Raw genomic sequence first — 55,904 nt, 5'->3', positions numbered from 1 at the left:
GTTCGGCCTGCTGTCCCTGGCCTGGAACACCCGGCTCAAGGGGCAGATCCGCCAACGCCTGCAAGCCGAGCAACGCCTCAACGATCAGCTGGCGTTCAAGCGCGCCTTGCTCGACGGTATCCCTAACCCGATCTTCGTCCGTGACCTGGCCGGGCGCCTGATCACCTGCAACAAAAGCTACGAAACCCAGACCGGCATACGCCTGGAACAGATCAAGGGGCTGTGCCTGACCGAGCTGGATGTCTTGCCCGAGGCCACGGCCCGGCAGTTGCACCGCGAGTTCCTGGAGCTGCTGGAATCCCAGGAGTCGGTGTTCGTCGACCGTCAGATCGAGTCCAGAAGGGGCCCGGTGCATGTCTATCAATGGACGGTGCCGTTCTACAGCGCCCAGGGTGAATTGCAGGGGTTGCTGGGGGGCTGGATCGATATCACCGAGCGCAAGCGCCTGGAGGAAGAGCTGCTGCAAGCGCGTCGCGCGGCGGATCAGGCGAACTACGCCAAGAGCGCCTTTCTCTCGACCATGAGCCACGAGATACGCACGCCGATGAATGCGATCATCGGTTTGCTGGAACTGGAAAAGGAACAGGCGCGCCTGCGCGGCATGCCGTTTTCCGATGCGCTGCGCGTGGCCTACCAATCGGCGCAGGAGCTGGTCGGCCTGATGGGCGACAACCTAGACCTGGCCAAGATCGAGGCCGGGCACATGCAACTGGCGCCACAGACCGTGGCCCTGCGAGGCTTCTTCGAAAACATACAGCAATTGTTCGAGGTCACCGCGCGCAACAAGGGGCTGCACCTGACGCTGGCCTTCGACAAGGCGGCGGACGGCTTCTACTGGCTCGACCCGCTGCGCCTGCGCCAGGTGCTGCACAACCTGCTGAGCAATGCCCTGAAGTTCACCCAGGCCGGCGAGGTGCGGGTGTCCGTGGAGCGCCAGGCCGATGAACATGGCGCCGACCGTTTGTGCATCAGCGTGGCCGACACCGGGTCGGGCATCAGCCCCGAGAAGCAGGCGAGCCTGTTCGATCCGTTCATTCAGGCCCATCTGCCGACGACGCCGGAGCAGGGCGGCACCGGCCTGGGCCTGAGCATCTGCAAGCAACTGGTGGAGCTGATGGGCGGGCGCATTCTGCTGCAAAGCCAACCCGGCGTGGGGACCACCGTGACCCTTGAGCTTTACCCGGAACAGGTGGTCGAGGATTTCAGCCAGTCGCCCCAGGTGACCCGCGAGCGCCCTCAGAGCCGTCGCATGTCGGTGCTGGTGGTGGACGACGTGCGCGCCAATCGCATGGTGCTCAGCCAGCAACTGATGTTCCTCGGGCACAAGGTGGTGGCGCTCGACAGCGCCGAGGCGGCGCTGGCGCGCTGGCAAGGCGAGGCGTTCGACCTGGTGATGACCGACTGCCACATGCCGGGCATGAGCGGTTATCAGCTGAGCGAAGCGATACGGCAGATCGAGGCCCGGGAAGGGCGTGACGCCTGCCCGCTGATCGGTTGCACGGCCAATGCCTTCGAGGATGAGCAGCAACGCTGCGAGCAGGCCGGCATGGATGAACTGCTGGTCAAGCCGGTGACCCTGGACCGGCTGGCGCAGATGCTTGCGCGCTTCTTGCCGCCGCCCTCCTTCGACATCCAGACCTTGCGCAGCATGACCCAGGCCGACGAGCCGATCCTGCAACGCATGCTACGCGAGCTGTGGAGCAACCTGGGGCAGGAGCAGGCGGCCCTGGAATCGGCGGTGCTGGAGCAGGACTGGGCGCGTATCGGCGCCTCCACGCACCGCCTCAAAGGGGTGTGCTGCCTGATCGATGCGCTGCCGCTGGCCCAGGTCTGCATCGACCTGGAGGCCGTTGCCCGGGCTCGCTCGACGGCGGTGCTGGCGGAGCACTGGCTGCGCCTGAAGGAGGCCATAGGCTGCTTGCGCAGCGATATCGAGCCATACCTGGGTAGCGATTAAGACTTGTCTTATGGGGCGGCCTGCCCGCTGCGATTAACGTACCGGTCCGCTGCGGATTCTCGCCGCTCTCGCCGTATCGGAGGTCGTTCCATGCACAGGTTGAAAGTGCTCGTTCTTGAAGACAATTCGTTCCAGTTGATGGCCCTGCACCAGATGCTCAACGCCAATGGCGTGTTCAACGTGTTGAATGCCGAAAGCGTTGCCGCCGCCCGGCAATCCCTGGACAGCAAGGGGCCGGTGGATATCGCCATCTGCGATCTGTACCTGGAGCAGGCCGATGGCCTGGAGCTGATTCGTTACCTGGCAGAGCAGCAACGGGCGAAGGCGCTGATCATTCTCAGCGACGCGCAAGCGGATGTCCGCGAAGGCGCCGCGGCCATGGCCCGGCAGCAGGGCCTGAATGTGCTGGGCTGTCTGCCCAAGCCGGCCTCGGTCACCCTGCTCAATGAACTGCTGGGCCTGTACCAGCAATGCTTCGAGCCTGGGCCGCAAGACTTATCGCTGGCCCAGGTGCGCGAAACCCTGGCCCTGGATGTGTTCCAGCCGGAGATGCCGACCGCCGAGGAAGGGCAGGCGGCGGTACTGCGCCATGGGGTCGCGCACTTCCAGCCGGTGGTCAGCCAGGACGGCGAGGTCCTGGGCGTCGAGGCGCTGGCGCGCTGGCAGCACCCGGAACACGGCTTGATGCTGCCCGCCGAGTTCCTGCCGGTGATCGAATTCGCCGGCCTGGAGGAGGCCTTCACCTGGCTCATGCTGGAACAGGCCCTGCAACTGTCGGCCGGGGTGCGCCTGGTCATGGGCCGCTCGCTGGCGATCTCGGTGAATATCCCGGTGGGCATGCTGGAACTGCCGAACTTCGCGCGCCAGCTGGAAACCCTGCTGCGGCGTTTTGAAGTGCCGGCACGCCTGCTGACCCTGGAAATCGTCGAGACCACCGATCTGGAAACCGATATCGCCCATGTGGAGGCCCTGCTGCGCCTGCGCATGATCGGCTGCAAGCTGTCGATTGGCGACTTCGGCACCGGCGGCACCAGCCTGCAGCGCCTGTTGGAATTGCCGTTCACCGAGCTGAAGATCCCGCCGGCCTTCGTCTGCGGGCTGGCTGACGATGAGCGCAAGGCGGCCGTGGTGGCCGGCGCCATGAGCATGGCCCGGCGCATGTCGCTGGGCGTGGTGCTGGCGGGTATCGAGAGCGCCGCCGACTACCAGGCGGCCAAGAAGCTGGGGCAGGCGCGCCTGCAAGGCTGTTTCATCGCCGAGCCCATGAGCGCCGTCGCCGTGCGCCAGTGGATCGCCCGGCGCTTGCACGACGACCTCGACGAATAGGCCGGCTGAGCCGGGCTCAGGCGAGCCCGTGTTCCTGCACGTAGATGTACAGCGCCGCGGCGCTGGACAGGCCGAGCTTGCGCATGGCGCTGACCTTCTGGGTGCTGACGGTCTTTTTGCTGCGGCTGAGCTTCGCGGCGATTTCCCCGACCGTCAGCCCGGCCGCCAGCAGGCGGATGACTTCGAGCTCGCGGGGCGACAGCTGTTCCCCGGACAACAAGCGATCCGGCCCGACCTCGCCCGCCAGGCTGAGGAGTTGCTGGATGGCCTGGGCGACAAACACCTTGTCGCGGCGCACATGGCTGATCGCCGCCGGCAGCTCGTCGGCCAGGCTGGCCTTGCTCAGCAGGCCCGAGACGCCCAGGTCGAGAATCGAACGGAACAGCCCGGCATTGTTGAGCATGGTTACCACCACGATCGGCAGCTGGGGATGATGCCGGCGCAGTTGCTCGATCAGGCGCAGGCCATCGTTCTGCTGTTCGCCCGGCATCATGAAGTCGGTGACCAGTACGTCGCAGGGACAGCTTTGCAGCAGTTCGCCGAGGGCGGTCGGGGAGCTGGCTTCGCCGACGATCTCCAGGTTGTCGTCGCGCTCCAGGACGGCCCGCAGGCCGATGAGGAAAATCGGGTGATCGTCGGCCAGGACGATCCGCAGTTTTTTATTGGACGTTTGATTCAAGACTCGCTCCGCTGAGAAGGCAGCATTTCGGACAGGCCCTGCAACCGGGCAACCGTCATCGCTGCGCCGCCGGGCTTTGCCAACCGCTCGAGGAGAGGGCCCCCATGGCCACACCCCCACCTGCCAGAAAGACCTGCGCCAGGCCTGAAAATCCGCCTCGGGAGCAGGTCGCGATGCCGGTCCGGATCGACCCTCGGCGCTATTCCTGCCAACAGGCGGTATTGCGCTACAAGAAAGTCGAGGCGCTGATCGATCAGCCGGCACCGTCGCGTTCGTTTCTGGTTTGAGTGCCGATTCTAGTCTGATCCGGGCTGTTTTTTATCTGTCATGTTTTGCGGGCATGCTGGATCGACTCAGGTCGGCAACCGCCAGCGGTTGCGAACTTTCTTCTCTGGGCGATGGTCACTTGAATGCCAGAAAGCTACCGGCATTCGTGTATTCGAGCCTTAATTCCAGCTATTGAGTGGTGATCGAGATGGAAAGTATCAGCCTATTGTTGGGTGAAGCTTTGAGCCCGTATCAGGTAACTCTGACCCCGCGCGCGCAGGGGGAATGCCTGGTGACCCTGAAGAATGCCTTGGGGGCCATCGTGGTCGAGCGCGAGTTCAGCCAGGCCCAGTTGACCGACAAGCGCCAGTTGACCGATGTCGTCGACGGTCTGCATCGCGACGTATTGATCGCCGAAGGTCGCCTGGAACCCTGTGTCATCGCGGCCTTGCGCAATGTGGCCAGGGAGAAGGCGTTCGACAGCGCGCGCTGATTGGAAATTTTCGGGAACCTTCGCTTCAGTCCATCAGTCAGACCCTTGGCAACAGGATCGAGCATTGTGCTCCGGTGCTTGTCGCTTGTTGCACGGGGCTGGTTTCAGACCACGTTTAACCCCGAGTTGTCTCCCCACTGCTCGGGGTTTCTTTTTGCCCGGATTTTTTAGCGCTGCGGCGCGTCGTGGAAAAACGCCAGGGCATCGCTGCGGTATTGCTCGCGCAGCGACGGTTCCAGCCACTGGGCATAAAGCTCCAGCAAGGTGTCCAGGCGCAGTTCGAGCAGCGCGCGGTTGATGCGCTCCACCGCCTGCCGACCCTGCGCTGTGTTCGAACAGCCGACATTCACCGATTGATACCTGGGCATGTCCTGGATCGGGTAGAAGGCCAGCTCGCTCGGGTCGATCCCTTGCTGTTGCGCCTGGAAGCGAATCTCCGGCTGGTAGCCGATCAGGGCTTTGAGGCGTCCGTGCCTTTGCATCTGCAGCAGGTTGCCGATGGCGCTGTTGCCGTAGTGGGCCATCAGGGCTCCGGGCGGCGCCTGTGCGAGCAGGCTGTCGATCGGCTCGCCATAACTGCGCTCGGCCACCACGCCAACGTTGTGCGGGGCGCTGGCCAGGAGCGCGCGCAAGTCGATCTGGCCATCGTGGATAAACGGCTGCAGGCTGTCACTGTCCTGGCGACGCACCGCCAGGCCGTTGCTGAATACGCGAAAACTGGTGATGGAAAACGCGATCCACTGCGCCCGCTGCAGGTTGAACATCAGTGCCGGATCGCAAACGAAGGGTTGCTCCCGGAGCATCTGCATGCCACGGGCGCGGTTGACGTGCACGACCTGATGGTCGTACTCCGGCAGGCTGGCCATCAGCACAGGCAAGGCCTGATCGATTACCCCACGGCCTTTTTGCGGACCTTCGAAAATCGTCGTTGGCGGCAGGTCGCGCAACACCCAGATCAGCGTGTCCCGGGCCTGGCTGGCCGGTGACCAGGCGCCGAGCGCCAGCAGCATCGACAACAGGCGTATGCCACGAATCATTCGCCTGCTACGGCATGGGGTCATCAGGCTGCTGATCCTTGTCGGTAAAAGGCATCGTTTTTCAAAACTAGATCGCGCCGTTGTCACGCAGGCTTTTGATCTGCTGCTCGTCGTAGCCCAGGGCGCCCAGCACCTGGGCATTGTGCTCGCCGAGCGCGGGGCCGACCCATTCGGACGAGCCCGGAGTGTCCGAGAGTTTCGGCACGATGCCGGGCATCTTGAATGCCTTGCCGTCCGGCAGCCTGGCCTGGAGGAACATTTCCCGGGCGAGAAACTGCGGATCGCTGAACATGTCCTCGGCGCTGAAGATGCGGCTGGCGGGGACTTCTGCCTGGTTCAGCAATTCGAGCACGCGCTCCAGCGCCAGCGAGTTGACCCAGCGATCGATGACCCCGTACAGCTCGTCGCGCCGGCTGTCGCGGCCGTCGTTGCTGGCCAGGGCCGGGTCGTTGGCCAGGTCGTCGCGGCCGATCACCTGCATGAAGCGCTTGAAGATCGCATCGCCGTTGGCGCCGATCTGCACATGCTTGCCATCGGCGCTGGTGTGAATCGAGGAGGGCGTGATGCCGGGCATGATGTTGCCGGTGCGTTCGCGGATGAAGCCGAAGACATCGAACTCCGGGACCATGCTTTCCATCATGGCGAAGATCGCTTCGTACAGCGCCACGTCCACCACCTGGCCCTGGCCGCCGTTGACCTCACGGTGCCGCAGGGCCATCAGCGCGCCGATCACGCCCCACAGGGCGGCAATCGAGTCGCCGATGGAAATGCCGGTGCGCACCGGCGGACGGTCCTCGAAACCGGTGATGTAGCGCAGCCCGCCCATGGACTCGCCGACCGCGCCGAAACCGGGCTGGTCCTTCATCGGCCCGGTCTGGCCGAAGCCGGACAGGCGCACCATCACCAGCTTGGGATTGAGCGCATGCAGGGTGTCCCAGCCCAGGCCGAGTTTTTCCAGGACCCCGGGGCGGAAGTTCTCGATCAGGATGTCGGCCTCGGCCAACAGCTTCTTCAGCACCTCCAGGCCGTCCGGGTGCTTGAGGTTCAGGGTCAGGGACTTTTTGTTGCGCGCCTGGACGAACCACCACAGGGACGTGCCTTCATACAGCTTGCGCCACTTGCGCAGCGGGTCGCCGCCGTCCGGCGATTCGACCTTGACCACCTCGGCGCCGAATTCGGCGCAGATGCGCGAGGCGAACGGACCGGCGATCAGGGTGCCGAGTTCGACGACTTTCAGGCCGGCAAGGGGTTTGGCGGTAAGCGGCATGGAAGATCCTTGTAGGACAAAGATTGGACGGTAGAGCGTTTTAACATAGCCCGGCGCTCCCTCGCCAAAGGATGATGGTGCGCGATTCGTGGATTGGCTCGTGCATCGGTTAGACTTGCCGCCTTTCCTCGTATCAAGAAGCCCCGTCCATGGCCCAGCCGTCTACCACCTACAAGTTTGAATTGAACCTGACTGACCTCGATCGCGGGGTGTACGAAAGCGTCAAGCAAACCATCGCCCGCCATCCGTCGGAAACCGAAGAGCGCATGACCGTGCGTCTGCTGGCCTACGCCCTTTGGTACAACGAACACCTGTCGTTCGGTCGTGGCCTGTCGGAAGTGGATGAGCCGGCGCTGTGGGAAAAAAGCCTGGACGACCGCGTGCTGCACTGGATCGAAGTCGGCCAGCCGGACGCCGAGCGCCTGACCTGGTGTTCGCGCCGTACCGAGCGCACCAGCCTGCTGGCCTACGGCAGCCTGCGCGTGTGGCAGACCCGCGTAGTGGACGCGGTGAAGAACCTGAAGAACCTCAATATCGCCGGCGTGCCCCAGGACGTCCTGGAAGTCCTGGCCAAGGACATGCCGCGCGTTATCAAGTGGGACGTGATGATCAGCGAAGGCACGATCTTCGTCACCGACGATCGCGGCCAGCACGAAGTCCAGCTGGAATGGCTGTTGGGCGAACGCTGAGTTCGCCACGCCGCGCGCTGTTTCGCCGTATCCCCTGTATCGAAGAGAAGCTTCTGTCACCCCATGCGTATCGAACCTCGTGAGTTGCCCGCCACCCTGCCGTTTCTCGGTGATCTGCCGCCGTTGCTGACCCGCCTGTACGCCGCCCGTGGCGTGCAGTCCGAGGCCGAGCTGGACAAGAGCCTGGCGCGGCTGATCCCGTTCCAGCAGCTCAAGGGCATCGAGGCGGCGGTGGACCTGCTGGTGACGGCGTTGGAGCAGCGCGAACGCATCCTGATCGTCGGCGACTTCGACGCCGACGGCGCCACCGCCAGTACCGTGGGCATGCTCGGCCTGCGCCTGCTGGGCGCGGCCCATGTCGATTACCTGGTGCCGAACCGTTTCGAATACGGCTACGGCCTGACTCCGGAAATCGTCGCGGTGGCCCTGGAGCGCAAGCCCCAGCTGCTGATCACCGTGGACAACGGCATTTCCAGTGTCGAGGGCGTGGCGGCGGCCAAGGCGGCCGGGTTGAAAGTGCTGGTCACCGACCACCACTTGCCGGGCCACGAGTTGCCGGCGGCCGATGCCATCGTCAACCCGAACCAGCCCGGCTGCGAGTTCCCCAGCAAGGCGCTGGCCGGGGTCGGGGTGATCTTCTATGTGCTGATGGCGCTGCGGGCCCGCCTGCGTAGCCTTGGCTGGTACGAAGCCAAGCCACAGCCGAACATCGGCGAGCTGCTGGATCTGGTGGCGCTCGGCAGTGTCGCCGACGTGGTGCCGCTGGACGCCAACAACCGCATCCTGGTGCACCAGGGGCTGGAGCGGATTCGCGCCGGGCGCGCGCGGCCGGGGATCAAGGCGATCCTCGAAGTGGCCAAGCGCGAGGCGTCGCGCATCACCTCCACCGACCTGGGCTTCATCCTTGGCCCACGGTTGAATGCCGCCGGTCGCCTGGACGATATGAGCCTGGGCATCGAATGCCTGCTCAGCCATGACATGGCCCTGGCGCGGGAAATGGCCAGCCAGCTGGATGAGTTGAACCAGGACCGCAAATCCATCGAGCAGGGCATGCAGCGCGAAGCCCTGGCCCAGCTCAAGGACTTGCCGGTGGAATCGATGCCGTTCGGCCTGTGCCTGTTCGAGCCCGACTGGCACCAGGGAGTGATCGGGATTCTCGCTTCGCGGCTGAAGGAGCGTTACCACCGGCCGACCATCGCTTTTGCCGACGCCGGCGAAGGCATGCTCAAGGGGTCGGCGCGTTCGGTGCCGGGCTTTCATATCCGCGATGCCCTGGACGCGGTGGCGGCCAAACATCCGGACCTGATCAGCAAGTTCGGCGGTCACGCCATGGCCGCCGGCCTGTCGCTGCCGGAGCAGAATTTCCCGGCCTTCGCCGAGGCCTTCGATACCGAGGTGCGCCGCCAGCTGCGCGAGGAAGACCTGACCGGGCGCCTGCTGTCGGATGGCACCCTGGCGGTGGAAGAGTTCCACCTCGAACTGGCCCGCGCCCTGCGCCATGCCGGGCCCTGGGGCCAGCACTTTCCCGAGCCGTTGTTCCATGGCGTGTTCCAACTGGTGGAGCAGCGGGTCGTCGGCGAGCGCCACCTCAAGGTGGTGCTGCGCAGCGAATGCGGTTCGGTGAAACTCGATGGCATTGCCTTTGGCATCGACCGCGATATCTGGCCGAACCCGACCATCCGCTGGGTGGAGCTGGCCTACAAGCTGGACCTCAACGAGTTCCGCGGCCAGGAAACGGTGCAGCTGATGATCGCCCATATCGAACCGCGTTAAGACTGCTGACGCTATCGCGAGCAAGCTCGCTCCTACAGGGATTGTGTTGCTTCTGCAGGAGCGAGCGTGCTCGCGAAAAAACGCCAGGCCACCGTTACCTTCCTCGGCAAAATGTGTCGGAACCCTGCTGGTCGCGCCGTTGTCGACTAGGCTCTAAACACTGCTTGATTGGCCTTGTGACGTTTTGTCCTTTTTCTCCCGCGGGGGCGGGCGCTGTTCCTTTCCAGTCACTCGTCGACTTTTCAAACAGAACCCTGGAGCCTGACCACTGATCGAGAGGTGCCCCATGAGTCTGCTGCTTGAGCCCTATACCCTTCGTCAATTGACCTTACTCAACCGCATCGCGGTATCGCCCATGTGCCAGTACTCCAGCGTAGATGGACTGGCCAATGACTGGCACCTGGTGCACCTCGGCAGTCGTGCCGTGGGCGGCGCCGGACTGATTTTCACCGAGGCCACGGCGGTCACCGCCGACGGGCGCATCACCGCCCAGGACCTCGGCCTGTGGAGCGACGAACAGATCGCACCCTTGCAACGCATCACCCGGTTCATCACCGCCCAGGGCGCGGTCGCCGGTATCCAGCTGGCCCACGCCGGACGCAAGGCCAGCACCCATCGGCCATGGCTGGGCAAGCATGGCAGCGTCAAGCCCGAGGAGGGCGGCTGGGTCCCGGTTGGCCCTTCGCCGATTGCCTTCGACCCGCAACACACGCCGCCGACCCAGCTCGACGAAGGGCAGATCGCCGCGATCGTCCAGGCCTTCGTCGATTCGGCCAAACGCGCCCTGGTCGCCGGTTTCAAGGTGGTCGAAGTGCATGCCGCCCATGGCTACCTGCTGCATCAATTCCTCTCGCCCCTGAGCAATCAGCGCCGCGACCAGTACGGTGGCTCCTTCGATAACCGCATTCGCCTGGTCCTGCAGGTGTGTGAGGCGGTGCGGGCGGTCTGGCCGGAAGAGTTGCCGCTGTTCGTCCGGGTGTCGGCCACCGACTGGGTGGAGGACGGCTGGAATCCGGACGAAACCGTCGAGCTGGCCTGCCGCCTGAAAGCATTGGGGGTGGACCTGATCGATGTCTCGTCGGGCGGCACCGCGGTCAATGCCGAAATCCCCACCGGCCCGGGCTACCAGACCCGCTTCGCCGAACGGGTGCGCAAGGAGTCGGGGATCGCCACCGGCACCGTGGGCATGATCACCGAGCCGGCCCAGGCCGAGCATATTCTGCGCACCTGTCAGGCCGACATCATCTTCCTCGCCCGCGAGCTGCTGCGCGACCCGTACTGGCCGCTGCATGCCGATGACGACCTGAGCGGGCACAAGGCGATCTGGCCGGCGCAGTACCAGCGCGCGACCCATCGCGACCAACCGATTCACGAGTCGGATCTGCGCGAGTGAGCTGCGCGGAGGCATAAAAAAACCGGCCTGTGAGGGCCGGTTTTTTTGTGCCGTGGCGTGCAACCGCGAGCTGTAGCCGCTGCCGCAGGCTGCGATCGACCGGGAACCGGTCGCAAATCAGGCGACGCGGATCGACTGAAGAGCCTGGGTCCGCTGCGCGGCCCATCGCAGCCTACGGCAGCGGCTACAGATGGTGCTGCATCAGCTGTACTTGCGCTTGTCCGGCGCCGGCGGGAAGTACTGGTACAGCCAGGTTTCGCTCAGGGTGCGATCGTTGCTGCGGATGAACAGCCGCAGTTCCACCGGGTCGACGCTGTCGTTGGTCGGGTACCAGTCGAAGAGCACGCGATAACCCTGGATCTCGTCCAGCTTCAGCACGTGGAAATCCTTGACCTGACCATTCGACGCGGTGACCACCGGCTCGATGCCGGTGCCCTCCGGCAGCCGCTCCAGCCCGCCGCCGTTGAAGTCCACGGCGAAGCGCCGGGCCCAGACCGGCGGATAATGCTCGCCCGGCGCCCAGCCCTCGACGAAGCCGCCCATGCCCGAACGGGTGGCGTTGACCCGCGCCAGCGGCGTGCCCACCGGTGGCAGGGCGCTCCAGTACAGCTTGTAGCCGTAGTTCAGCGAGTCCCCGGCGGCCAGCGGTGTCTTCGGGGTCCAGAAGGCCACGATATTGTCCAGGGTCTCGCCGGTGGTGGGGATCTCCAGCAGGTCGACCGAGCCTTCGCCCCAGGCGGTGGTCGGCTCGACCCACAGGCTCGGGCGCCGGCTGTACCAGTCCACGGTGTCCTGGTAGTTGGCGAACTCGTGGTCGGTCTGCACCAGGCCGAAACCCTTCGGGTCCTTGTCGGCGAAGGCATTGAACTGCAGGGTCGCCGGGTTGTTCAGCGGACGGCAGATCCACTCGCCGTTGCCGCGCCACATGGCCAGGCGGTCCGAGTCGTGGATCTGCGGATGGATGGTGTCGCACATGCGTCGCTCATGGGTGCCGCAGCTGAACATGCTGGTCATCGGCGCGATGCCCAGCTGTTCGATGGCGGTGCGGGCGTTGACGTGCGCATCGACGTCCATCACCACGCGCTCGGCCTGGCAGTCGATGTCGAAGCGGTAGGCGCCGGTGGCGCTGGGCGAATCGAGCAGGGCATAGACCACGAAACGGGTGCTGTCCTTGTCCGGGGTCTCGAACCAGAACTGGGTGAAGTCGGGGAATTCTTCGCGCTTCTTGGCGTAGGTGTCGATTGCCAGGCCACGGGCCGAGAGGCCGTACTGGCCGGTCTTGTCCACCGCGCGGAAATAGCTGGCGCCGAGGAAGGACACCACATCGTGCCTGTCCAGCTCCGGGGCCTTGAACAGCTTGAAGCCGGCAAAACCCAGGTCGCCCTTGAGCTGCGCGGTGTCGACGCTGGTGTTCTGGTAGTTGAACAGCGACGGGCGGAAATGCACTTCCCGCGCCTGCCGGGTCTTGGCGTCGACGCTGTGCATGCGCACCGGCTGCTTGAAGCCCATGCCGACGTGGAAGAACTGCACGTCCAGCTGGCCGTTCAGCTCCTTCCACAGCGAGTGGTTGCCGTCGTACCGGATCGCGTTGAAGTTCTGCGGGGTCATGGTCGCCAGGGTCGGCGGCAGCACCTGCTTGGTGTCCACGTAGGGCTTGCCGGCCAACTGCTTGGCCCGGGCCTTGAGAATCTCGAAATCGAAGGCCTGCGCCTCGCCGTCGGCGGCGCCCGCCCAGGCCCGGGAGGCCAGCAGACCCGTGGCCGACAGGCCGGTGTAGGCGGCCAGCGCCATGGATGCTTTCAGAAGATGCCTGCGATGCATAAGTGAACCTTGTCAGGAGATCCCGAGCCCTTCCTGGCTGCGCTGGATCGGAAATGGAGGTTCGGTCATGCCTTCGGCCAAACACAACGGACTTTTAACAGCGGGCGGATAGAATAATCGGTTCGCTCGAGGCAAAAAATGCCCGGCTACCGATACGTAAAACCACGGACGGCTTCAGGAAACCCACATGCTCAATGAACGCCTTTTGACCTCGCAAGACATCCCGCTGTTCAAACTGATTGACCGTGCAGAGCTGATCGAGGCGTTCTACCGCCTGCAAGACGGGCAACTGCTGGGTTATCCCCTGCGCGAGGTGGTGACCGGCTGGCCGCCCGGCGAAGCCGAGCATGACGCGCGGGTCTTGCAGGTGTGTGAACAGCGCGGTGGCTGGCTGTATGGGGTGTTCGACGAACACCGGCTGGTGGCCGCGGCGGTGGTCGATTGCCTGGTGATCCACAACGCCGGCCTGCGGTTGCGGCAGCTGAAGTTCCTGCATGTCAGCCAGGCGTATCGCGGGCGCGGCCTGGGCCAACGGTTGTTCGGCCTGGCCGCCGAGCAGGCACGGCGCATGGGCGGCGAGGGGCTGTATGTCTCGGCCACGCCATCACGTAACACCGTGGATTTCTACCGCCGCCTGGGCTGCGAGCTGTTGGCGGCCCCCGATCCAGAGCTGTATCGCCTGGAGCCCGAGGATATTCATCTGTACCTCAGGCTGGCCTGATCTTCAGCGGGTTTTGCGCCAGGCCGGCCAGGCGAGGAGGGTTCCGGCCCGCATTTGGCAAGTCTCATCCGCAGAAATAATCACTCGGCAGGACGCAAGGCATGTGGTGGACCTTCCGTTTCAAGCACCTGGTGGATCGCGGGGTGGGCCTTGAGGCTGGCAAAGTAGCGATCCAGCTGGCGCCATTGTCCGAGGTCGATGGCCAGCCGCCGAGCCCAGGTCAGCAGGGTGAACAGATAGGCGTCCAGTGCTGAAAAACCGTCGCCCAGCACATGTTCCCGGCCAGCGAGGTGTTGATCGATGAACGCCAGCCGCGGGCTCACCCGCTCCCGGGTCTGTTGTTGGCCGGCCTCGGTGCGGGCCAGGAAGTTGGCGCTGACGCCGCCGTGACGTTCCGGGGTGATGAAGTTTTTCTGTACCTCCATGGCCAGGAAGCTCAGCCATTGCAGGGCTTCGTAGCGAGCGAAGCTGCCGACGGCTGGCAGCAGCGCCTGTTCAGGCACGGTATCGGCAATGTACTGCAGGATGACGCTGCACTCGGTCAGTCGCTGGCCGTTCTCCAGTTGCAGCACCGGTACGTAGGATTTGGGATTGATCAGGTTGAAGTCACCACCTGCCCAGCGCTTGTTCGTGAGGTCGACCTTTTCCAGGGTAAAGCCGAGCCCGCTGACCTGAAGCAGAATATGCGGAGCGAGCGAACTGGCTCCAGGGGCATAAAACAGAATCATCGAAGTGTTTCTCCTTCAGCAATCGCTGGCCGATGTAGCCGCGGTAGACGTCACGATACGATGGCGCTATCAAGGAAAAAAACGCGTGCTTGCGCACACCAAGGCTGCGAATATGCACATATGACCGATTGGCAGGATCTACATCACTTCATCGTCGTTGCTCGGCTGGGTTCCCTGACTGCCGCCGCGAATGCCTTGCGCGTCGATCACGCAACGGTAGGGCGACGGGTGTCCAGTCTTGAAGCGAGCCTGGGACTCAAACTGCTTGAGCGCTTGCCACGTTCGTCGCGTTTGACCGAAGCCGGGGTAGCGTTGGCGGCCATTGCTCAGCCTATGGAGAGGCTGGTCGACGAGGTTGATCGTTATGCCCGAGGTGCCGTGGGGCTGTCCGGTACGGTCAGTGTCAGCACCCTGGCATTGCTGGCCAGCATGTTGCTGGTACCCAGCCTGCCGGCGCTGCGTGCCGCCCATCCGGATCTGAAAATCGTGCTGGATACGACCTCCAGTGTCGCTTCGCTGGAGCGCGGAGAGGCAGACATCGCCATCGGCTACGTACGCCCCGATGAAGCGGGGCGCGTCGTGCGTCGGGTCGGTCAGGTCCAGTTCGGGTTTTATGCCAGTCCTGCCTATGCCTCGGCGCCGCCGGCCGACTGGGGATTCATTGGCTTTGCCGAGTCGCTGGAACATATCCCGCAGCACCGTTGGTTGGTGGATTTCGCTGCCCGGCGCCCGATCGTTCTGCGTAGCAATGACGTCAACACCCAGCAGGCGGCTGCGCGGGCCGCCGTTGGGGTCGCGTTGTTGCCCTGTTTTGTCGCCAGCCCCGACTCCGGGTTGGTCCGGGTAGCGCCACTGCGTGCTGGCGATGCTCGCGAGCTATGGCTTTCGGTGCATGCCGATGTCCGTCGCTCAGCGGCCGTGCGGCGGGTGATGGACCATCTGATCGAGGTATTGGCGCGTGGTCTGGAGTAGGCGGGGGCGGGTTTCGAAACGGGCTTACGGGCTGTTATCGAGCGCAATGCCGTAGCGATTGGCCAGGAGAAAGGCCAGTACCGCCAGCGAGTGGGCGAAGAGGGCCGTGAGCAGGCGGAGCCACTCATCCCGAGTGAATCCGTTGTGATTCATGGGCCGCTCCCCGCCGATGGTATGAACTGCGGCACGGCATACAGCACCAGCACGCAACCCAGCCACAGGCCCAGCCAGCGATAGTGGGCCGGCATGCCGCAGGCGTGCCAGCCTTTGGCGGCGGCATACACCAGGGTGATCTGGATCAGCACCAGGGACAGGACCCCGGTGGGAACCGCCACCGCCGAGACAAAGGGCGCGGCGCCGGCGCGGGTCAATACCAGGCCCAGTTGCAGGGCGGCGAACGGCAGCACCAACCAGACGGCCACTTGCAGCATCAGGCTGACGATTCGCGAGGGCATGGGCGCATCCTGGCTGCCGGAAAAGTTTCCGCGCCGCGGGCGGGGAAGCCAGGCGCTTTGTGGCGGCGGATGGTGCCGCAACTTGATCGGCTTGGCCAGACCTCGTTCAATAGCTGCCTTTCAAGGAGATCGGGCAAATGAATTGCGGTTTTTCGGCGTGCGCGCGATGAAGTACAGGAAGACCCTGGCGGTCGTGGGGGGCCTGCTGGGAGCCTGTGTACTGGTGTTCGCCAGTGCGCTCTACACAGTGCTCGAACGCGAGCCCTATTCGACGACCAGCCCCTCCGGTCGTTACCTGTTGCAGCATGCCTCGGCCGGGGGGCTGCTGGTGCCTTTCGGCGGCAAGGGCTATCTGCAGATCATCGACCTTGAGGACCCGGATCGGGTCTACCGCACGCCCTTGATCCGGGACTGGACGCTGGACCTGCGGATGTATGAGGACGACAACAGCATCAGCATCTTTGGCCTGGAGTTCATCAAGGCCACCAAGACCTACATCATTCAGTGGCCGGATTGGCAACACCATTGGCTCGACTGGTTCATCAGCAACACGCCCTACGAGTTTTGCCAGGAAACCGACGGCAACTGTTTCTAGCAGGGCGTGCTGCCCGGGGTCAGTGCTTGAACATCACATGGCGCACGACGGTGTAGTCCTCCAGCCCGTACAGGGACATGTCCTTGCCGTAGCCGGAGAGCTTCTGCCCGCCGTGGGGCATTTCGCTGACCAGCATGAAGTGGGTGTTGACCCAGGTGCAGCCATATTGCAGGCGCGCCGAGAGGCGGTGGGCGCGGCCGACATCGGCGGTCCACACCGAGGAGGCCAGGCCGTAGTCCGAGTCGTTGGCCCAGCCCAGGACCTGGGCCTCGTCGGTGAAGCGGGTGACCGAGACCACTGGCCCGAACACTTCGCGGCGGACGATTTCGTCGTCCTGCTGGGCGTCGGCCAGCACCGTCGGTTCAAAGAAGAAGCCGTTGCCGTCCACCGTCTTGCCGCCAGTGACCAGGCGGATATGCGGCTGGGCGATGGCGCGCTCGACGAACCCGGCCACGCGGTCGCGGTGCTGGGCGCTGATCAGTGGGCCCAGTTCGGTGTCCGGGTCGCCCTGCAGACCGTACTTGATGCTGGCGACCGCCGCGCCGAGCTTCTCGACGAAGCGCTCATAGATGCCCTCTTGCGCATAGATGCGGCAGGCAGCGGTGCAATCCTGGCCGGCGTTGTAGAAACCGAAGGTGCGGATGCCCTCCACGGCGGCGTCGATGTCGGCGTCGTCGAAGATGATCACCGGTGCCTTGCCGCCCAGTTCCATGTGCAGGCGTTTGACGCTGTCGGCGGTGCTGGAAATGATATGCGAGCCGGTGGCGATGGAGCCGGTGAGCGACACCATGCGCACCTTCGGATGGGTCACCAACGGCTGGCCCACGGTGGCGCCACGGCCGAAAACCAGGTTGAGCACGCCGGCGGGAAAGATCGCCGCGGCCAGTTCGGCCAGGCGCAGGGCGGTCAGCGGGGTCTGCTCCGAGGGCTTGAGCACCACGGTATTGCCGGCGGCCAGGGCCGGGGCGATTTTCCAGGCAACCATCATCAGCGGGTAGTTCCACGGCGCGATGGAGGCGATCACCCCCACCGGGTCGCGACGGATCATCGAGGTGTGCCCTGGCAGGTATTCGCCACCGGCCGAACCGCTGAGGCAACGGCTGGCGCCGGCGAAGAAGCGGAACACATCGGCAATCGCCGGGATCTCGTCGTTCAAGGCCGCGCTCAGCGGCTTGCCGCAGTTGTCCGACTCCAGCCGGGCCAGTTCCTCGCCGTGGGCTTCGATGCTGTCGGCCAGCTTGAGCAACAGCAGCGAGCGTTCTTTCGGCACGGTTTGCGACCAGCTTTCGAAAGCGCTGTCGGCGGCGCGCACCGCGGCATCGACCTGGGCTTCGCTGGCCTCGTTGATTTCCACCAGCACCTTGCCCAGCGCGGGGTTGAATACCGCCTGGGCAGGGCCTTCGCCGCTGACTAGTTGGCCGTTGATCAAGAGTTTGGTTTGCATGGCTGTTCTCCTGAAATATCTGTTGGATGTTCTGCGATCTGTAGCCGTTGCCGCAGGCTGCGATAAGGCCGAAGGCCTTCAGCGAACCGGAGGGCGCCACGACCCTGCGGCAGCGGCTACAGGGTTATTTGCCGCCACTGCCCGCCACGCTTTCGCCGCCGCGGGTCAGGTAATAGGCGCCGAGGATCGGCAGCATGGTCACCAGCATCACCAGCATGGCGACGACGTTGGTCACCGGTACGTCCCGCGGCCGGCTGAGCTGGTTGAGCAGCCACAGCGGCAGGGTGCGTTCATGGCCGGCGGTGAAGGTGGTGACGATGATTTCGTCGAACGACAGGGCGAACGCCAGCATGCCGCCGGCCAGCAACGCCGAGCCGAGGTTCGGCAGGATGATGTAGCGGAAGGTCTGCCAGCCGTCGGCACCCAGGTCCATCGAGGCTTCGATCAGGCTGTGGGAGGTGCGGCGCAGGCGGGCGATCACGTTGTTGTAGACAATCACCACGCAGAAGGTCGCGTGGCCGACGATGATGGTGAACATCCCCGGCTCGATCCCCAATGTCTTGAAGGTCGCCAGCAGGGCGATGCCGGTGATGATCCCCGGCAGGGCGATGGGCAGGATCAGCATCAGTGAAATGCCCTGTTTGCCGAAGAAGTCCCGCCGATACAGCGCCGCCGAGGCCAGGGTGCCGAGGACCATGGCGATCAGGGTGGCGATGGCGGCGATCTGCAACGACAGCTTGATGGCTTCGAGCACGTCGGGGCGGGCGAAGGCCACGCCGAACCATTTCAGGGTGAAGCCCTGGGGCGGAAAGCTGAAGGCTGCGTCTTCGGTATTGAAGGCGTAGAGGAAGATGATCAGGATCGGGAAATGCAGGAACAGCAGCCCGCCCCACGCGGCAAGGCGCAGGCCCAGCGAGGCTGGTTCTCCATGCTTGGCTGAGTCAGAGCGCATCGAAGGCCCCCAGGCGTTTGACGATGGACAGGTAAATGGCGATCAGCACGATCGGCACCAGGGTGAAGGCGGCGGCCATCGGCATGTTGCCGATCGCCCCTTGCTGGGCGTAGACCATGCTGCCGACGAAGTAGCCGGGCGGGCCCACCAGCTGCGGCACGATGAAATCGCCCAGGGTCAGGGAGAAGGTGAAGATCGAGCCGGCGGCGATGCCCGGCACCGACAGCGGCAGGATCACCTGCATGAAGGTCTGGCGCGGCTTGGCGCCGAGGTCGGCGGAGGCTTGCAGCAAGGACGGCGGCAGGCGTTCCAGGGAGGCCTGGATCGGCAGGATCATGAACGGCAGCCAGATGTAGACGAACACCATGAAGCGCCCCAGGTGCGAGGTCGACAGGGTGCTGCCGCCGACCCCGGGAATCCCCAGGATGAACTGCAACAGCGGCTCCAGCCCTAGGTGCTGGACGAACCACTGGGCCACGCCGCCCTTGGCCAGCAGCAGGGTCCAGGCGTAAGCCTTGACGATGTAGCTGGCCCACATCGGCAGCATCACCGCGATGTAGAAGAACGCCTTGGTCTTGCCGCTGGTGTAGCGCGCCATGTAGTAGGCGATGGGGAAGGCGACCACGGCGCTGGCGAGCGAGACGGCGATGGCCATGCTCAGGGTGCGCAGGATGATGTCGAAGTTCGACGGCTGGAACAGCGCGGCGAAATTGGCCAGGGTCAGGTCCGGGGTGACCGCCATGGTGAAGTCGTCGAAGGTGTAGAAGCCCTGCCAGAGCAGGATCAGCAAGGAGCCCAGGTAAATCGCGCCGAACCAGAGCAGCGGCGGCACCAGCAGCAGCGCCAGGTACAAATTCGGCCGCCGGTACAGCAGGTTGGAAAAGCGCCGCAGCGGCGAGCCGCCGGGGCTTTGGGAAGTGATCGCCAGGGTGCTCATGTCACACCCCGCTCGCCAGGGTATCGGCCAGCGGGATCATCGCCTCGCGGGCCCAGCGCGCGCTGAGGCGTTGCCCGGTCTGGTGCTGGGCGCCGCTGTCCAGCCATTGGTCGTTGGCCCGGCTGATACTGAGGGTCTGGCCATTGTCCAGTTGCAGCTCGTAGCGGGTGGCGCTGCCCTGGTACTGGATATCGTGCAGCAGGCCGCTGACTTCGATCTCGTGGCTGGGCAGCGGGCCTTCGGCGAAACGCACATGTTCCGGGCGGATCGAGAAGGGCCGCTGGCTGCCGCTCAGGCGTTCGGCCAGTTCGCCGCGAATCACGTTGGAGGTGCCGACGAACTCGGCGACGAAGCTGGTGGCCGGCTTCATGTACAGGTTGCGCGGGCTATCGACCTGCTCGATTCGGCCCTTGTTGAACACCGCCACGCGGTCGGACATCGACAGGGCTTCGGTCTGGTCGTGGGTGACGAAAATGAAGGTGATGCCGAGCTGGCGCTGCAGCTTCTTCAGTTCGCCCTGCATCTGTTCGCGCAGCTTCAGGTCCAGCGCTCCCAGGGGCTCGTCCAGCAGCAGGACTCGTGGCCGATTGACCAGCGCCCGGGCCAGGGCCACGCGCTGGCGCTGGCCGCCGGACAGCTGCACCGGCTTGCGTTCGCCGTAGCCTTGCAGGGCGACCATGGCCAGGGCTTCTTCGGCGCGCTTGAAGCGTTCGGTCTTGGCGACGCCTTTGACTTTCAGGCCGTAGGCCACGTTGTCGCGCACGTTCATATGGGGAAACAGCGCGTAATCCTGGAACACGGTATTGACGTCGCGCTGGTAGGGCGGCAACCCGGTGGCTTCGGCCCCGTGGATGTGGATCGAGCCGGCGCTCGGCTGTTCGAAACCGGCGATCAGGCGCAGGCAGGTGGTCTTGCCCGAACCGGAAGGGCCGAGCATGGAAAAGAACTCGCCGTCCTGGATCTCGATGGACACCCGGTCGACGGCCTTCACCTCGCCGAACTGCCGGGAAACGTTGGTGAACTGGACTGCAAGCGTCATGGTGCGGTGCTCCGGGAAAGCGCGCTGTCGAAATAAGCGGGATCAGGTCTGGCGGCGTAGGCCGCTCCTGCTGGAGCCGGCCCGACGCAGGAACCTGTAGCCGCTGCCGCAGGCTGCGATCGCCCCGCAGGGGCGCGGCGATCTTGAGGGGGCAGAAGGTCCTGCGGACCTTGCGCAGCCTGCGGCAGCGACTACAGGGAACTCACCTGCCGCCCATGATTGCGATGTAATCCTGGGTCCAGCGGCTGTACGGCACGAACTTGCCGCCCTCGGCCTGCGGGGTTTTCCAGAAGGCGATCTTGTCGAACTGGTCGAAGCCGTTGGTCTTGCAGCCCTCGGCGCCCAGCAGTTGGCTTTCCTGGCAGGCCGCCGGCACGGCTGGCAGCGAGCCGAACCAGGCGGCGACGTCGCCCTGGACCTTCGGCGTGAGCGACCAGTCCATCCACTTGTAGGCACAGTTGGGGTGCTTGGCCTCGCTGTGCAGCATGGTGGTGTCGGCCCAGCCGGTGGCCCCTTCCTTGGGAATGGTCGAGGCGATTGGCTGTTTCTCGTTGATCAGGCCGTTGACCTGATACGGCCAGGAGCTGGCGGCGACCACGCCTTCGTTCTTGAAGTCGCTCATCTGTACCGTGGTGTCGTGCCAGTAGCGGTGGATCAGCGGCTGCTGGGCGCGCAGCAGGTCGAGCACCGCCTTGTACTGGGCTTCGGTCAGTTCGTAGGGGTTCTGGATCCCCAGTTCCGGTTTCGCGCTCTTGAGGTACAGCGCGGCATCGGCGATGTAGATCGGCCCGTCATAGGCCTGCACGCGGCCCTTGTTGGGCTTGCCGTCCGGCAGGTTCTGCGCGGCGAACAGCACGCTCCAGCTGGTCGGTGCCTGCTTGAAGACGGTGGTGTTGTACATCAGCACGTTCGGGCCCCACTGGTAGGGCGTGCCGTAGGTCTGCTTGTCGACCACGTACCAGGGCGCGTCCTTGAGGCGTGGGTCGAGGTTTTTCCAGTTGGGAATCAGCGCGGTGTTGATTGGCTGCACGCGCTTGCCGACGATCAGCCGCAGGGAGGCGTCGCCGGACGCGGTGACCAGGTCGTAGCCGCCCTTGGCCATCAGGCTGACCATCTCGTCGGAGGTGCCCGCGGTCTTGACGTTGACCTTGCAACCTGTCTCCTTCTCGAAGCCGGTGACCCAGTCGTAGTTCTTGTCGCTCTCGCCACGTTCGATGTAGCCGGGCCAGGCCACGATATCCAGCTGGCCTTCGCCGGCACCGACGGCCTTGAGCGGTTCGGCGGCCTGGAGGCTGGCGCTGGCCAGCAGGGCGGTGGTGATTGCACTGAGCAGTGCGGTCTTGTGCACGAACATGGGGAAACCCTCTTCTTCAAATTATGGTCGGGGCAGTTGTGAACGTGGTGAAGCGCGCCCTAAGGGCTTGTTATCAGCTTAGTGCCGTTATTCCAGGTCATTGCCGTGGCGGGCCATGATGTGGCGCACCACGCTGTAGTCCTGCAGCGAATCGCTGGACAGGTCTTTGCCGTAGCCGGAGCGCTTCAAGCCGCCGTGGGGCATTTCGCTGGCCAGCATGAAATGGCTGTTGATCCAGGTGCAGCCGTATTGCAGGCGTGCTGCCACCTGCATGGCCTTGTCCAGGTTCTGGGTCCAGACCGACGAGGCCAGGCCGTATTCCGAGTCGTTGGCCCAGTCCACCGCCTGCGCCAGCTCGTCGAAACGGGTGACGGTGACCACCGGGCCGAACACTTCGCGCTGGACGATTTCATCCTGCTGTCGGCAGCCGGCCAGCAGGGTCGGCTGGTAATAGAAGCCGGCGCCCGAATGCACCGCCGCGCCGGTCACCCGTTCGATATGCGGCTGGCCCAGGGCGCGCTCGACGAAGCTGGCCACGCGGTCGCGCTGGCGAGTGCTGATCAGTGGGCCGATCTCGTTGTCGGCATCGCGCTTGCCGGCGAACCGCAGGCTGCTCACGGCGGCGCCCAGTTCGGCCACCAGACGGTCATGGATCCCGCCCTGGGCATAGATCCGGCAGGCCGCGGTGCAGTCCTGCCCGGCGTTGTAATAGCCGTAGTTGCGCACGCCCTCGACCACGGCCTGCAGGTCGGCGTCGTTGCAGACGATCACCGGGGCCTTGCCGCCCAGTTCCAGGTGCGTGCGCTTCAGGGTTTTCGAGGCGGCCTGGAGGATCTTCTGCCCGGTGACGATATCGCCGGTCAGCGACACCATGCGCACTTTGGGGTGGCTGACCAGGTGGCTGCCGACGCCTTCGCCACCGCCGCAGACAATGTTCAGCACGCCGCGCGGCAGCAGTTCGGCCAGGGTCGGCGCCAGGGCCAGGATCGACAGCGGGGTATGCTCCGACGGCTTGAACACCAGGGTATTGCCGGCGGCCAGGGCCGGGGCGATCTTCCAGGCGGCCATCATGATCGGGTAGTTCCACGGCGCGATGGACGCCACCACGCCGATAGGGTCGCGCCGCACCATGCTGGTGTAGCCCGGCAGGTACTCGCCGGCGAGCTGGCCGGTCTGGCAGCGCACGGCGCCGGCAAAAAAACGGAACACGTCGACGGTGGCGCCCAGATCGTCCTGGCGCGCCAGGTGCAGCGGCTTGCCGCAGTTCAGCGATTCCAGGCGGGCCAGGTGGTCGGCCTGCTTTTCCACGGCATCGGCAATCGCCAGGAGGATGTTCGAGCGTTGCTGGGGCGTGGTGCGCGACCAGTGGGTAAAGGCGCGGTGGGCGGCGAGGATCGCGCCTTCCACCTGTTCGCTGCTGGCCTCGGCGATCCGGGTCAGCACTTCGCCGGTGGCCGGGTTGAGGATAGGTTCGACAAGCCCCTGGCCGGCGACCAATTCGCCATCGATCAACAAAGCGGTGGACAACGGAGTCTGCGCGCCAGCCATTTTCCGGGTTCTCTTTTCTCGTATGGCCATGGTGCTCTCCAGTGACGGAGGCCCGGCCCTCTCTGGACGGATGATCAGAGACTAGTGGCGGGGCCGGTGCTCGACAAATACCAAATACTGAATGCAGCGTTCGATTAAATAGATGGCTTGCGCCCGCCGTGGGGCTGTTCACGAGCCACGGTCAGGAACGGGTCGACCAGCGCCGGGCGCGCGGTGCCCCGGCGCCAGGCCAGGCCGACATCGAGGGTCTGGCTGAGGTCGGCGATGGGCCGGGCCTCGATGATGTCGCCCTCCAGCGACCAGGGGCGATAGGTCATGTCCGGCTGGATCGATACCCCAAGCCCGGCCGCCACCAGGCTGCGCACCGCTTCGGTGGAGGCGGTGCGTAAAGTGATGCGCGGTTGCAGGCCGGCGCCGGACCACAGGCGCTGGGCATTGCGGTCCATTTCATCGACGTTGAGCTGGATCAGCGGCTCGCGAGCGACATCCGCCAGGCTGATGCTGTCGTGTTCCAGTAGCGGGTGCTGGGCGGGCAGCCACAGGCGGTGGGGGGAGTGGGTCAGCACTTCGGTCTGCAGGGCGTGGCGGTCCTCGAGATTGGAGAGGATCAACACCCCGACGTCGATCTCGCCGCTGACCAGCAAGTGCTCGATGTAAGGGCGCTCATCCTCCATTACACGGATTTCCACATTGGGGTAGGCACGCTGGAAACGCGTGAGCAAGTCTGCCAGGTAGTAACCGGCGACCAGGCTGGTCACGCCGACGATCAACTGGCCGGCCACCTGGTCGGTGCTCTGCTGCAGGCTGCGCTTGGCGTTGTCGACCGTGGCCAGGATCAGGTGCGCCTGGCGCAGGAACTGATGGCCCTGGTGAGTCAGGGTCATGCCCTTGGCATGGCGGTTGAACAGGCTGACGCCGATTTCCTGTTCGAGCTGCTGGATCGCCAGGGTCAGGGTCGACTGGGAAATGAACACCGCCTGGGCGGCGGACGAGATCGAGCCGGTCTCGGCCACGGCGATGAAGTGACGGATCTGGCGCAAAGTCATCATGGGCAATCACCGGTCGGGCGGTTTTATCGATTTTTTCGAGTGTATATCTTTTTAATCGAAGGGCTGCCCAGGCATACGAGCGAGCCTGGCGAAGCAACATCTGGAAGCACACTCGAGCCCAGGATCGGGGCACTTCAATCTAGGCTGGTGGCCTTATTGATTCGATCAACTCAAGTTGCTGGAGGTTTGGATGAACACCCGTGGATTGCTCGATCAATTGCTCAAGTCTGGCCAGGACCTGTTGCAGAACAAGGCCGGGGGGCAGCAGAACAAGGCATCCGCTGCCGACAAGGGCGCGCTGGGCGGCTTGCTCGGTGGCGGTTCCGGCGGGCTCGGCAGCCTGTTGTCCGGCGCTGGCGGCGGGGCGTTGGCGGCCGGCGCCATGGGCCTGTTGCTGGGCAATAAAAAAGCCCGTAAATTCGGCGGCAAGGCGCTGACCTATGGCGGCCTGGCGGCGCTGGGCGTGATCGCCTACAAGGCCTACGGCAACTGGCAGGCGCAGCAGGCCGGCGCGCCGCAAAGCGAGCCGCAGACCCTCGACCGCTTGCCTGCGCAGCAGGTCGAACAGCACAGCCAGGCGATCCTCAAGGCGCTGGTGGCCGCGGCCAAGGCCGATGGCCATATCGACGAGCGCGAGCGCGCCCTGATCGAAGGTGAGTTCACCCGGCTGGACAACGATCAGGAACTGCAACACTGGCTGCACGCTGAACTCAACAAACCCTTGGACCCGGCGGATGTGGCGCGTGCTGCCGGCACCCCGGAAATGGCCGCCGAAATGTACGTCGCCAGCGTGATGCTGGTGGACGAGGAAAACTTCATGGAAAAGGCCTATCTGGATGAGCTGGCGCGTCAACTCAAGCTGGAGCCGGGGTTGAAACTCGAACTGGAAAAACAGGTGCGCCAGGCCAATCTTTGACGCCAATCGGGCGTGCGCTGGAGAAAGCTTCGCACGCCCTCTTCGATGGCTGAAATACCCTCTGCTTATGCCGGATCATCACTGGCGGCACTCGAGTCATCTGGCGGAAAGTAGCCCTCCAGAGCGGACCCTGCCTTTCGCTCTGAGTGAGACGTGGTGCGCAATACGCTGATAAATGATGGCACGCCCTCGGCTATACTCCCCACCATTTGAATGGCCCCGAGGACTGACTGTGAAGAACTGGACGTTGCGCCAACGCATTTTGGCGAGCTTTGCGGTGATTATCACCATCATGCTGCTGATGGTCATAGCCTCGTACTCCCGTTTGTTGAAGATCGAGGCCGGCGAAGACCGCATGCGCTCCGATGCCATTCCCGGGGTCTATTTCAGTTCGATGATTCGCGGTTCGTGGGTCGACAGTTTCCTGCATACCCAGGAAATCATCGGCCTGAACGAAGGCAAGGGCGTCAGTGCCAAGGATGAGGCCGATTTCAAGAGCTTCGAGCAACGCCTGCAGAAATACATGGCCAGCTACAAGGACACGCTTCGCGGTGGTAGCGACCTGCAGGAGTTCGAAGAGTTTGAAAAACACCATCAGGAGTATCTCAAGATCCAGGCCATGGTCCTGGATCTGCATCGGCGTAATCAGGAAGCCGAGGCTGTCCGCGTGTTCCATGACCAGTTGACGCCCACCTGGATCTCCGGTCGGCTGAAACTCAACGACATCATCGACGAGAACAAGGGGGTCGCCGATTCGGCCGCCTCGCAGATCGACGATGCGGTGGCCGCGGCCAAAGTCACCATGGGCGTTTCCCTGCTGGTGGCGGTGCTGGCGGCGGGCCTGTGCGGCCTGTTGCTGATGCGCGCGATCATGGCGCCGATGAACCGTATCGTGAAGATCCTCGACGTCATGCGCACGGGCGATCTGACCAGCCGCCTGAACCTGGAGCGCAAGGACGAATTCGGCGCCGTGGAAACCGGCTTCAACGACATGATGACCGAGCTCAACTCCCTGGTGTCCCAGGCGCAGCGCTCCTCGGTCCAGGTCACCACCTCGGTCACCGAGATCGCCGCCACCTCCAAGCAGCAACAGGCGACCGCTACCGAAACCGCGGCGACCACCACCGAAATCGGTGCGACCTCCCGGGAAATCGCGGCCACCTCTCGCGATCTGGTGCGCACCATGACCGAAGTCTCCACCGCCGCCGACCAGGCATCGGTGCTGGCCGGTTCCGGCCAGCAAGGCCTGGCGCGCATGGAAGAAACCATGCATTCGGTGATGGGCGCGGCCGACCTGGTCAACGCCAAGCTGGCGATCCTCAATGAGAAGGCCGGCAACATCAACCAGGTGGTGGTGACCATCGTCAAGGTCGCCGACCAGACCAACCTGCTGTCGCTCAACGCCGCGATCGAAGCCGAGAAAGCCGGCGAGTACGGGCGCGGCTTTTCCGTGGTGGCCACTGAAGTGCGGCGCCTGGCGGACCAGACCGCGGTCGCCACCTACGATATCGAGCAAATGGTCCGGGAGATCCAGTCGGCGGTATCGGCCGGGGTCATGGGCATGGACAAGTTCTCCGAAGAAGTGCGCCGCGGCATGGCCGAGGTGCAGCAGGTCGGCGAGCAGCTGTCGCAGATCATCCACCAGGTCCAGGCCCTGGCGCCGCGGGTGTTGATGGTCAACGAGGGCATGCAGGCCCAGGCCACTGGTGCCGAGCAGATCAACCACGCCCTGGTGCAACTGGGCGATGCCAGCAGCCAGACCGTCGAGTCGCTGCGCCAGGCCAGTTTCGCCATCGATGAACTGAGCCAGGTGGCGGTGGGGCTGCGCAGCGGCGTCTCGCGTTTCAAAGTCTGATGAACGAGCTCGCAGCGAAAGACGGCGCAGGGACGGCGACGAAAGACACGCTGTTCCTGGTGTTCCGCATCGGTACCGAACGCTACGCCTTGCAGGCCATCGAGGTGGTCGAGGTATTGCCGCGCCTGCAACTCAAGCCGATTCCCCGGGCGCCGTCCTGGGTGGCCGGGGTCTTCGCCCATCGTGGCGCGGTGGTGCCGGTGCTTGACCTGAGTGCCCTGACCTTTGGCCAGCCGGCGCAGGAGCGCACCAGCACCCGCCTGGTGCTGGTGCATTACCGCCCGCAGGCGGCGCAGCCCGCGCAGTTGCTGGGGCTGATCCTCGAGCAGGCCACTGACACCCTGCGTTGCAACCCGCAGGACTTCAAGGCCTACGGCCTGGATAACCGCAATGCGCCGTACCTGGGCCCGGTCTACGAAGACACCCAGGGCCTGCTGCAATGGGTGCGTGTCGACGATCTGCTGGATGCCGAGGTGCGTGCGCTGCTGTTTCCCTCGCCGCCGCTGGATCCGGCGTTGCTCGGGGAGTCGTCATGAGCAGCGACCAGCGATTTTTCGATTTTCTCAAGGAGCGCATCGGCCTCGATGTGGCCTCGGTGGGCCCGGCGATCATCGAGCGCGCGGTGCGCCAGCGCAGCATCGCCCAGCAGGCGCCCAGCGCCGACCATTACTGGCAGACCCTGCAAGGCTCGCGGGATGAACAGCAGGCCCTGATCGAAGCGGTGATCGTTCCGGAAACCTGGTTCTTCCGTTACCCGGAATCCTTTGCGGCCCTGGCCAAACTCGCACGCTCGCGGCTTGCCGAACTCAAGGGCATGCGCGCCTTGCGCATCCTCAGCCTGCCGTGTTCCACCGGCGAGGAGCCGTACTCGATTGCCATGGCCCTGTTCGATGCCGGGCTGGCCCCTCATCAATTCAAGGTCGAAGGGTTCGATGTCAGCCCGCTGTCGGTCGAGCGGGCCAGGCAGGCGGTGTATGGCAAGAACTCCTTTCGCGGCCAGCACAGCGATTTTCGCGAACGGCATTTCACCGTCGAAGATGAGCGCTACAGCCTCAGCGAGCGGGTGCGCGAGCAGGTGCGCCTGCAGGTCGGCAACCTGCTGGACCCGACCTTGCTGGCCAATGAGCCGCCCTACGATTTTGTCTTCTGTCGCAACCTGCTGATCTATTTCGATCAGCCGACCCAGCGCCAGGTGTTCGAAGTGCTCAAGCGCCTGACGCATGTCGACGGCGTGCTGTTCATCGGCCCGGCCGAAGGCAGCCTGCTGGGCCGCCTGGGCATGCGCTCGATCGGCATTGCCCAGTCCTTTGCCTTCAGCCGGCATAACGAACCCGAGCCCATGCCGGCACCGGCCTTCGTACCGAGCGCATTGCCGGCGCGCCAGCCGGTGCGCGGCATCGCGCCGCCCGTGCGCAGCCGGCCGTTTTCCAGTGCGGTGGCGAGCCAGCGCCCTGCGCCGACCAGGCCGGCCAGCGATGCCACGACGTTGCTGGCGAGCATCGCGACCCTGGCCAACGAAGGCAAAAGCGCCGAGGCCCGGGTGGCTTGCGAGCATTACCTGGACACTCACGAGCCGGTGGCGCAGGTGTTCTATTGGCTGGGGCTGCTCAGCGACGTGGCGGGCAGCGCCCTGGAAGCCCAGGGCTTCTATCGCAAGGCCCTGTACCTGGACCCGCAGCACGCCGAAGCGCTGGCGCACCTGGCCGCCTTGCTGGCCTCCCAGGGCGACGTCGCCGGTGCCCGTCGATTGCAGGAGCGTGCGGCCCGCAGCGGCCGTGCAGCAGACAGTGAGCGTAAATCATGAGCGGCTCTGTTTCGTTGAACGTGACCCACGAAGATGCGCAGGCCATCGACGATTGCTGGAACCGTATCGGTATCCACGGTGACAAGAGTTGCCCGTTGCTGGCCGGGCATGTGCATTGCCGCAATTGCTCGGTGTATTCCGCCGCGGCCACCCGCCTGCTCGACCGCTATGCGTTGCAGCAGGAGCGCCATGAGCAAACGGTCGAGGCCGACACGGATATCGTCACCCGTTCGTTATTGATATTCCGCCTGGGCGAGGAATGGCTGGGTATTGCCACCCGTTGCCTGGTGGAAGTGGCGCCGCTGCAGCCGATCCATTCCTTGCCGCACCAGCGCTCGCGGGCCTTGCTGGGCGTGGCGAATGTGCGTGGCGCTCTGGTGGCCTGCCTGTCGTTGGTGGAGCTGCTGGGGCTGGATACCACCAGCACGGTCGTGTCGGGGGCGCGGGTGATTCCGCGGATGTTGATCATCGCCGCCCAGGGCGGCCCGGTGGTGGTGCCGGTAGACGAGGTGGAGGGCATCCACGCCATCGACGAGCGCACCCTGGACGCCGCCGCGGTTTCCGGCCAGCAGGCCAGTGCCAAGTACACCCGTGGCGTCCTGCAATGGAAGGGCCGCAGCCTGCGTTGGCTGGATGAAGAGCAGTTGCTGTCCGCCGTGACCCGGAGCCTGACATGACCCCCGATCAAATGCGCGACGCCTCGCTGCTCGAACTCTTCAGCCTGGAAGCCGAAGCCCAGACCCAGGTGCTCAGTGCCGGCCTGCTGGCGCTGGAGCGCAATCCGACCCAGGCCGACCAACTGGAAGCCTGCATGCGCGCCGCCCACTCGCTCAAGGGCGCGGCGCGGATCGTCGGGGTCGACGCCGGGGTCAGCGTGGCCCATGTGATGGAAGATTGCCTGGTCAGCGCCCAGGAAGGGCGGCTGTACCTGCGTCCCGAACATATCGATGCGCTGCTGCAGGGCACCGATTTCCTGATGCGCATCGCCACGCCGGGCAACCAGGTCAGTGAGCAGGACATTGCCGCCTACGTGGCGCTCATGGAGCAGTTGGTCGGCTCGCCGGGCGCGGCGTCTGCGGGCGTTGTCCTGCCTCGGATCGAGCCGAACCTGCCGCCTATGGCCGAGCTGCACCTACAAGCCCCACGGGTCGAACCCGAACCACAGGTCCCGCCGTTCGAGATGCCGCAGGAGGTATTGCAGGAAACGCTGCAAGAGACAGCCGCGGCGATTACGCACAAGGGCAAGAAGCTCGCCGAGGGGGGCGAACGGGTGTTGCGGGTCACGGCCGAACGCCTGAACAGCCTGCTCGACCTGTCGAGCAAGTCGCTGGTGGAAACCCAGCGTCTGAAGCCGTACCTGGCGGCCCTGCAGCGCCTCAAGCGCCTGCAGAGCAACGGCCTGCGTGCTTTGGAAAATCTCAATGGGCATCTCAAGGAGCAGGTGCTGGGCCCGGAGGCCCTCGAAGCCCTGGAAGATGCGCGACGCCTGCTGGCGGAGTCCCAGCAGGTGCTGACGGAGAAAACCGCCGAGCTGGATGAATTCGGCTGGCAGGCCAGCCAGCGCGCCCAGGTGCTCTACGACACCGCGCTGGCCTGTCGCATGCGGCCGTTCGCCGATGTGCTGGTGGGCCAGGTGCGGATGGTTCGCGACCTGGGGCGTAGCCTGGGCAAACAGGTTCGCCTGGAGGTCGAGGGCGAGAAGACCCAGGTCGATCGCGACGTGCTGGAAAAACTCGAAGCGCCGCTGACCCACCTGCTGCGCAACGCGGTCGATCACGGCATCGAAACGCCCGAACAGCGGCTGCTGGCGGGCAAGCCGGCCGAGGGCCTGATTCGCCTGCGCGCTTCCCACCAGGCCGGGCTGCTGGTGCTGGAGCTGAGCGATGACGGTAATGGTGTCGACCTGGAACGGGTGCGCCAGAGCATCGTCGAGCGCCAGTTGTCCCCCGCCGAGACCGCTGCCCAGCTGAGCGAAGAAGAGCTGCTGACCTTCCTGTTCCTGCCGGGCTTCAGCCTGCGGGACAAGGTCACCGAGGTCTCCGGGCGCGGTGTCGGCCTGGACGCGGTACAGCACATGGTGCGCCAGTTGCGCGGCGCGGTGCAGTTGGAGCAGGTGGCGGGGCAGGGCAGTCGTTTCCACCTCGAAGTGCCGCTGACTCTGTCGGTGGTGCGCAGCCTGGTAGTGGAGGTCGGCGAAGAGGCCTATGCCTTCCCGCTGGCGCATATCGAACGCATGTGCGATCTGGAGCCCGACGATATTGTCCAGCTGGAAGGGCGCCAGCATTTCTGGCACGAAGGCCGCCACGTCGGCCTGGTCGCGGCCAGCCAGTTGCTGCAACGCCCGGCGGGGCAGAACAACGAATCCACGCTCAAGGTCGTGGTGATTCGCGAGCGCGACGCGGTCTATGGCGTGGCGGTCGAGCGTTTCATCGGCGAGCGGACCCTGGTGGTGCTGCCACTGGACGACCGCCTGGGCAAGGTCCAGGACATTTCCGCCGGAGCCTTGCTCGATGACGGCTCCGTGGTGCTGATCGTCGACGTCGAGGACATGCTGCGGTCGGTGGACAAACTGCTCAATACCGGCCGCCTGGAACGCATCGCCCGGCACAACCGCCATCAGGCCGAGACGGCGCGCAAGCGCATCCTGGTGGTCGACGACTCGCTCACCGTGCGTGAGCTGCAACGCAAGCTTTTGCTCAACCGTGGTTATGACGTAGCGGTCGCCGTCGACGGCATGGATGGCTGGAACGCCTTGCGTTCGGAAGACTTCGACCTGCTGATCACCGACATCGATATGCCCCGAATGGATGGGATTGAATTGGTCACACTCCTGCGCCGTGACAATCGCCTGCAGTCGTTGCCGGTGATGGTGGTTTCCTACAAGGATCGCGAAGAGGACCGGCGCCGTGGACTGGATGCCGGGGCCGACTATTATCTAGCCAAAGCCAGTTTCCATGATGACGCCCTGCTGGATGCGGTGGTGGAGCTGATTGGAGGAGCGCGGGCATGAAAATCGCGATCGTCAATGACATGCCCATGGCCGTGGAGGCCCTGCGCCGGGCCCTGGCCTTCGAACCCGCGCACGAAGTGGTGTGGGTCGCGACCAATGGCGCCGAGGCGGTCGAGTACTGCGCCCAGCTGACGCCCGACCTGATCCTGATGGACCTGATCATGCCGGTGATGGACGGCGTGGAGGCGACCCGCCGGATCATGGCTGAAACCCCTTGCGCCATCGTGATCGTCACGGTGGATCGCCAGCAGAACGTGCATCGGGTGTTCGAGGCCATGGGACATGGCGCGCTGGACGTGGTCGATACACCGGCCCTGGGGGCCGGCAATGCGCAGGAAGCGGCGGCGCCTTTACTGCGCAAGATCCTCAATATCGGCTGGCTGATCGGCCAGCAGCGCGGCAGCCACGTGCGTTCGGCACCGGTGCCGATGCGCACCATGGCGCAACGCCAGGGCCTGGTGGCGATCGGCTCGTCCGCCGGTGGCCCGGCGGCGCTGGAAGTATTGCTCAAGGGGCTGCCGGCCCATTTTCCGGCCGCCATCGTGCTGGTGCAGCACGTCGACCAGGTGTTTGCCGCGGGCATGGCCGAATGGCTGAGCAGCGCCTCCAGGCTCAAGGTACGCCTGGCCCGCGAAGGCGAGCCACCGCAGAGCGGTACGGTACTGCTGGCCGGGACCAACCACCATATCCGGCTGTTGAAGAACGGCACCCTGGCCTACACCGCCGAGCCGGTAAACGAGATCTATCGGCCATCGATCGATGTGTTTTTTGAAAGTGTCGCCAGTTACTGGAATGGCGATGCGGTCGGCGTACTGCTGACCGGCATGGGCCGCGATGGCGCCCAGGGCCTGAAACTGATGCGCGACCAGGGTTATCTGACCATCGCTCAGGACCAGGAGAGTAGTGCGGTGTATGGCATGCCCAAGGCGGCCGCTGCCATCGACGCTGCCGTAGAGATTCGCCCACTGGACAAGATCGCTCCACGATTGCTGGAGATATTTGCCAAATGACCGACAAACGCAGCTGTCCTGGCCAGGTAGCAACTCAGGTGACAACCCATGAATGATTTACAGCTCGACGATTTTAAGACCGATGAAAATGCTGCGATGGTGCTGCTGGTCGACGACCAGGCAATGATCGGTGAGGCTGTGCGGCGTGGGTTGGCGAATGAAGAAAACATCGACTTCCACTTTTGTGCCGACCCGCACCAGGCCATTGCCCAGGCGATCCGCATCAAGCCGACGGTGATCCTGCAGGACCTGGTGATGCCGGGCCTGGACGGGCTGACGCTGGTGCGCGAGTACCGCAACCACCCGGCGACCCAGAACATTCCGATCATCGTGCTTTCGACCAAGGAAGACCCGCTGATCAAGAGTGCGGCCTTCGCCGCCGGGGCCAACGATTACCTGGTCAAGCTGCCGGACAATATCGAACTGGTGGCGCGCATCCGTTACCACTCGCGTTCCTACATGACCCTGTTGCAGCGAGACGCGGCCTATCGCGCGCTGCGGGTCAGCCAGCAGCAGCTGCTCGATACCAACCTGGTGCTGCAGCGCCTGATGAACTCCGATGGCCTGACCGGCCTGTCCAATCGCCGGCATTTCGACGAGTACCTGGAGCTGGAATGGCGCCGGGCGATGCGCGACCAGACCCAGTTGTCGCTGCTGATGATCGATGTTGATTATTTCAAGTCCTACAACGACAACTTCGGTCATCTGGAAGGCGATGAAGCCCTGCGCAAGGTGGCGACGGCGATCCGCGAAGCCAGCAGCCGACCGTCGGATCTGCCGGCGCGTTATGGCGGGGAGGAGTTTGCCCTGGTGCTGCCGAACACCTCGCCCGGCGGGGCGCGGCTGGTGGCCGAGAAACTGCGCCAGACCGTGGCCGCGCTGAAGATTCCGCATATCGCGCCGACCGAAGGGGCGAGCCTGACCATCAGCATCGGTCTGTCCACCATGACGCCGCAGCCGAGCACCAGTTGCCGGCAATTGATCTCGGCCGCCGACAAAGGCCTGTATCTGGCCAAGCACAATGGTCGCAATCAGGTGGGGATCGAGTAAAAAAAACCGCCACCGCGGGGGCCTAAAGCCGCCAGGCGGGCTGCCGCACCAGCTTGATTACGTTATACTCGCCGGCTTTCAAAAGTTCGCCAACGAGTGCTGCCTGCCATGGAAATCAACCCGATCCTTAACACTATCAAGGACCTGTCCGAGCGCTCCGAAACTATTCGGGGGTATCTTTGACTACGATCAAAAGCATGAGCGTCTGACCGAGGTCAACCGCGAGCTTGAAGATCCGAACGTCTGGAACAAGCCTGAATACGCCCAGGAACTGGGGCGCGAGCGCTCCGCGCTGGCACAGATCGTCGAGACCCTGGACGAGTTGTCCGGTGGCCTGGCCGATTGCCGCGATCTGCTGGAGATGGCCGTCGAAGAGAACGACGAAGGCGCGGTAGGCGATGTGGTCGCCGAACTGACCCGTCTCGACGAGGCCCTGGCCAAGCTGGAATTCCGTCGCATGTTCAGCGGCGAAATGGACATGAACAACGCCTACCTGGACATCCAGGCCGGCTCCGGCGGCACCGAAGCCCAGGACTGGGCCAACATCCTGCTGCGCATGTACCTGCGCTGGGCCTCCAAGCGTGGCTTCGACGCCACCATCATGGAACTGTCCGAAGGCGAAGTCGCCGGGATCAAGGGCGCCACCGTGCACATCAAGGGCGAGTACGCCTTTGGCTGGCTACGCACCGAGATCGGCGTGCACCGCCTGGTGCGCAAGAGCCCGTTCGACTCCGGCGCCCGCCGCCACACCTCGTTCTCGGCCGTATTCGTCTCGCCCGAGATCGACGACAAGGTGGAAATCGAGATCAACCCGGCGGACCTGCGCATCGACACCTATCGTTCCTCCGGTGCCGGTGGCCAGCACGTAAACACCACCGACTCGGCCGTACGTATCACCCACGTACCGACCAACACCGTGGTCAGCTGCCAGAACGAACGTTCCCAGCACGCCAACAAGGACACCGCCATGAAGATGCTGCGGGCCAAGTTGTACGAGCAGGAAATGCAGAAGCGCAACGCCGCTTCCCAGGCGCTGGAAGACACCAAGTCCGACATCGGCTGGGGTCACCAGATCCGCTCCTACGTGCTCGATGCCTCGCGGATCAAGGATCTGCGTACCAACATCGAACGCAGTGACTGTGACAAGGTGCTCGACGGCGATATCGACGAATACCTGGTGGCCAGCCTGAAATCGGGGCTGTAAGCCGCGACACCCATGCCGCGGGCACGGCGCGCTTCTGTAGGAGCGAGGCTGGCCCGCGATCCCTTGCCACAGGCAAGGGACAACGTACCTGTGATGGAAAATTTAAAGACATGAGCGACCTACAACTCGACCAGGCCCTGCAACAGGAAGAAAACACCCTGATCGCCCTGCGCAAGGAAAAGCTTGCTGCCGAGCGCGCCAAGGGCAATGCCTTCCCGAACGACTTCCGCCGCGACAACTACTGCAACGACCTGCAGAAGCAATACGCGGACAAGACCAAGGAAGAGCTGGCCGAGGCTGCAATCCCGGTCAAGGTTGCCGGTCGCATCATGCTCAACCGTGGCTCGTTCATGGTGATCCAGGACATGACCGGGCGGATCCAGGTCTACGTCAACCGCAAGACCCTGCCGGAAGAAACCCTGGACGCGGTCAAGACCTGGGACCTGGGCGACATCATCGCCGCCGAAGGCACCCTGGCCCGTTCCGGCAAGGGCGACCTGTACGTCGAGATGACCCAGGTACGCCTGCTGACCAAGTCGCTGCGTCCGCTGCCGGACAAGCACCACGGCCTGACCGATACCGAGCAGCGCTATCGCCAGCGCTACGTCGACCTGATCGTCAACGAAGACGTACGCGAAACCTTCCGCGTGCGTTCGCAAGTCATCGCCCATATCCGCAGCTTCCTGATGAAGCGTGACTTCCTGGAAGTGGAAACGCCGATGCTGCAGACCATTCCCGGCGGTGCGGCGGCCAAGCCGTTCGAGACCCACCACAACGCCCTGGACATGGAAATGTTCCTGCGTATCGCCCCGGAGCTGTACCTCAAGCGCCTGGTGGTCGGTGGCTTCGAGAAAGTGTTCGAGATCAACCGCAACTTCCGTAACGAAGGCGTTTCGACCCGGCACAACCCTGAATTCACCATGTTGGAGTTCTACCAGGCCTACGCCGACTACGAAGACAACATGGACCTGACCGAAGAACTGTTCCGCGAACTGGCGCAGCTGGTCCTGGGCAGCACCGACGTGCCGTACGGCGACAAGGTGTTCCACTTCGGCGAGCCGTTCGCCCGCCTGTCGGTGTTCGACTCGATCCTCAAGTACAACCCTGAGCTGACCGCCGATGACCTGAACGACATCGACAAGGCTCGCGCCATCGCCAAGAAGGCCGGCGCCAAGGTCCTCGGCTTCGAAGGCCTGGGCAAGCTGCAGGTGATGATTTTCGAAGAACTGGTCGAGCACAAGCTGGAGCAGCCGCACTTCATCACCCAGTACCCGTTCGAAGTCTCGCCGCTGGCCCGTCGCAACGACGAGAACCCGAACGTGACCGACCGTTTCGAGCTGTTCATCGGTGGCCGCGAAATCGCCAACGCCTACTCCGAGTTGAACGACGCGGAAGACCAGGCCGAGCGTTTCATGGCCCAGGTGGCCGACAAGGACGCCGGTGACGACGAAGCCATGCACTACGATGCCGACTTCGTTCGCGCCCTGGAGTACGGCATGCCGCCGACCGCTGGTGAAGGTATCGGCATCGACCGCCTGGTGATGCTGCTGACCAACTCCCCGTCGATCCGCGACGTGATCCTGTTCCCGCACATGCGGCCGCAAGCGTAAATATGTTGAATAAAAAGCCGCCGCTAACAGGCGGCTTTTTATTGTCTGTGTGGCACTGACGTACTGCTTTTTTCATTTTTTATGTGAGAGGAATACCTGTCGTGAACCGTGCAATTGCTCAAGAAGGTGCAGCTGGCATCGCCACTGCGGTCGCTGAAAGTGTTCAGTACCAGGGTCGCAAGGCCAGCCGACAGGGCAGTGAGCAACGTCGCCAGGATATTCTCGACGCTGCCATGCGCATCGTCGTGCGCGATGGCGTGCGCGCCGTACGCCATCGCGCGGTCGCCGCCGAAGCCGGTGTGCCGCTGTCGGCCACCACCTACTACTTCAAGGATATCGATGACCTGCTCACCGATACCTTTGCCCAATACGTCGAGCGCAGCGCCGCCTTCATGGCCAAGCTGTGGGCCAACAACGAGGGCTTGCTGCGGGAGATGGTCGCCTATGGCGACGGCAGCCCGGAGTCCCGCGCGCAACTGGCCGATGACATTGCCCGCCTGACCGCCGATTACGTGCAGCGCCAACTGCACAACCGCCGCGAGCATCTGATGGCCGAGCAGGCGTTTCGCCAGGAAGCGCTGCTTAACCCGCGCCTGGCGCTGCTGGTACGTTCCCACCAGCAGATCCTGCTGCAGGGCACCTGCCAGTTTTTCCAGGTATTGGGTTCCCGCGAGCCGCAACAGGATGCCAAAGTGTTGACGTCTATAATCGGACGGATGGAATATCAGGGCCTGCTCAATGGGGCAGAGCCTCTGGCCGACGAGGACATGCTGGGCATTCTGACCCGGTACATGCACCTGGTATTGGCCTCGGTGTGATCCGCCCGCCCGAACGCAGGCTGCGCTAGCGGCTACGGGGCGACTGCTGATAGGGAGTGTTGAATGAAAGCCTGGCGCGTTGTGATCGCCTTGTCGTTCCTGCTGCTCAGCGGCTGCCTGGTGTCCTTCAAGGAGCCTTTGCCGGCCGATCAGGCGGCGCCCGTGGCGCTGCTTGGCAAATGGACCAGCAAGAATGCCTGGGGCGAACCGCTCACCCTGCAACTGAGCCGCATCGGCAACAACCGCTACAAGGCCGTCACTTCCGTCAAGGCCAAGCCGCAGCAGCACGCTACTTACGAGTTCACCGTTTCCCGCCACGGCAGCCGCTGGTATCTCTCGGCGGCGGTGCCCCAGGCGCTCGGTGGGCACTTCACTATCGCCGGTTTCGAGTTGACCGACGAACACGAGCTGGTGCTCTACCAGCTCGATCTCGAGCAGATCAATCAGGCCCGCGGGCAGAACGCCCTGCGGGGCGAACCGTTCGACACCAAGGACGGCGAGGGCGTGCTGATCGACAGCGCGCTGCCACAGGTTTTCGCCTATCTGGACGATCCCGCCAACTCTGACGTGTTCGTCGAGGCGGCGCGCTTCCAGCGGGCAGGCAAGTAAACGCAGTACAGACGTTTTAACGGGAGTTTTGGGGTGGACGATTACCAGCAGACGATACGCACCTTGTCCGATCGCATTGTGCTGGCACAGACGCCGATCCGCGTACTGGATGCGGTGAAGTGGGATGACAACATCCGCAAAGGTTTCCTCAAGGCCAATGGCAAGGAAATGCCGGCGGTGGACCGCGCCTATTACGAAGGCCGGCCGCTGTCTTTCGACTCCAGCGCGGTGAAGCTGGAGTTCCAGAACATCGAGCGTGACATCACCCGGCAACTGGGTCAGTTCAACCCGGTGGGGCAGATCATGCGGCGCATGTGCAAGGAGTACCGCATGGTGGTGCGGATGCTCGAGGCCCGTGGCACCGAGGACTTCGGGCTGATATCCCAGGAGCTCTACGGCGCGGCCTCCGACGCCTTTCATGCCGGCGACCCGACCCTGGCCGACCTGGGCCTGATGCTCTCGGATTACCTGAACAATATCGACGGCCGTGGCGATCTCAAGGACGAACCCAAGACCCTGATCGCCAAGGAAGCGGTGAACCTGCTGCAAAGCCGGCTGAACAAGGTGTTCGGCGAGGCCGAGGAAACCATCCGGGTCTTCGAGTCCGATGGCATAGTCGCGGACGCGGCGGCCGGCGCCGACTACATCAAGATCCGCGCCGACGCGCTGTTCAACGATCGCGATGTGCGCGCCCTGGAAGTCCACGAAGGCCTGGTCCACGTGGGCACTACCCTCAACGGCCTGAACCAGCCGATCTGCACCTTCCTGTCCAAGGGCCCGCCCTCGTCGACCGTGACCCAGGAAGGCCTGGCGATCCTGATGGAGATCATTACCTTCGCCTCCTACCCGAGCCGTCTGCGCAAGCTGACCAACCGCACTCGCGCCATTCACATGGTGGAGGAGGGCGCGGACTTCCTGCAGGTGTTCGAGTTCTTTCGCGAGCAGGGTTTCGAAATGGCCGAAAGTTATGGCAATGCCAGCCGGGTGTTCCGCGGTTCGGTGCCGACGGGCCTGCCATTCACCAAAGACTTGTCCTATCTCAAGGGCTTCATCATGGTTTACAACTACATTCAGTTGGCCGTGCGCAAGGGCAAGCTCGAGCAGATACCTTTGCTGTTCTGCGGCAAGACCACCCTGGAGGACATGCGGACCCTGCGCCAGTTGGTCGACGAAGGCCTGGTGGTGCCGCCCAAGTACCTGCCGGACCAGTTCCGCGACATGAACGCGCTGTCGGCCTGGATGTGCTTCTCCAACTTCCTCAATCACCTGAGCCTGGACCGGATCGAGGCGGATTACTCGAACATCCTGTAACCCCCCTGTGTAGGAGCGAACTTGCTCGCGATGGCGATGTGCCTGACACCACGTATCGCGGGCAAGCTCGCTCCTACGGGGGGCGTTTTTTCACCCTCGGCATAAGGCTTCAAACGGATGCGAGTCCTCAGCATTGTCTGCCTGCTGCTGACCCTGAGCGGTTGCAGCTCGCTGCTGTTCTATCCCGAGCGGGGCCTGCCGTTCACCCCGGACAAGGCCCGGCTCGACTACCGCGACGTCACCCTGACCGCCGCCGACGGCACGCGCCTGCATGGCTGGTGGCTGCCGGCCAAGGCCGGGGTGCCGGTCAAGGGCACGGTGCTGCACCTGCACGGCAATGGCGGCAACCTGTCCGGGCACCTCGGTGGCAGCTGGTGGTTGCCGGAGCAGGGCTATCAGGTGCTGCTGGTGGACTACCGTGGCTACGGGGTGTCGCAAGGCAAACCGAGCCTGCCGGCGATCTACCAGGACGTCGACGCGGCCTTCCAGTGGCTGGACCGGGCGCCCGAGGTCCAGGGCAAGCCGCTGATCGTCCTGGGCCAGAGCCTGGGCGGCGCCCTGGCCATCCACTATCTGGTGGAGCAGCATCCGGAACGCCAGCGCCAGCTCAAGGCCATTGTCTTCGACGGGGTACCGGCCAGTTACCGCGAGGTGGGCCGTTTTGCCCTGAGCACGTCCTGGATGACCTGGCCGTTCCAGGTGCCGCTGTCGTGGCTGGTGCCCGATGGCGACAGTGCGATCAAGGCCATGGCGCGCCTGGATGGCGTGCCCAAGCTGATCTACCACAGCATCGACGATTCCCTCGTACCGCTTTCCAACGGCATCCGTCTGTATCAAGCTGCGCCCCCGCCCAGGGTGCTGCAGCTGACCCGAGGCGGTCATGTGCAGACCTTCGCCGACCCGGTCTGGCGCCAGGTGATGTTGCGTTACCTTGAGGATCCGCAGCATTTCAACGGCCTGCGCCGCCTGGGGGAAATCCCCAATTACCCCACACCTTTGAATCCAGTCGTAGAACCTCCAGAGAGTCCGCAATGAGCGAAGAACGTAACGCCATCCCCCTGATCATCACCGGTATCTGCAGCATCCTCGGCACCGTGGCGTGCCTGTGGTACTACGGCTACCTGCATTTCGCCAAGCCGGAGGATGCATTGCTGCTCAACGATTTCACCATGCTCAAGACCGTGCCCGGCGAAGACTACAAGGTGTCCCTGGAGCCGGCCGCCGAGGTGGCGCAATGCATCGATGGCGTGCTGGTGCTGTTCGACACCGAGCAGAAGGGGTTGACGGGCGTGCTGATCAACAACAAGAAGCGCGCCGTGCGCTGCATGGGCCAGGAAACCCCGAAGCTGGAGCAGTGACCGAAAGGCTTGCCAGCGCAAGCCGCGATCCGGTTGCCGGATAAAAAAGCCCCGCCGATCAAGGCGGGGCTTTTTATTGGGTGCGCGGTTTATCGCGCGGGGCCGGGCTTAGTTGGCGCTGATGGCCGAACGTGGCGCGACCGGCTGGTTGTCGTTGGAAATGGTCACTTCCACGCGACGGTTCATGGCGCGCCCGGAAACACTGCCGTTGTCGGCAACCGGATATTCCTTGCCATAACCCTGGGCGACGACGCGTGCCGGATCGACACCCATCTTGATCAGGGCGACCTGTACCGAAGTGGCGCGGCGCTCGGACAGCGACTGGTTGTAAGCCGCGCTGCCGGTGCTGTCGGTGTAGCCTTCGACTATCACTTTGCGGTCAGGGTTGTCGCGCAGGAACTGCGCCAGCTTGTTGATGTTGACCAGGCCGCCGGATTTCAGGTCGGCCTTGTTGGTGGCGAACAGTACGTCACCGAAGGTCACCAGCGTACCGCGGTCGGTCTGCTTGGCGTTGAGGCTCGATTGCAGTTGCTTGATCTGCGCGTCGCGGGCATCCAGAAGCGCCTTGGCGCGCTGGTCGCCGGCGTCCTTGAGCTGGGTTTCCGCGGTGCGCAGGGCGATGGTCTGCTTGGCCACTTCAATCCGCTGGTTGGTCAGGTAGGCCAGTTGGTCGACCTTCTTTTCGTCCTCCTTGTTCAGGTAGGCCTTGTCGGCCTTGTCCAGCCATTCGCTGGCGTCCTTGGTTTCCAGGGCCGCCACCTTGGTGGCCTGCGGATTGGCCTGCAGGGCGGAGTAGTTGGTCCGGGCGTTTTCCAGGTTGGCGTTAGGTGGGGTGGAGCATGCCGCCAGCGCCACGCTCAGGGCCAACAGGGCAGGGATCATCAGTTGTTTACGCATAATGGTTTCGTCCTTTTATCGATTGCGAATACGTGGGAATCGGCGCTCGCGGCTCATTGCACGCTGCGCATGCCTTCCTGACGTAGTTCCTGAACGCCTTTCTGAGAGTCCTTCAATGCCTGTTCGGCCTTGGCTGCCTGAGCCTTGCGCTCGGCGACGCGGGCGTCCCATTCGGCCTGCTCGGCCAGACGCCGGGCTTCGTCGTAGTTCTTGTCGTGCATGGCGAGCTCGGCTTGCTTGAGCTTGTCCTGAGCCGATTTCATTTCCACCGCGGCAAATTCGGTACCGCCTGCGCTGACTGCGCTGTTGACCGCAGATTGCGTCACCGCGTATTGCTCGCTTGGCGGATTACCGGCGCAACCGGCCAGGACCAGGCTGCTACCGAGAGCCAGCGCGGCCAGTTTCAGCCCGCGCAGAGAGGTTGACGAGGATTTGGCAGTGCTGATCTTCATGGTCTTCAACTCCATTGGATAACTCCTGAAAAACATCAAAATCCATCCCGGTTCCGACGCCGTAACGCTGAGTGACAAGGCTGAGGGCGTTGAAAATGAAACGGCCGTTCCAGTGATGGTTATTGGCTGTGACCCGAGGCTTTTTTGAATAGTTCAGAGAAGATGGCTTATTGCCCGGAAATTTCCTGACTGTGTGGACAAGGCTCTAAATAAGGAACTTTTGCCGTGCGCAGGGGTACTCCTGACCCGATCCGGGGTCAGGAATAACGCTCTTATCGGTGAGAAATGCGGGCGTGGATCAGTGTTTCTGCTCGTCTGCCTGAGCCGACAGATCGTGCAGATAACGCCGCGACAGGGCGAGAAAACGCGGGGTAGGACCGATGTCTTCGTAGAGTGGATCGCCTTCTTCGTCGGTGGCGACCACATGCTGGCCCTGGACATAAGGGAAGCTGGTTTCGAGTTCCTCCAGGGCGGCCCCGATCAGTTCGCCGAGCAGTTCCTCGGTCCGGCGTTTGGGGTACATTTCGGAAATTGCCGCCAGGCGTGCGGCGGCTTCGACATCCAGATAGATCGTGTAGCCGGTCTGGGTCAGGCGACCCTTGGCGTTTTCTTCCCAGTGTTGCGCGAGCTCACGGATTTTCATGGCAACCTCAATGAACACCTGCTTGTGGCAGGGCTTGGTGAGTGACCGGCCTGTGCCGGCGCTAAGCCGTTGTGCGGCTTACTCTTGAGACTAGCTCCATCGTGCAAGGTTTAAAGGCGCTTCGTCGTGCACCGGCGTTGCCCGCAGCTGTTCGCGTCAAGACCGCCCTTGCTAATAGCCATGTGCTGGCGGCACTCTTGGGGCTTACCAGGAGCCCCGAGTCCGCTGGAGAACAGGTAGATGACCGATATTGATGCGCGCTTGCGCGAAGATGTTCACCTGCTGGGTGAGCTGTTGGGCAACACCATTCGTGAACAGTATGGCGAGGGTTTCCTCGACAAGATCGAACAGATTCGCAAGGGTGCCAAGGCCGACCGGCGCGGTTCGCTGGATGCCGAACTCAGCGCCAGCCTCAACCAACTCAGCGAGGACGAATTGCTGCCGGTGGCGCGGGCATTCAACCAGTTCCTCAACCTGGCCAACATCGCCGAGCAGTACCAACTGATTCACCGTCGCGAGGAGACGCAGCCGGCGCCGTTCGAGTCGCGGGTGCTGCCGGAACTACTGGCGCGCCTGCGGGCCGAAGGCCATGGCGCCGAGGCGCTGGCCCGGCAGTTGGGGCGGCTGGAGATCGAGCTGGTGCTGACCGCCCACCCCACCGAAGTCGCCCGCCGCACGCTGATCCAGAAATACGATGCCATCGCCGCGCAACTGGCCGCCCAGGACCATCGCGACCTCACTTCGGCCGAGCGCGGGCAGATCCAGACACGCTTGCAGCGGCTGATCGCCGAGGCCTGGCACACCGAAGAAATCCGCCGTACCCGGCCGACCCCGGTGGACGAAGCCAAGTGGGGCTTCGCGGTGATCGAGCATTCGCTGTGGCAGGCCATCCCCAACTATTTACGCAAGGCCGACCAGGCTTTGCACGCGGCCACCGGCATGCATTTGCCGCTGGAGGCGGCGCCGATCCGCTTCGCTTCGTGGATGGGCGGCGACCGTGATGGCAACCCCAATGTCACCGCGGCGGTGACCCGCGAGGTGCTGTTGCTGGCGCGCTGGATGGCCGCCGACCTGTACCTGCGCGATGTCGATCAACTGGCTGCCGACCTGTCCATGCAGCAGGCCAACGCGGCGCTGCGGACCCTGGCCGGCGACAGCGCCGAACCCTATCGCGCGGTGCTCAAGCAACTGCGCGAGCGCCTGAGGGCCACCCGCAACTGGGCCCAGGCTTCGTTGAGCGGTAGCGTGCCAGCGACTGCGCAGGTCTTGCAGAGCAACCGCGAGCTGCTGGACCCGCTGGAGCTCTGCTATCAGTCCCTGCATGAATGCGGCATGGGGGTGATCGCCGACGGACCGTTGCTCGACTGCCTGCGCCGCGCGGTGACCTTCGGCCTATTCCTGGTGCGCCTGGACGTGCGTCAGGATTCCTCGCGGCACACCGCGGCCATGACCGAAATCACCGACTACCTGGGCCTGGGCCGCTACGGCGACTGGAGCGAGCAAGAGCGCATCGATTTCCTGATGCGCGAACTGGGCAGTCGCCGTCCGCTATTGCCCGGTTATTTCAAGCCGTCGGCCGACACCGCCGAAGTGCTGGCGACCTGCCGGGAAATCGCCGCGGCTCCGGCGGCTTCGTTGGGCTCCTATGTGATCTCCATGGCCGGCGCGGCATCCGATGTGCTCGCCGTGCAACTGCTGCTCAAGGAAGCAGGTGTGCTGCGGCCGATGCGCGTGGTGCCGCTGTTCGAAACCCTGGCCGACCTGGACAACGCCGGCCCGGTGATCGAGCAGTTGCTGCTTCTGCCAGGCTATCGTTCGCGCCTGCAGGGCCCGCAGGAAGTGATGATCGGTTATTCCGACTCGGCCAAGGATGCCGGCACTACCGCTGCCGCCTGGGCGCAGTACCGGGCCCAGGAAAAACTGGTGGATATCTGTCGTGAGCAGCAGGTCGAGCTGCTGCTGTTCCATGGTCGCGGTGGCACCGTGGGGCGTGGCGGCGGCCCGGCCCACGCGGCGATCCTGTCACAACCGCCGGGATCGGTGGCGGGGCGCTTCCGTACCACCGAGCAAGGGGAAATGATTCGTTTCAAATTCGGCCTGCCGGACATCGCCGAGCAGAACCTCAATCTCTACCTGGCGGCGGTGCTGGAAGCGACCTTGCTGCCGCCGCCCCTGCCGCAACCGGCCTGGCGCGACCTGATGGACGAACTGGCCGACGATGGGGTGAAAGCCTATCGCGCGGTGGTGCGGGAGAACCCGCAGTTCGTCGAGTATTTCCGCCAGTCCACGCCGGAGCAGGAACTGGGCCGCCTGCCATTAGGCAGCCGGCCGGCCAAGCGGCGCGCCGGTGGCATCGAAAGCCTGCGGGCCATCCCGTGGATTTTCGGCTGGACCCAGACCCGCCTGATGCTGCCGGCCTGGCTGGGCTGGGAAACCGCCCTGAGCAAGGCCCTGGAGCGCGGGGAGGGCGAGTTGCTGGGGCAGATGCGCGAACAGTGGCCGTTTTTCCGCACGCGCATCGACATGCTGGAGATGGTGCTGGCCAAGGCCGACGCGGATATCGCCCGTTCCTACGACGAACGATTGGTCGAACCGGCGCTGCTGCCATTGGGTGCGCATTTACGCGACTTATTGTCGCAGGCGTGTTCGGTGGTCTTGGGGCTGACCGGTCAGTCGCAGTTACTGGCACATAGCCCCGACACCCTGGAGTTCATTCGCCTGCGCAATACCTACCTGGACCCGCTGCATCTATTGCAGGCCGAACTGCTGGCCCGTTCGCGACGCCAGGACGGCGCCCAGGACAGCCCGGTGGAACAGGCGCTGCTGGTGTCTGTGGCGGGGATTGCCGCCGGTTTGCGCAATACCGGCTAAGGTAATCGCCGGGGTTTTCAGTGGCTTGGCACGGTACTTCGAGCGCTGGCCCGAGAGGGCTGGCGACCGTCGCCAGGCGACACTTTGTTATGGGGTTGCGACCAGCAATACCCTGTCGCCAGGGCATAAAGGCGGCGGGTTGCTCCGACTTTCGGCTGCTTGTGTGCGCTGTGTCGGCTGTGTATCTTGATCAGCCTTTGGCCGTTTGGGCGGCCACTATCCCATTTCCGAGATTGGCCCCACGAGGCGAATCCGAGCGTTTCTAAATAAAAAATTGAGGAGCACATCGATGCGCGTAATTCTGCTGGGAGCTCCCGGGGCCGGTAAAGGTACTCAGGCAAAGTTCATCACCGAAAAATTCGGCATTCCGCAAATCTCCACCGGCGACATGCTGCGCGCAGCGGTCAAGGCCGGCACCGAGCTGGGCCTGAAAGCCAAGAGCGTGATGGACGCCGGTGGTTTGGTCTCCGATGACCTGATCATCAACCTGGTCAAGGAACGCATCAGCCAGGCCGATTGCGCCAAGGGTTTCCTGTTCGACGGCTTCCCACGCACCATTCCTCAGGCCGAAGCGCTGGTCAAAGCCGGCGTCGAGCTGGACAACGTGGTCGAGATCGCCGTCGACGACGAAGAGATCGTCCAGCGTATCGCCGGTCGCCGTGTGCACGAGGCCTCGGGCCGCGTTTACCACACCGTCTACAACCCGCCGAAAATCGCCGGTAAAGACGACATCACCGGCGAAGACCTGGTCCAGCGTAAAGACGACACCGAAGAAACCGTGCGTCATCGCCTGTCGGTCTACCACTCCCAGACCAAGCCGCTGGTGGAGTTCTACCAGAGCCTGGCCGCCAGCCAGGGCAAGCCGAAGTACAGCCACATCGCGGGCGTCGGTTCGGTCGAGTCGATCACCGGCAAGGTGCTCGAAGCGCTGAGCTGATCAGTCGTACCGGCTTGATCTTCAACGGCCCGCTTGCGGGCCGTTGCTGTTTATAATGCGTCACTTTTTTCAACTCCCTCTGCCTTATGGAAACATCGATGAGCACCTTGCTGGCCCTGGACACCGCGACTGAAGCCTGCTCGGTTGCCTTGCTGCACGACGGCAAGGTGACGAGCCACTACGAGGTGATCCCGCGCCTGCATGCACAGAAGCTGCTGCCGATGATCCAGAAACTGCTGGCCGATGCCGGCACCAGCCTGCAGGCCGTCGATGCCATTGCCTTCGGTCGCGGGCCTGGGGCCTTTACCGGTGTGCGGATCGCCATCGGCGTGGTCCAGGGCCTGGCCTTCGCCCTGGAGCGCCCGGTGCTGCCGGTGTCGAACCTAGCGGTGCTGGCGCAGCGCGCATTGCGCGAACACGGCGCGACCCAGGTGGCCGCCGCCATCGATGCGCGAATGGATGAGGTCTACTGGGGCTGCTACCGTGAAGTGGCCGGCGAGATGCGCCTGGCAGGGGCCGAAGCGGTGCTGCCGCCGGAAGCCGCTGCGTTGCCGGCGGACGCCAGCGGCGACTGGTTCGGCGCGGGCACCGGCTGGGGCTACGCCGAGCGTATCGGGGTCAATCTCAGTGGCCAGGACGCGGGCATGCTGCCCCACGCCGAAGATTTACTGACCCTGGCGCGCTTTGCCTGGGAGCGCGGCGAGGCGATCCCGGCGGACGAGGCGCAACCGGTGTACCTGCGGGACAAGGTGGCGACGCCAAAAGCGCGCTGACAGGCCGCTGCAGAGCTGTTCGCCACCACGAGTCTGCGTGGCGAGCGTGTCAATCGTCAGGTTTTCGTGCCAGTTTCCGGTGGCTTTTAAACCTTTTGCATTTTCTGTGTTCTAGTTATCACTCGGGCATTTGCGTAGTCGGCGAGGTGCCGCTAAATTGCCATCATCGATATCGAGCATGTGATTATGCGCATAGACGGCATTTCCTCTCAGTCCTACCCCATCAAGCGCAAGCCTCGCAAAGGCAGCGTGCTGCTGGACGACTCCCTTGAGGACGCAGATGCCGTCGAAGTCCAGCCCGAGACTCCAGCCCAGGCGCGCTCCCAGGCTTCCGCCGGACGCACCAGCAACCTGCCCGCCCGTCCACAGGACATGATCTTCCACCGCGCCATGAAAAGAAGCGTGGCCAATGCCCTGGCCAGCTACCTGACCACCGCCGGTTTCGTCGATTGGGATATGGAAGTGGTGGGTCTCGACCTGCACATCTGATGTTGCTGCCTTATTACCTCGGTTGTCCTTCCTGGAGCGAAAACGCCTGGCGTGAGTACCTGTACCCGGAAAGCGCGCGGCCGACGGACTTTCTCGGCCTGTATTGCCAGGTCTTCAATGCCGTGGAAGGCAATACCACCTTCTACGCGCGCCCCGCGGAGGCCACGGTGCAGCGCTGGGCGCAGACCATGCCCGAACATTTCCGCTTCACCGCCAAGTTTCCCGGCGACATCAGCCATGGCGGCGACCTGCGCGAACAATTGGGCGCGGCCGAGAGCTTCCTGCAGTTGCTCAGCCCGCTGGGCGAACGTGTTTCGCCGCTGTGGCTGCAACTGCCCGCGAGCTTCACACCGCAGCGCCTGGCGGAACTGGCGGGCTTTATCGACGCCCTGGAGCGGCGATTGGCGGTGGAAGTCCGGCATCGGGATTTCTTCGCCAAGGGCGATGCCGAGCGCATGCTCAACCGTCTGCTGCTGGATCGTGGCGTGGAGCGCATCTGCCTCGACCCGCGTGCCTTGTTCAGTTGCACGTCCAGCGAGCCGTCGGTGCTCCATGCGCAATCGAAGAAACCCAAGGTACCGCCGCGCCCGGCCGCCTTCACCCAGTTTCCCCAGGTGCGTTTTATCGGTCATCCGGAGCTTGAGGCCAACGATCCGTTCCTGGTGCCCTGGATCGACAAGGTCGCCGGCTGGATCGAGGAAGGGCGAACCCCCTACATCTTCCTGCACACCGCCGATAACCGCCTGGCCGCCGAGCTGGCGCGGCGTTTTCACGCGCGCCTGATGGAGCGCCTGCCTGGATTGCCGGCCTTGCCTGAGCTATACAGAGAGCCCGCCGCGGAGCAACTCGGCTTGCTCTGAGCGGGATCATTTCCTTGCCCAGGAGTCCGCCAATGGATGCGCAAACCCTTCGTGCCCAAACCTTCAAGGCCCTGCATGAGCGTGATCGGGCTTTCGTGATTCCCAACCCCTGGGACGCGGGCTCCGCCAAGATGCTGGCCAGCCTCGGCTTCGAGGCCCTGGCGACCACCAGCGCCGGTTTCGCTTTTTCCCTGGGGCGCCCCGACGCTGAAGGTGCCTTGTCCCTGGAGGACACCCTGGGCAACGTTCGCGCCATAGTCGGCGCCAGCAGCCTGCCGGTGGCGGTGGACCTGGAGAACGGTTTTTCCGACAGCCCCGAAGGCTGTGCCAGGACCCTGCGCCGAGCGGCCGCCTGCGGGGCGGTGGGTGGCTCCATCGAAGACGCCACGGGCCGGGCCGATGATCCGATCTATGACTTCAAGCTGGCGGTCGAGCGTATCGAGGCGTCGGTCGCCGCAGTGCGGCAATTGCCTTTTCCCTTTGTGCTCACGGCACGGGCGGAAAACCTGCTGCATGGCCGGCAGGACCTGCCGGACACCCTTCGCCGCCTGCAAGCCTATGCCGAGGCCGGTGCCGATGTGCTGTATGCGCCTGGGTTGCGCTCAGCCGAGGAAATCATCGCCGTGGTCCGCGCGGTGGCGCCCAAACCGGTCAACGTGCTGATGTCGGGCGGCCTGAAATTGACCCTGGCGCAGTTGGGCGAGCTGGGGGTGAAGCGGATCAGCGTCGGTTCGGCCCTGGCGCGGGCCGCCTATGGCGCCTTCTATCAGGCGGCGCAGGAAATCCGCGACCACGGCAGCTTCGACTTTGCCGACCAGGCGTTGCCGTTCGGGCAGATCAATCGGTTGTTCAAGGGCTGAGCGGTCGGGTTGCCGCTGGGCGCCATTGCCGGTAGTGGATCTGTCGCTGAAACCGGCTTGAGGTCAGGCGGCGATCCGCAGGTTCTGCAGGATCAGCGGACGCGCCCAGCCGGTATCGAAGTCGAACTGCTTCTGCTGCTCGATGAGCTCTTGCGGCGGGAAGGGCGGGAAGGGTTTGTCCAGCAGGTCCAGTTCGAATTCGGCGATTGGCAGGTGCAATGGCCGCGGCTGCGGCGCCGGGCCCGGCTCGGGCAGGGGCTGGCCGGCATTGAGGACGATAGGGCGCACCCAGCCGCTTTCGAAGTCTTGCTGGTGTTGCTGGGCGGCGATTTCTTCCGGCGGGAAGGGCGGAAACGGTTTGTCCAGCAGCTCGGTCTCGAACTCGGCGATCGGTAGGAACAACGGTTCCGGTGGACGGATCTCGGTGTCCTGGACGTCGCAATGACGCTGCGTAACGATTTGCGCCAGCAGGTCGCTGCCGCCATGGGGTTCGGTCGGGCCGTCCACGGCCACCGGAGAACTATCGTCAGTGACCTTCGCGCCATCGCCGCGTTGCTCGGCCAGCGCCTGGGCAAAAAAATCCTGCCACAGATGGCTGACGCCGCTCAGTGCCTGGGAATTTTTTAGGCCGTAATCGCCGTGGGGCGATATGACGCCAATGGATAAGCTTCGAATGTCTGACATTTCTCTCGGGTCGACGCTCAGCTCTGGCAAAATGCCGGATAGTTCTTTTATCGGCAGCTTTTGCCGATCATTAATTTTTTGAGCGTGTTTTCAGATGAGTGAGCAACCAGCGGCCTGCCGCATCAAAGTCGAGGCCTTGGCCGATGCATTCCAGCCGCAGGCCGCGCACTGGGCCGAGCGACTGGGGCTGCCATTGCAGATCGACCAGGCGGAGTTCGCCCTGCAGGTCGGCGAGCAGGGCTTGCAGCTGCAGCAGCTCGGCGCCGACGCGCCAGGGCCGGTGCGGGTGGACTTTGTCGAGGGTGGCGCGGCGCACCGGCGGCTGTATGGCGGCGGTAGCGGGCAGATGATCGCCAAGGCGGTGGGCATTGCCCAGGGCGTGCGTCCGCGGATCCTGGATGCCACGGCGGGGTTGGGCAAGGATGCGTTCGTCCTGGCCAGCCTCGGCTGCGAGATGAGCCTGATCGAGCGCCAGCCCTTGATTGGCGCCTTGCTGGAAGATGGCCTGGCCCGGGCGGGAGAGGATTTCGAGGTGGCGCCGATCGTGGCGCGCATGCACCTGCTCAAGGGCAACTCGATCGAGGTCATGCGCAACTGGGAGGGCGAGCCGCCCCAGGTGATCTACTTGGACCCGATGTTCCCGCATCGGGAAAAGACCGCGCTGGTGAAAAAGGAAATGCGCCTGTTCCGCCCGCTGGTCGGGGACGACCCGGACGCCCCGGCGCTGCTGGAGGCCGCCCTGGCCCTGGCCAGCCACCGGGTGGTGGTCAAGCGCCCGCGCAAGGCGCCGTGCATCGCAGGCCCCAAGCCGAGCCATGCGCTGGATGGCAAATCCAGCCGTTACGATATCTATCCGAAGAAGGCGCTCAAGGCCTGATCTTTATCAGGCCTTTCGGCTGTCTAGAGCGAGCAGGGACCGGGCGTCCCGCTCGCTCCGTTGTCACAACCTCAGGCCGACTCCGGCCGATACGCGCGCATGAACAATCCCACCACTTCCCGCACATGCTCCTCGGCGGCTTCGTCGCTCAGCGGCTCGCCGCAGCCGTAGAGCAGGCGAAAGTTCGCCGTGCCCTTGAGCAGGCAGAAGAAATGCTCGGCGGCGTTGCGCGGCTTGTCGATGCGCAGGGCGCCGCTCTGGTCGATCCTGGTCAGCAGCCGCTCCATGCCTTGCACCATGCGTTGTGGCCCGGTCTCGAAGAAGATCTGCGAGAGCTTCGGGTCCTGGCTGCCCAGGGCCATGATCAGGCGATGCAGGTTCAGGGATTCTTCGCTGTTGATCAGCAGGTGAAAGCCCCGGCCAATGTTCAGCAACACGCTTTCGATCGGCATGCCGGCCGGCAGCTCGAAGATCAGCGTCGGCAACTGCTCCTCGCACTTGGCCGCCACCGCGGCGCAGAACAGGGTCTCCTTGTCGTTGAAATGGCTGTACACCGTCAGCTTGGAAACACCTGCTTCGGCGGCTACCGCGTCCATGCTGGTGTTGGCGTAGCCATTGCTCAGGAACAGCATTTTCGCGGCTTCGAGGATGGCCTGGCGTTTTGCCAGGTCCTTGGGGCGGCCGGGGCCGTTTGAGGTGGAAAGATTGTCGGACATTCTTCGCTTTAATACTGGACTGGTGAGTTTGCTATTAATAACATACCCGCCAGTATAATTATTCGAAGCATCCTTAGCGAAAGGTCCCCCACCATGTTCCGCTATGCCTTACCCCTCGCGTTGCCCGTCAGCCTGGCCGTTCTGCTGTCCGCGTGCGGACATGAAGAAACCGCGCAAACCACCGTTCGCCCGGCCATGGTGGTGCAGCCAGAGCCCGCGGCGCAGGCCATGGACAGTTACCCCGGCGAGGTCCGCGCGCGTTACGAACCGGACCTGGCGTTCCGGATTGGGGGCAAGGTCAGCCGACGACTGGTCGATGAGGGGCAGCGGGTGAAAGCCGACCAGCCATTGGCCGAGCTCGACCCGCAGGACGTGCGGCTGCAACTGGAGGCCACCCGGGCCCAGGTGGCGGCGGCCGAAGCCAACCTGAACCTGGTGCGCTCCGAGCGCGACCGCTACAAGACCCTGATGGATCGGCAACTGGTCAGCCGTTCCCAGTACGACAACGCCGAGAACCTGTATCGCTCGGGCCTGGCCCGGCTCAAGCAGATCAAGGCCGAGTTCGACGTGGCCAGCAACCAGGCCGGTTATGCCGTACTGCGCGCGCCCCAGGATGGTGTCGTGGCCCGGCGCACGGTCGAGGTCGGCCAGGTGGTCGCCGCCGGCCAGACCGTCTTTACCCTGGCTACCGACGGCGAGCGGGAAGTGCTGATCAGCCTGCCGGAGCAGGGTTTCGGCCGTTTCCGCATCGGCCAGCCGGTGTCGGTGGAGTTGTGGAGCCAGCCCGACCAGCGTTTCGCCGGGCAGATCCGCGAGCTGTCGCCGGCCGCCGACCCACGCTCCCGTACCTTCGCCGCCCGCATCGCCTTTACCGCCGGCAAGGTCCCGGCCGAGCTGGGGCAGAGCGCCCGAGTGTTTATCCAGTCCGCGGCCAGTGTGCCGTTGTCGGTGCCGCTGTCAGCGGTGACTGCGGAGAACGGTGCCGCCTATGTCTGGCGGGTCGACGCCAACAACACCCTGAAAAAGACCCCGGTGCGCCTTGGCGCCTTCGGCGAAAAGAGCGTGCCGGTTCTCGAAGGCCTCGGGGTCAGCGACTGGGTGGTGGCGGCGGGTGTGCATGTGCTTCATGAGGGGCAGCAGGTGCGCCCGGTGGATCGCTCCAACCGCGTGGTCAATCTGGCGGCCAAGGAGTAATCCCCGATGGGTTTCAATCTTTCCGAATGGGCGTTGCGCAACCGCCAGATCGTGCTGTTCCTGATGCTGTTGCTGGCCATTGTCGGGGCGTTGTCCTACACCAAGCTGGGCCAGAGCGAAGACCCGCCCTTCACCTTCAAGGCCATGGTGATCCGCACCAACTGGCCGGGCGCCACGGCCCAGGAGGTTTCCCGGCAGGTCACCGAACGCATCGAAAAGAAACTGATGGAAACCGGCGAGTACGAGCGCATCGTCTCGTTTTCCCGCCCGGGCGAGTCCCAGGTGACCTTCATGGCGCGCGACTCGATGCACTCGAACCAGATCCCCGAGCTCTGGTATCAGTTGCGCAAGAAGATCAGCGATATCCGCCATACCCTGCCGCCGGGTATCCAGGGCCCGTTCTTCAACGATGAGTTCGGCACTACCTTCGGCAATATCTATGCGCTGACCGGCGACGGTTTCGACTACGCGGTGCTCAAGGATTACGCCGACCGCATCCAGATCCAGCTGCAGCGGGTCAAGGACGTGGGCAAGGTCGACCTGCTGGGCTTGCAGGACGAGAAGGTCTGGATCGAGCTGTCGAACGTCAAGCTGGCGACCCTCGGTCTGCCGCTGGCGGCGGTGCAGCAGGCCCTGGAGGAGCAGAACGCGGTGTCCACCGCCGGCTTCTTCGAAACCAGCAGCGAGCGCCTGCAATTGCGGGTGTCCGGTAATTTCCAGAGCGTCGAGCAGATCAGCAACTTCCCGATCCGGGTGGCCGACCGCACCTTCCGTATCGGCGATGTGGCGGATGTGCGTCGCGGCTTCAACGATCCACCGGCGCCGCGCATGCGTTTCATGGGCCAGGACGCAATCGGCCTGGCCGTGGCGATGAAGGACGGCGGCGACATCCTGGTGCTGGGCAAGGCGCTGGAACTGGAGTTCGCCCGGATCCAGAAAAACCTCCCCGCCGGCATGGAACTGCGCAAGGTCTCCGACCAGCCGGCCGCGGTGAAGACCGGCGTCGGCGAGTTCGTCCAGGTGTTGGTGGAAGCCCTGGCGATCGTGCTGCTGGTGAGCTTCTTTTCCCTGGGCGTGCGCACCGGCATGGTGGTGGCTTTGGCGATTCCGCTGGTGCTGGCGATGACTTTCGCCACCATGTATTACCTGGGGATCGGCCTGCACAAAATCTCCCTCGGCGCGCTGGTGTTGGCGCTGGGCCTGCTGGTGGACGACGCGATCATCGCGGTGGAGATGATGGCGATCAAGATGGAGCAGGGCTACGACCGGCTCAAGGCCGCCAGCTACGCCTGGACCAGCACCGCGTTTCCGATGCTCACCGGTACCCTGATCACTGCCGCGGGTTTCCTGCCGATCGCCACGGCGCAGTCCGGCACCGGCGAATACACCCGTTCGATCTTCCAGGTGGTGACCATCGCCTTGCTGGCCTCTTGGATCGCCGCGGTGGTGTTCGTGCCCTACCTGGGCGAGAAGCTGCTGCCGGACCTGGCCAAGCTGCACGCGGCCAAGCACGGCAGCGCCGACGGCCAGCCCGATCCGTACGGCACGCCGTTCTATCAGCGGGTGCGGCGGATGGTGGAATGGTGCGTGCACCGGCGCAAGACCGTGATCGCCCTGACCGTGCTGCTGTTCATTGCCTCGGTGATGCTGTTCCGTTTCGTGCCGCAGCAGTTCTTCCCGGCTTCCGGGCGCCTGGAACTGATGGTCGACCTGAAGCTGGCCGAGGGCGCGTCCCTGAGCAATACCGCCGAGCAGGTCAAGCGCCTGGAGGCGATGCTCAAGGATCATGCCGGCATCGATAACTATGTAGCTTACGTCGGCACCGGTTCGCCGCGTTTCTACCTGCCCCTGGACCAGCAACTGCCGGCGGCGAGTTTTGCCCAGTTCGTGGTGCTGGCCAAGACCATCGAGGAGCGTGAAAGCCTGCGCAGCTGGCTGATCGAAACCCTCGACGAACAGTTCCCGGCCCTGCGCTCGCGGGTCACCCGCCTGGAGAACGGCCCGCCCGTGGGCTATCCGGTGCAGTTTCGCGTCACCGGCGAGCACATCGAAGAGGTGCGGGCCCTGGCGCGCAAGGTGGCGGTCAAGGTGCGCGAGAACCCCCACGTGGTCAACGTGCACCTGGATTGGGAAGAACCGAGCAAGGTGGTCTACCTCAACATCGATCAGGACCGTGCGCGGGCCCTGGGCGTGAGCACGGCCAACCTGGCGAAATTCCTGCAAAGCTCGCTGACCGGTTCCAGCGTCAGCCAGTACCGCGAAGACAACGAGTTGATCGAGATCCTACTGCGCGGGACCTTGCATGAACGCACCGAGCTGTCGCTGCTGCCGAGCCTGGCGGTGCCCACCGACAACGGCAAGAGCGTGGCGCTGTCGCAGGTCGCGACCCTGGAGTACGGCTTCGAGGAAGGCATCATCTGGCACCGCAACCGCCTGCCGAATGTCACCGTGCGGGCCGACATCTATGGCAAGGAACAGCCGGCGACCCTGGTGCAACAGATCCTGCCGACCCTGGAGCCGATCCGCGCCGAACTGCCGGACGGTTACCTGCTGGATGTCGGCGGCACCGTGGAAGACTCGGCGCGCGGGCAGAACTCGGT

The 55,904-nt window shown here is 64.1% G+C and carries 53 protein-coding genes (2 of these 53 only partly in view); 34 read left to right on the top strand and 19 right to left on the bottom strand.

What is annotated here, in order from left to right; genetic code table 11:
- Together CRO75_RS16830 and CRO75_RS16825 are read left to right on the top strand one after the other, a co-directional pair.
- Positions 1 to 1,957: the 3' portion of a transporter substrate-binding domain-containing protein gene (locus CRO75_RS16830; RefSeq protein ID WP_239990596.1), read on the top strand. The gene continues 1,589 nt to the left of window position 1, outside the view; the window shows 1,957 of its 3,546 coding nt (coding positions 1,590-3,546); its start codon lies off the left edge, out of view; the stop codon is at positions 1,955 to 1,957.
- A 90-nt stretch (positions 1,958 to 2,047) separates the two neighbouring features.
- Entirely contained in the window at positions 2,048 to 3,283 is a 1,236-nt protein-coding gene (locus CRO75_RS16825) for an EAL domain-containing response regulator (protein WP_097136914.1), read from the top strand.
- 16 nt (positions 3,284 to 3,299) lie between these two features.
- Here the strand turns inward: CRO75_RS16825 and CRO75_RS16820 are convergent, their stop codons facing one another.
- The gene (locus CRO75_RS16820) at positions 3,300 to 3,962 is read right to left on the bottom strand and encodes a response regulator transcription factor (RefSeq protein ID WP_007923029.1); all 663 of its coding nucleotides are present in this window, start codon (positions 3,960 to 3,962) and stop codon (positions 3,300 to 3,302) included.
- A 104-nt stretch (positions 3,963 to 4,066) separates the two neighbouring features.
- Between CRO75_RS16820 and CRO75_RS32555 the strand changes: the two genes are divergently transcribed.
- Both CRO75_RS32555 and CRO75_RS16815 read left to right on the top strand, forming a co-directional pair.
- Positions 4,067 to 4,249 carry a hypothetical protein gene (locus CRO75_RS32555; protein WP_124298080.1) on the top strand — a complete coding sequence of 61 codons (183 nt, stop codon included), beginning with the start codon at positions 4,067 to 4,069 and terminating at the stop codon, positions 4,247 to 4,249.
- Positions 4,250 to 4,437: 188 nt separating this feature from the next.
- Complete coding sequence (locus CRO75_RS16815; protein WP_007923026.1) at positions 4,438 to 4,722, top strand: DUF3509 domain-containing protein; 285 nt, start codon at positions 4,438 to 4,440, stop codon at positions 4,720 to 4,722.
- A 167-nt stretch (positions 4,723 to 4,889) separates the two neighbouring features.
- Here the strand turns inward: CRO75_RS16815 and CRO75_RS16810 are convergent, their stop codons facing one another.
- Both CRO75_RS16810 and CRO75_RS16805 read right to left on the bottom strand, forming a co-directional pair.
- Entirely contained in the window at positions 4,890 to 5,732 is an 843-nt protein-coding gene (locus CRO75_RS16810; protein WP_097136980.1) for a TIGR02285 family protein, read from the bottom strand.
- Between the two features lie 94 nt (positions 5,733 to 5,826).
- A complete protein-coding gene (locus CRO75_RS16805; RefSeq protein ID WP_097136912.1) occupies positions 5,827 to 7,026 on the bottom strand; it encodes a CaiB/BaiF CoA-transferase family protein in 1,200 nt (399 codons plus the stop codon).
- Between the two features lie 149 nt (positions 7,027 to 7,175).
- Here CRO75_RS16805 and CRO75_RS16800 point away from each other — a divergent pair, with 149 nt between their 5' ends.
- From CRO75_RS16800 to CRO75_RS16790, 3 genes are all read left to right on the top strand, one after another.
- On the top strand, positions 7,176 to 7,715 hold the full coding sequence (locus CRO75_RS16800) for a YaeQ family protein (protein WP_007923023.1): 540 nt from the start codon (positions 7,176 to 7,178) through the stop codon (positions 7,713 to 7,715).
- Between the two features lie 63 nt (positions 7,716 to 7,778).
- A complete protein-coding gene (gene recJ / locus CRO75_RS16795) occupies positions 7,779 to 9,488 on the top strand; it encodes a single-stranded-DNA-specific exonuclease RecJ (protein WP_009042332.1) in 1,710 nt (569 codons plus the stop codon).
- 286 nt (positions 9,489 to 9,774) lie between these two features.
- The gene (locus CRO75_RS16790) at positions 9,775 to 10,881 is read left to right on the top strand and encodes an NADH:flavin oxidoreductase/NADH oxidase (RefSeq protein WP_092417902.1); all 1,107 of its coding nucleotides are present in this window, start codon (positions 9,775 to 9,777) and stop codon (positions 10,879 to 10,881) included.
- 201 nt (positions 10,882 to 11,082) lie between these two features.
- Here the strand turns inward: CRO75_RS16790 and CRO75_RS16785 are convergent, their stop codons facing one another.
- Complete coding sequence (locus CRO75_RS16785) at positions 11,083 to 12,702, bottom strand: glucan biosynthesis protein D (protein ID WP_009042334.1); 1,620 nt, start codon at positions 12,700 to 12,702, stop codon at positions 11,083 to 11,085.
- A gap of 187 nt (positions 12,703 to 12,889) precedes the next feature.
- Here CRO75_RS16785 and CRO75_RS16780 point away from each other — a divergent pair, with 187 nt between their 5' ends.
- Entirely contained in the window at positions 12,890 to 13,423 is a 534-nt protein-coding gene (locus CRO75_RS16780; RefSeq protein WP_097136910.1) for a GNAT family N-acetyltransferase, read from the top strand.
- A gap of 80 nt (positions 13,424 to 13,503) precedes the next feature.
- Here the strand turns inward: CRO75_RS16780 and CRO75_RS16775 are convergent, their stop codons facing one another.
- Positions 13,504 to 14,151, bottom strand: coding sequence for a glutathione S-transferase C-terminal domain-containing protein (locus CRO75_RS16775; RefSeq protein WP_009042336.1), 648 nt, complete (start codon positions 14,149 to 14,151; stop codon positions 13,504 to 13,506).
- Positions 14,152 to 14,271: 120 nt separating this feature from the next.
- Between CRO75_RS16775 and CRO75_RS16770 the strand changes: the two genes are divergently transcribed.
- Positions 14,272 to 15,123, top strand: a complete 852-nt coding sequence (locus CRO75_RS16770) for a LysR family transcriptional regulator (RefSeq protein ID WP_097136908.1) — start codon at positions 14,272 to 14,274, stop codon at positions 15,121 to 15,123.
- 24 nt (positions 15,124 to 15,147) lie between these two features.
- Here CRO75_RS16770 and CRO75_RS33540 read toward each other — a convergent pair whose 3' ends face one another.
- Both CRO75_RS33540 and CRO75_RS16765 read right to left on the bottom strand, forming a co-directional pair.
- Positions 15,148 to 15,276 carry a hypothetical protein gene (locus tag CRO75_RS33540; RefSeq protein ID WP_256596229.1) on the bottom strand — a complete coding sequence of 43 codons (129 nt, stop codon included), beginning with the start codon at positions 15,274 to 15,276 and terminating at the stop codon, positions 15,148 to 15,150.
- The gene (locus CRO75_RS16765) at positions 15,273 to 15,578 is read right to left on the bottom strand and encodes a hypothetical protein (protein WP_097136905.1); all 306 of its coding nucleotides are present in this window, start codon (positions 15,576 to 15,578) and stop codon (positions 15,273 to 15,275) included. The genes CRO75_RS33540 and CRO75_RS16765 overlap by 4 nt, the downstream gene beginning before the upstream one ends.
- A gap of 166 nt (positions 15,579 to 15,744) precedes the next feature.
- On the opposite strand from CRO75_RS16765, the gene CRO75_RS16760 reads away from it, so the two are divergent.
- Positions 15,745 to 16,173 (top strand): hypothetical protein, encoded by a 429-nt coding sequence (locus tag CRO75_RS16760; protein WP_239990595.1) that lies wholly within the window; start codon positions 15,745 to 15,747, stop codon positions 16,171 to 16,173.
- A gap of 19 nt (positions 16,174 to 16,192) precedes the next feature.
- Here the strand turns inward: CRO75_RS16760 and CRO75_RS16755 are convergent, their stop codons facing one another.
- From CRO75_RS16755 to CRO75_RS16725, 7 genes are all read right to left on the bottom strand, one after another.
- A complete protein-coding gene (locus tag CRO75_RS16755; RefSeq protein ID WP_097136902.1) occupies positions 16,193 to 17,617 on the bottom strand; it encodes a gamma-aminobutyraldehyde dehydrogenase in 1,425 nt (474 codons plus the stop codon).
- Positions 17,618 to 17,741: 124 nt separating this feature from the next.
- Positions 17,742 to 18,569, bottom strand: a complete 828-nt coding sequence (locus CRO75_RS16750; RefSeq protein WP_097136901.1) for an ABC transporter permease — start codon at positions 18,567 to 18,569, stop codon at positions 17,742 to 17,744.
- On the bottom strand, positions 18,559 to 19,506 hold the full coding sequence (locus tag CRO75_RS16745; protein ID WP_009042342.1) for an ABC transporter permease: 948 nt from the start codon (positions 19,504 to 19,506) through the stop codon (positions 18,559 to 18,561). Before CRO75_RS16745 ends, CRO75_RS16750 begins: the two co-directional genes overlap by 11 nt.
- A 1-nt stretch (position 19,507) precedes the next feature.
- On the bottom strand, positions 19,508 to 20,545 hold the full coding sequence (locus CRO75_RS16740) for an ABC transporter ATP-binding protein (RefSeq protein WP_097136899.1): 1,038 nt from the start codon (positions 20,543 to 20,545) through the stop codon (positions 19,508 to 19,510).
- 202 nt (positions 20,546 to 20,747) lie between these two features.
- Complete coding sequence (ydcS, locus tag CRO75_RS16735) at positions 20,748 to 21,899, bottom strand: putative ABC transporter substrate-binding protein YdcS (protein WP_097136897.1); 1,152 nt, start codon at positions 21,897 to 21,899, stop codon at positions 20,748 to 20,750.
- Positions 21,900 to 21,986: 87 nt separating this feature from the next.
- Positions 21,987 to 23,477, bottom strand: a complete 1,491-nt coding sequence (locus CRO75_RS16730; protein ID WP_097136895.1) for a gamma-aminobutyraldehyde dehydrogenase — start codon at positions 23,475 to 23,477, stop codon at positions 21,987 to 21,989.
- Positions 23,478 to 23,581: 104 nt separating this feature from the next.
- On the bottom strand, positions 23,582 to 24,496 hold the full coding sequence (locus tag CRO75_RS16725) for a LysR family transcriptional regulator (protein ID WP_097136893.1): 915 nt from the start codon (positions 24,494 to 24,496) through the stop codon (positions 23,582 to 23,584).
- Between the two features lie 190 nt (positions 24,497 to 24,686).
- Here CRO75_RS16725 and CRO75_RS16720 point away from each other — a divergent pair, with 190 nt between their 5' ends.
- The 15 genes from CRO75_RS16720 (at position 24,687) to CRO75_RS16650 (ending at position 41,051) form a co-directional block, all read left to right on the top strand.
- Positions 24,687 to 25,412 (top strand): tellurite resistance TerB family protein, encoded by a 726-nt coding sequence (locus tag CRO75_RS16720; protein WP_097136891.1) that lies wholly within the window; start codon positions 24,687 to 24,689, stop codon positions 25,410 to 25,412.
- Positions 25,413 to 25,644: 232 nt separating this feature from the next.
- Positions 25,645 to 27,267, top strand: coding sequence for a methyl-accepting chemotaxis protein (locus CRO75_RS16715; protein WP_097136889.1), 1,623 nt, complete (start codon positions 25,645 to 25,647; stop codon positions 27,265 to 27,267).
- Entirely contained in the window at positions 27,267 to 27,803 is a 537-nt protein-coding gene (locus tag CRO75_RS16710; RefSeq protein ID WP_097136887.1) for a chemotaxis protein CheW, read from the top strand. Before CRO75_RS16715 ends, CRO75_RS16710 begins: the two co-directional genes overlap by 1 nt.
- Entirely contained in the window at positions 27,800 to 29,071 is a 1,272-nt protein-coding gene (locus tag CRO75_RS16705; RefSeq protein WP_097136884.1) for a protein-glutamate O-methyltransferase CheR, read from the top strand. The genes CRO75_RS16710 and CRO75_RS16705 overlap by 4 nt, the downstream gene beginning before the upstream one ends.
- Complete coding sequence (locus tag CRO75_RS16700; protein ID WP_097136881.1) at positions 29,068 to 29,748, top strand: chemotaxis protein CheW; 681 nt, start codon at positions 29,068 to 29,070, stop codon at positions 29,746 to 29,748. Before CRO75_RS16705 ends, CRO75_RS16700 begins: the two co-directional genes overlap by 4 nt.
- Positions 29,745 to 32,081 carry a hybrid sensor histidine kinase/response regulator gene (locus tag CRO75_RS16695; protein WP_097136880.1) on the top strand — a complete coding sequence of 779 codons (2,337 nt, stop codon included), beginning with the start codon at positions 29,745 to 29,747 and terminating at the stop codon, positions 32,079 to 32,081. The genes CRO75_RS16700 and CRO75_RS16695 overlap by 4 nt, the downstream gene beginning before the upstream one ends.
- Positions 32,078 to 33,091 (top strand): chemotaxis response regulator protein-glutamate methylesterase, encoded by a 1,014-nt coding sequence (locus CRO75_RS16690; protein ID WP_087091359.1) that lies wholly within the window; start codon positions 32,078 to 32,080, stop codon positions 33,089 to 33,091. The genes CRO75_RS16695 and CRO75_RS16690 overlap by 4 nt, the downstream gene beginning before the upstream one ends.
- 48 nt (positions 33,092 to 33,139) lie before the next feature.
- Positions 33,140 to 34,141 (top strand): PleD family two-component system response regulator, encoded by a 1,002-nt coding sequence (locus tag CRO75_RS16685; protein WP_007927977.1) that lies wholly within the window; start codon positions 33,140 to 33,142, stop codon positions 34,139 to 34,141.
- 108 nt (positions 34,142 to 34,249) lie between these two features.
- A protein-coding gene (prfB, locus tag CRO75_RS16680) for a peptide chain release factor 2 (protein WP_097136878.1) occupies positions 34,250 to 35,345 on the top strand; the annotation gives its coding sequence in 2 pieces (ribosomal slippage) (positions 34,250 to 34,321 and positions 34,323 to 35,345; 1,095 coding nt in all).
- A gap of 110 nt (positions 35,346 to 35,455) precedes the next feature.
- Entirely contained in the window at positions 35,456 to 36,955 is a 1,500-nt protein-coding gene (lysS, locus tag CRO75_RS16675) for a lysine--tRNA ligase (protein WP_062823558.1), read from the top strand.
- Between the two features lie 101 nt (positions 36,956 to 37,056).
- Positions 37,057 to 37,773 (top strand): TetR family transcriptional regulator, encoded by a 717-nt coding sequence (locus tag CRO75_RS16670; protein WP_009042355.1) that lies wholly within the window; start codon positions 37,057 to 37,059, stop codon positions 37,771 to 37,773.
- Positions 37,774 to 37,836: 63 nt separating this feature from the next.
- On the top strand, positions 37,837 to 38,382 hold the full coding sequence (locus tag CRO75_RS16665) for a hypothetical protein (protein ID WP_097136876.1): 546 nt from the start codon (positions 37,837 to 37,839) through the stop codon (positions 38,380 to 38,382).
- A gap of 33 nt (positions 38,383 to 38,415) precedes the next feature.
- Positions 38,416 to 39,693: a flavohemoglobin expression-modulating QEGLA motif protein gene (locus tag CRO75_RS16660; RefSeq protein WP_097136874.1), complete on the top strand. Its 1,278-nt coding sequence runs from the start codon at positions 38,416 to 38,418 to the stop codon at positions 39,691 to 39,693.
- A 117-nt stretch (positions 39,694 to 39,810) separates the two neighbouring features.
- Positions 39,811 to 40,728, top strand: coding sequence for an alpha/beta hydrolase (locus CRO75_RS16655; RefSeq protein WP_007927967.1), 918 nt, complete (start codon positions 39,811 to 39,813; stop codon positions 40,726 to 40,728).
- Entirely contained in the window at positions 40,725 to 41,051 is a 327-nt protein-coding gene (locus CRO75_RS16650; RefSeq protein WP_009042358.1) for a hypothetical protein, read from the top strand. Before CRO75_RS16655 ends, CRO75_RS16650 begins: the two co-directional genes overlap by 4 nt.
- A gap of 108 nt (positions 41,052 to 41,159) precedes the next feature.
- Here CRO75_RS16650 and CRO75_RS16645 read toward each other — a convergent pair whose 3' ends face one another.
- From CRO75_RS16645 to CRO75_RS16635, 3 genes are all read right to left on the bottom strand, one after another.
- A complete protein-coding gene (locus CRO75_RS16645; protein WP_097136872.1) occupies positions 41,160 to 41,948 on the bottom strand; it encodes an OmpA family protein in 789 nt (262 codons plus the stop codon).
- Between the two features lie 53 nt (positions 41,949 to 42,001).
- Positions 42,002 to 42,415: a DUF4398 domain-containing protein gene (locus CRO75_RS16640; RefSeq protein WP_007927961.1), complete on the bottom strand. Its 414-nt coding sequence runs from the start codon at positions 42,413 to 42,415 to the stop codon at positions 42,002 to 42,004.
- 283 nt (positions 42,416 to 42,698) lie between these two features.
- Positions 42,699 to 43,043 (bottom strand): hypothetical protein, encoded by a 345-nt coding sequence (locus tag CRO75_RS16635; RefSeq protein ID WP_007927959.1) that lies wholly within the window; start codon positions 43,041 to 43,043, stop codon positions 42,699 to 42,701.
- Positions 43,044 to 43,283: 240 nt separating this feature from the next.
- Between CRO75_RS16635 and ppc the strand changes: the two genes are divergently transcribed.
- From ppc to CRO75_RS16605, 6 genes are all read left to right on the top strand, one after another.
- Positions 43,284 to 45,914 carry a phosphoenolpyruvate carboxylase gene (gene ppc / locus CRO75_RS16630; protein WP_097136870.1) on the top strand — a complete coding sequence of 877 codons (2,631 nt, stop codon included), beginning with the start codon at positions 43,284 to 43,286 and terminating at the stop codon, positions 45,912 to 45,914.
- 289 nt (positions 45,915 to 46,203) lie between these two features.
- Positions 46,204 to 46,851, top strand: a complete 648-nt coding sequence (gene adk, locus CRO75_RS16625) for an adenylate kinase (RefSeq protein WP_007927955.1) — start codon at positions 46,204 to 46,206, stop codon at positions 46,849 to 46,851.
- A 98-nt stretch (positions 46,852 to 46,949) separates the two neighbouring features.
- Positions 46,950 to 47,624 (top strand): tRNA (adenosine(37)-N6)-threonylcarbamoyltransferase complex dimerization subunit type 1 TsaB, encoded by a 675-nt coding sequence (gene tsaB, locus CRO75_RS16620; RefSeq protein ID WP_007927952.1) that lies wholly within the window; start codon positions 46,950 to 46,952, stop codon positions 47,622 to 47,624.
- A gap of 186 nt (positions 47,625 to 47,810) precedes the next feature.
- Positions 47,811 to 48,113 (top strand): hypothetical protein, encoded by a 303-nt coding sequence (locus tag CRO75_RS16615; RefSeq protein ID WP_009042362.1) that lies wholly within the window; start codon positions 47,811 to 47,813, stop codon positions 48,111 to 48,113.
- Positions 48,113 to 48,973, top strand: coding sequence for a DUF72 domain-containing protein (locus tag CRO75_RS16610; protein WP_097136868.1), 861 nt, complete (start codon positions 48,113 to 48,115; stop codon positions 48,971 to 48,973). The genes CRO75_RS16615 and CRO75_RS16610 overlap by 1 nt, the downstream gene beginning before the upstream one ends.
- 32 nt (positions 48,974 to 49,005) lie before the next feature.
- Positions 49,006 to 49,833: an isocitrate lyase/phosphoenolpyruvate mutase family protein gene (locus CRO75_RS16605; RefSeq protein ID WP_097136866.1), complete on the top strand. Its 828-nt coding sequence runs from the start codon at positions 49,006 to 49,008 to the stop codon at positions 49,831 to 49,833.
- A gap of 63 nt (positions 49,834 to 49,896) precedes the next feature.
- Here CRO75_RS16605 and CRO75_RS16600 read toward each other — a convergent pair whose 3' ends face one another.
- Positions 49,897 to 50,517 (bottom strand): energy transducer TonB, encoded by a 621-nt coding sequence (locus CRO75_RS16600; RefSeq protein WP_177409757.1) that lies wholly within the window; start codon positions 50,515 to 50,517, stop codon positions 49,897 to 49,899.
- A 94-nt stretch (positions 50,518 to 50,611) separates the two neighbouring features.
- Here CRO75_RS16600 and CRO75_RS16595 point away from each other — a divergent pair, with 94 nt between their 5' ends.
- Positions 50,612 to 51,394, top strand: a complete 783-nt coding sequence (locus tag CRO75_RS16595) for a class I SAM-dependent methyltransferase (RefSeq protein ID WP_097136862.1) — start codon at positions 50,612 to 50,614, stop codon at positions 51,392 to 51,394.
- Positions 51,395 to 51,465: 71 nt separating this feature from the next.
- Here the strand turns inward: CRO75_RS16595 and CRO75_RS16590 are convergent, their stop codons facing one another.
- Positions 51,466 to 52,110, bottom strand: a complete 645-nt coding sequence (locus CRO75_RS16590; protein ID WP_097136860.1) for a TetR/AcrR family transcriptional regulator — start codon at positions 52,108 to 52,110, stop codon at positions 51,466 to 51,468.
- A gap of 93 nt (positions 52,111 to 52,203) precedes the next feature.
- On the opposite strand from CRO75_RS16590, the gene CRO75_RS16585 reads away from it, so the two are divergent.
- Positions 52,204 to 53,304 carry an efflux RND transporter periplasmic adaptor subunit gene (locus CRO75_RS16585; RefSeq protein ID WP_097136858.1) on the top strand — a complete coding sequence of 367 codons (1,101 nt, stop codon included), beginning with the start codon at positions 52,204 to 52,206 and terminating at the stop codon, positions 53,302 to 53,304.
- 6 nt (positions 53,305 to 53,310) lie between these two features.
- Positions 53,311 to 55,904 carry the 5' portion of an efflux RND transporter permease subunit gene (locus CRO75_RS16580; RefSeq protein ID WP_097136855.1) on the top strand. 472 nt of this gene lie beyond the right edge of the window, so the window shows 2,594 of its 3,066 coding nt (coding positions 1-2,594); it begins with the start codon at positions 53,311 to 53,313; its stop codon lies beyond the right edge, outside the window.

The sequence above is a fragment of the Pseudomonas sp. LAMO17WK12:I10 genome (genome assembly GCF_900215185.1).
Taxonomy (GTDB): domain Bacteria; phylum Pseudomonadota; class Gammaproteobacteria; order Pseudomonadales; family Pseudomonadaceae; genus Aquipseudomonas; species Aquipseudomonas chlororaphis.
This window is presented reverse-complemented; position numbering and strand designations above follow the sequence as displayed.

Bases quoted from the DNA above. Each gene is read 5' to 3' on its own strand.
- ppc (WP_097136870.1), top strand. From the start codon at position 43,284: ATGACCGATATTGATGCGCGCTTGCGCGAAGATGTTCACCTGCTGGGT.
- CRO75_RS16615 (WP_009042362.1), top strand. From the start codon at position 47,811: ATGCGCATAGACGGCATTTCCTCTCAGTCCTACCCCATCAAGCGCAAG.
- CRO75_RS16605 (WP_097136866.1), top strand. From the start codon at position 49,006: ATGGATGCGCAAACCCTTCGTGCCCAAACCTTCAAGGCCCTGCATGAG.
- CRO75_RS16635 (WP_007927959.1), bottom strand. From the start codon at position 43,043: ATGAAAATCCGTGAGCTCGCGCAACACTGGGAAGAAAACGCCAAGGGT.
- adk (WP_007927955.1), top strand. From the start codon at position 46,204: ATGCGCGTAATTCTGCTGGGAGCTCCCGGGGCCGGTAAAGGTACTCAG.
- CRO75_RS16805 (WP_097136912.1), bottom strand. From the start codon at position 7,026: ATGCCGCTTACCGCCAAACCCCTTGCCGGCCTGAAAGTCGTCGAACTC.
- CRO75_RS16695 (WP_097136880.1), top strand. From the start codon at position 29,745: ATGACCCCCGATCAAATGCGCGACGCCTCGCTGCTCGAACTCTTCAGC.
- CRO75_RS16690 (WP_087091359.1), top strand. From the start codon at position 32,078: ATGAAAATCGCGATCGTCAATGACATGCCCATGGCCGTGGAGGCCCTG.
- CRO75_RS16800 (WP_007923023.1), top strand. From the start codon at position 7,176: ATGGCCCAGCCGTCTACCACCTACAAGTTTGAATTGAACCTGACTGAC.
- CRO75_RS16595 (WP_097136862.1), top strand. From the start codon at position 50,612: ATGAGTGAGCAACCAGCGGCCTGCCGCATCAAAGTCGAGGCCTTGGCC.
- CRO75_RS16590 (WP_097136860.1), bottom strand. From the start codon at position 52,110: ATGTCCGACAATCTTTCCACCTCAAACGGCCCCGGCCGCCCCAAGGAC.
- CRO75_RS16725 (WP_097136893.1), bottom strand. From the start codon at position 24,496: ATGATGACTTTGCGCCAGATCCGTCACTTCATCGCCGTGGCCGAGACC.
- CRO75_RS16810 (WP_097136980.1), bottom strand. From the start codon at position 5,732: ATGCTGCTGGCGCTCGGCGCCTGGTCACCGGCCAGCCAGGCCCGGGAC.
- CRO75_RS32555 (WP_124298080.1), top strand. From the start codon at position 4,067: ATGGCCACACCCCCACCTGCCAGAAAGACCTGCGCCAGGCCTGAAAAT.
- CRO75_RS16815 (WP_007923026.1), top strand. From the start codon at position 4,438: ATGGAAAGTATCAGCCTATTGTTGGGTGAAGCTTTGAGCCCGTATCAG.
- CRO75_RS33540 (WP_256596229.1), bottom strand. From the start codon at position 15,276: ATGAATCACAACGGATTCACTCGGGATGAGTGGCTCCGCCTGCTCACG.
- CRO75_RS16585 (WP_097136858.1), top strand. From the start codon at position 52,204: ATGTTCCGCTATGCCTTACCCCTCGCGTTGCCCGTCAGCCTGGCCGTT.
- recJ (WP_009042332.1), top strand. From the start codon at position 7,779: ATGCGTATCGAACCTCGTGAGTTGCCCGCCACCCTGCCGTTTCTCGGT.
- CRO75_RS16780 (WP_097136910.1), top strand. From the start codon at position 12,890: ATGCTCAATGAACGCCTTTTGACCTCGCAAGACATCCCGCTGTTCAAA.
- CRO75_RS16700 (WP_097136881.1), top strand. From the start codon at position 29,068: ATGAGCGGCTCTGTTTCGTTGAACGTGACCCACGAAGATGCGCAGGCC.
- CRO75_RS16785 (WP_009042334.1), bottom strand. From the start codon at position 12,702: ATGCATCGCAGGCATCTTCTGAAAGCATCCATGGCGCTGGCCGCCTAC.
- CRO75_RS16655 (WP_007927967.1), top strand. From the start codon at position 39,811: ATGCGAGTCCTCAGCATTGTCTGCCTGCTGCTGACCCTGAGCGGTTGC.
- CRO75_RS16685 (WP_007927977.1), top strand. From the start codon at position 33,140: ATGAATGATTTACAGCTCGACGATTTTAAGACCGATGAAAATGCTGCG.
- CRO75_RS16825 (WP_097136914.1), top strand. From the start codon at position 2,048: ATGCACAGGTTGAAAGTGCTCGTTCTTGAAGACAATTCGTTCCAGTTG.
- CRO75_RS16760 (WP_239990595.1), top strand. From the start codon at position 15,745: ATGAAGTACAGGAAGACCCTGGCGGTCGTGGGGGGCCTGCTGGGAGCC.
- tsaB (WP_007927952.1), top strand. From the start codon at position 46,950: ATGAGCACCTTGCTGGCCCTGGACACCGCGACTGAAGCCTGCTCGGTT.
- CRO75_RS16640 (WP_007927961.1), bottom strand. From the start codon at position 42,415: ATGGAGTTGAAGACCATGAAGATCAGCACTGCCAAATCCTCGTCAACC.
- CRO75_RS16775 (WP_009042336.1), bottom strand. From the start codon at position 14,151: ATGATTCTGTTTTATGCCCCTGGAGCCAGTTCGCTCGCTCCGCATATT.
- ydcS (WP_097136897.1), bottom strand. From the start codon at position 21,899: ATGTTCGTGCACAAGACCGCACTGCTCAGTGCAATCACCACCGCCCTG.
- CRO75_RS16705 (WP_097136884.1), top strand. From the start codon at position 27,800: ATGAGCAGCGACCAGCGATTTTTCGATTTTCTCAAGGAGCGCATCGGC.
- CRO75_RS16750 (WP_097136901.1), bottom strand. From the start codon at position 18,569: ATGCGCTCTGACTCAGCCAAGCATGGAGAACCAGCCTCGCTGGGCCTG.
- CRO75_RS16730 (WP_097136895.1), bottom strand. From the start codon at position 23,477: ATGGCCATACGAGAAAAGAGAACCCGGAAAATGGCTGGCGCGCAGACT.
- CRO75_RS16755 (WP_097136902.1), bottom strand. From the start codon at position 17,617: ATGCAAACCAAACTCTTGATCAACGGCCAACTAGTCAGCGGCGAAGGC.
- CRO75_RS16610 (WP_097136868.1), top strand. From the start codon at position 48,113: ATGTTGCTGCCTTATTACCTCGGTTGTCCTTCCTGGAGCGAAAACGCC.
- CRO75_RS16650 (WP_009042358.1), top strand. From the start codon at position 40,725: ATGAGCGAAGAACGTAACGCCATCCCCCTGATCATCACCGGTATCTGC.
- CRO75_RS16765 (WP_097136905.1), bottom strand. From the start codon at position 15,578: ATGCCCTCGCGAATCGTCAGCCTGATGCTGCAAGTGGCCGTCTGGTTG.
- CRO75_RS16720 (WP_097136891.1), top strand. From the start codon at position 24,687: ATGAACACCCGTGGATTGCTCGATCAATTGCTCAAGTCTGGCCAGGAC.
- CRO75_RS16740 (WP_097136899.1), bottom strand. From the start codon at position 20,545: ATGACGCTTGCAGTCCAGTTCACCAACGTTTCCCGGCAGTTCGGCGAG.
- CRO75_RS16600 (WP_177409757.1), bottom strand. From the start codon at position 50,517: ATGTCAGACATTCGAAGCTTATCCATTGGCGTCATATCGCCCCACGGC.
- lysS (WP_062823558.1), top strand. From the start codon at position 35,456: ATGAGCGACCTACAACTCGACCAGGCCCTGCAACAGGAAGAAAACACC.
- CRO75_RS16710 (WP_097136887.1), top strand. From the start codon at position 27,267: ATGAACGAGCTCGCAGCGAAAGACGGCGCAGGGACGGCGACGAAAGAC.
- CRO75_RS16665 (WP_097136876.1), top strand. From the start codon at position 37,837: ATGAAAGCCTGGCGCGTTGTGATCGCCTTGTCGTTCCTGCTGCTCAGC.
- CRO75_RS16770 (WP_097136908.1), top strand. From the start codon at position 14,272: ATGACCGATTGGCAGGATCTACATCACTTCATCGTCGTTGCTCGGCTG.
- CRO75_RS16745 (WP_009042342.1), bottom strand. From the start codon at position 19,506: ATGAGCACCCTGGCGATCACTTCCCAAAGCCCCGGCGGCTCGCCGCTG.
- CRO75_RS16790 (WP_092417902.1), top strand. From the start codon at position 9,775: ATGAGTCTGCTGCTTGAGCCCTATACCCTTCGTCAATTGACCTTACTC.
- CRO75_RS16645 (WP_097136872.1), bottom strand. From the start codon at position 41,948: ATGCGTAAACAACTGATGATCCCTGCCCTGTTGGCCCTGAGCGTGGCG.